Here is a 55018-nt window from a genome sequence, read left to right on the forward strand (position 1 = left end):
CCCAGCTTCTGCAGCAGGTGGCTGACGTGCGTGCGGGCGGTGCGCTCGCTGATCCACAGCGCGTCCGCGATCTCCTGGTTCGACCGCCCCTCCCCCACCAGCACGAGCACCTCCCGCTCGCGGGCGGTGAGCCCGCCGACCCCGGCGTCCGGGGTGCGCATCCGCCGGGTGAGCTGCCGGGTCACCGCCGCGTCCAGGAACACCTCGTCGGCGACCGCCGCCCGCAGCGCCCCGTCGACCTCCGCCGGGCCGGCGTCCTTGAGCAGGTAGCCCGACGCCCCGGCGTCCAGCGCCGCCCGCACCCGCTCGCTCTCCCCGAAGCTGGTGAGCACCACGACCTTGACGTCGGGGAACCGGCGGCCGATCTCCGCGGTGGCCGCGACGCCGTCCATCCCGGGCATCACCAGGTCCATGAGGACGACGTCGGGCTGCTCGCCCGCCGCGGTGAGCTCCGCGAGCCGGACGAGCGCCGCGGCGCCGTCGTCGGCCTCACCGGCGACCTCCACGTCCTCCAGCGCCTCCAGGTAGGCCACCACCCCGCGGCGCAGCACGGCGTGGTCGTCGACGACCAGCACCCGCACGACCGGCGCGCCGGTCACCGGCTCGCCGTCCAGTGGTCGGCCGGCACCGTGCGCACCGGGACCGCCGCCGGCACCGCCAACCGGACCAGGGTGCCGCCACCCTCCCGCTGGTCCACCTGCACCACTCCTCCCCACCTCGCCGCGCGCTCGCGCATCGCGGTCATCCCGTGGCCGTGCCCGGCCGTGCCCGCGGCGGCCATCCCGCGCCCGTCGTCGGCGACCGTCGCCGTCACGCCCGGCCGGCCCGCGCCGGCCACCACGGTCACGCCGACGTCCACCCGGCTGCCGCCGGCGTGCTTCACGCTGTTGTGCACCGCCTCGGCGAGCACCCGGTAGACGTCCTCGACCAGGTCCGCGCCGAGCCGGTGGGCGACGTCCCCGGGGTCGTCGACGGTGAGCTCCACGGCCAGCCCGGTGCGGGCGCCGGTGGTCGCGCAGAACGAGCGCAGCGCGGCCGCCAGGCCCTGCCCCTCGGTGGCCACCGGGCGCAGCTCGACCACCATGCCCCGCAGGTCCTGCAGCACGGCCTCGGCGACGGCGGCGAGGTCGCCGGCCACCTCGGCCACCCGTTCCGGCGTCGGCGGCAGCCCGCGCTGCACCAGCACCCCGAGCGAGGTGGCCTGCATCATCATCGAGAACACCTGCTGGACGACCGAGTCGTGCAGGTCGCGCGCCAGCCGCTGCCGCTCCTCCCGGCGGGCGAGCTCCCCCTCCCGCTCGACCTGCTCGGCCTGGTCGACCGCGAGCGCCGCCTGCTCGGCCATGGTCACCAGGAACCCCAGCTCGGTGTCGCCGACGGTCTGGTCGGGGGCGAAGAAGGCGTTGAGCACCCCGACCGGCTCCCCGCGGATGACCAGCGGGACGCTGACGAACGTGTCCCACCGGGGGTGCCGCAGGAAGTCCCACAGCGGCTCCCAGGCCGGGTGCTGCGTCGACTCCTCGTAGCGGTGCGGCACGACCACCGGCTCCCCGGTGCGCAAGGCGTCCAGCATCCGCAGCCGTGCGCCGCGGTCCCGGGCCAGGACGAGCTTCTCGAAGAAGTCGGGTTCCCGGCCGAAGCCGGCCGCGCCGAGCACCTGCAGCCGCTCGCGGGCGGCGTCCAGCGTGAGCACCTGCACGCCGGCCAGCCCGTCGCTGCGCAGCACCTCGTGCGCCAGCACCTCCAGGGTCGACGACAGCGACCGCCGGGCGGCCACCTCGGCGGCGGCGCCGGCGATGGCGGCCAGCCGCCGCTGGTGCACCCGCTCGGCGGTGACGTCGCGGAAGCAGACCACCCACTCGGCGGCGCCGGGCACCGGGTCGACCACGTAGGCGAACTCGCGCCGCTCCCCCGGCGCCGGCTCCCAGCCGGTCACCAGCTCTCCTCCGTCGCCCCCACCGGGGCGGAAGGGAGAGCGGACGCCGGTGACCGGCGCACCGTCCAGCCCGCAGAGCGCCGCCGCGGCCGGGTTGGCCGCGAGGAACCGGCCGTCGGCGTCGACGACCGCGAGACCCGCGGAGCTGTGCACCGCCGCCCGCCGGGCCCAGTCGTCCGCGGGTGCACCGGGGCGCATCGGGTCTCCCTCCACCGGGACCGTCGTCGTCCCGGCTGGTCCGGTGCGGCCCGCCTGCCCGGGCGGCCGGCAGGATCCGCCACCGCCAGCAGGCTAGGCGCCCCGCCGGCCCGGAGCGGCGACGCGGGGGCCGTCCCGGGTCGCCCGGCCCGCTCCGGAAGGAGCTCCTGCGACAGATGACCCGATGTGGCACGGCCTTGGTCACGTCTCGCTAACAAGTCGTGCCCATGCTGTCCCTGCCCGGACGGCTGTGCGTACCTTCACGCGGACGCATCGCCGGGGGCACGCCCCTCTGGTCAACGACGACTGACGAGGCAGGATGGATCGAACGACTCACGCGGACGACACCGCTCCGGCACTGAGCGTGCGGGAGGTGACCCTCCGCTTCGGTGGCATCACCGTGCTCGACGGGATCTCGTTCGACGTGGCCCGCGGCACGATCCTGGGCCTGGTGGGCCCGAACGGCGCGGGGAAGACCTCGCTGTTCAACTGCATCAGCGGGCACTACCAGCCCAGCGGCGGCTCGATCCTGGTCGACGGCGCCGAGACGGTCCGGACCCCGGCCTGGCGCATGGCCGGGCACGGGCTGGCACGGACGTTCCAGCACCCGGCGCTCCGGCTGGACGCGACGGTGCTGGACAACGTCATGCTCGGTGCGCACTCGCAGCTGCCCGGTGGCCCCGTCTCGTGGTCGCTGCGCCTGCCGTCGACCCGCCGGGCCGAGCGCGAGACCCGGGCGACCGCGCGCGACCTGCTCGAGCGCACCGGGCTGGGCTGGGCCGCGGACCTGCCTGCCGACGAGCTGTCCCACGGCCTGCACAAGAACATCGAGCTGTGCCGCGCCCTGGTCTCCCGCCCCCGGCTGCTGCTGCTCGACGAGCCGGCCGCCGGGCTGTCGCACGGCGAGGTCGAGGCGTTCATCGAGACCGTCCGCTCCGTGCGCCGCGAGCTCGATCTCACGATCGTCATCGTCGAGCACCACATGGGGCTGATCTCGGCGCTGACCGACCACGTGGTCGTCCTCGACCACGGCGCGAAGCTCATGGAGGGCACGGCCGCCCAGGCCCAGTCCGACCCCCGCGTCATCGAGGCCTACCTGGGCAAGGAGGCGGTCGACGATGACGCTGCTTGAGCTGGAGGACGTCACCGCCTCCTACGGCCACGCGCAGGTGCTCCACGGGGTGTCCCTGACCCTCGAGGAGAACGGCGCCAGCGGTCTGCTCGGCGCCAACGGCGCCGGCAAGACGACCACGTTGCGCGCCATCAGCGGCACCGTCCGGACCACCGGGCGGATCCTGTTCGAGGGCCGCGACATCTCGGGCCTGGGCCCGGACCGGACGGCGCACCTCGGCATCGCGCACGTGCCGGAGGGCCGCGGCACCATCGGCCAGCTCAGCGTGCGGGACAACCTGCTGGTGGGCGCCTACCAGCGCCGCGACCGCAAGCAGATCGCCGCCGACATCGACTACTGCCTCGAGCTCTTCCCGAACCTCAAGAACCGGGTGCGGTCGAACGCCGCGGCGCTGTCCGGCGGCGAGCAGCAGATGCTCGCGGTGGCCCGGGCGTTCATGGCCAAGCCGCGGCTGATCCTGCTCGACGAGGCGTCGCTGGGGCTGGCCCCCAGCACCGCCCGCCGGGTCTACGACGCGATCGTGCGGCTCCGGCGCGAGGCGCAGGTGTCGATGCTGGTCGTCGAGCAGAACGCCAACCTGGCGTTCTCCGTGGTCGACCACGCCACGGTGCTCGAGACGGGCCGGGTCGCGCTCAGCGGCAGCCGGGAAGAGCTCATGGGCATGGACGCGGTCCGCCGCGCGTACCTGGGGGGTTAGGTGTCTCACTTCATCCAGGTCCTGGTGGACGGCCTGTCCAACGGGGCCATCTACGCCGCGCTCGCACTCGCGATCGTGCTGGTCTACCGCTCCACCGGTCTGATCAACTTCGCGCAGGGCGGCATGGCCGTCCTGGCGACCTTCGCGGCGTACGCGCTGGTGCGCGCCGGCACGCCGGTCGTCCTGGCGCTGCTCGTGGCGATCGCCTGCGGGTTCGTCCTCGGCGGCCTGCTCGAGCGCGGGGTCATGCGGCGGTTCGAGGGCGGTGACCCGGACACCGCGGTGGTCGCGACCATCGCGCTGCTCGTGCTGCTCACCGGCATCTCGGCGCTGTTCTTCGGCTACGAGCCGCACCCGTTCCCGTCGCTGTTCCCCAACCGGACCCTCCAGCTGGGCGGGGTGTTCATCAGCCTGCGGTCGATCGGCACCATCGCGGTGCTGCTCGTGGTGATGGTGGCGCTGCAGGTGCTCTTCCGGGCCACCAAGCTCGGACTGGCGCTGCGGGCCGTCGCGGACAACCCGAACTCCTCGGCGCTGTCGGGCCTCCCGGTCAGCCGCCTGCTCATGATCGGCTGGGGGCTGGCCGCCGCGCTGGGCGCCATCGCCGGGGTGCTCGTGGCCCCGCAGCTGTTCATCAGCCCCGGGATGCTCGACTTCATCCTCGTCTACGCGCTCGCCGCGGCGATCCTCGGCGGCCTGGACTCCCCGGTCGGCGCGGTCGTCGCCGCCCTGTTCATCGGGGTCATCGAGAACCTGGCCGGCGCGTACGTCGACTTCATCGGCGACGACCTCAAGATCGCGGTGCCGTTCATCGCCGTGGTCGTGATCCTCGTCGTCCGGCCGCAGGGCCTCTTCGGCCGGAAGGTCACGGTGCGCGTCTGATGACCAAGCTCCTCGAGTCCCGGTGGGTGCGCCTCGGTGCGCTGGCGGCGGTGGTCGTCGTGCTCGTCGTCTTCCCGCTGGTGTCCACCCCGTACAGCAACTACCAGCTGTCGCTGATCGCCGTCTTCGCCGTGGCGCTGCTCGGCCTCAACGTCGTCATGGGCTACACCGGCCAGGTGTCGCTCGGGCAGAGCGCCTTCCTCGGCCTCGGCGCCTACATCGCCGCGTACGGCGTGCTGCACGGCTGGCCGCTGCTGCTGTCGCTGGTGCTGTGCGCGCTGATCCCCGCCGTCGTCGGGATGCTCGTCGCGCTCGCCGCGGCCCGGCTGCGCGGCCTGGCGCTGGCGATGATCACCATCGCCCTGCCCATCGTCGGTGTGCCCCTCGCCCGCCGGTTCGACGGCTTCACCGGCGGGTCCCAGGGCCAGGTCGTCACCTTCCTCGAGGCGCCGGGCTGGAGCGGCCTCGCGGACGACCAGTGGCGCGCCTACGTCGTGCTGGTGATCGCCGGCATCGCGTTCGCGCTGGTCCGCAACCTCGTGCGGGGGCGCATCGGCCGGGCGTTCGGCATCGTCAAGGAGAACGAGGCGGTGGCCCTGTCCATGGGCGTCTCGCCGTACCGCACCAAGGTGCTGGCGTTCACGATCGCCTCGCTGCTGGGCGGGGTGTCCGGCTTCATGTACCTCGCCGTGGTGCAGTACACCTCGCCGGAGACGCTCACCTTCGCCACCTCGATCAACCTGGTCGCCGCCATGGTGATCGGCGGCTCGGCGAGCATCGTCGGCACCGCGCTCGGCGCGCTGTACTACGTGCTCGTCCCCGTGCTGGCCGGTCAGGTGAACTCCTCGCGCACCGCCCTCATCTCCGGCGTGATCCTGCTGGCCGTGCTCTTCGTGCTGCCGGCCGGGCTCGCCTCGCTGCCGCGCCGGCTCGCGCGGCTCACCACGTCCGGTCGTCGCCGCTCCGGCACGACGGCCGGTTCCCAAGCTCCTGACGACGCGGCGTCTCGCGCCGCCGCGCCGTCCGGCGCCCCCACCGAGTAGCACCCGCAGACCAGGAAAGGCAGTTCAATGACGAACACCGTGAGCAAGGCCAGGTCGACCAGCGTGGTCGCCGCTGTCGGGATAGCCGCGCTGCTCGTGTCCGGTTGCGGCCGCGGGGACTCCGGCTCGGACGGCGGCGGCAGCAGCGCGAGCCCCGGCATCACCGACGACTCGATCAGCCTCGGCACCAGCAGCCCGCTCAGCGGCCCCACGGCCGGCCCGGGGTCCTGCTCGGTCGCCGGGCTGGACTCCTACATCGAGGCGAAGAACGCCGACGGCGGCTTCAAGTTCGGTGACGGGAAGACCCGCAAGGTCGACTTCAAGTACCTCGACGACGTCTACGACCCGGCCAAGGCCGTGTCGAACTTCCGGCAGCTCGTCAACGACGGGATCTTCGGCTACATCGGGGCCCTCGGCACGCCGACCAACGCGGCCGTGCAGCCCATCGCGGAGCAGCAGAAGGTGCCGCAGGTGCTGCTGATGACCGGCGCCCGCCAGTTCTCGGAGGACCAGGAGAAGCACCCCTGGACCACCGGCTTCGTGCCGACCTACACGGCCGAGGGGCGCGCCTTCGGTGAGCTGCTGGCCAAGTCCGGCCAGCCGCTGACCGTGGCGACGCTGGCCCAGAACGACGACTTCGGCGAGAGCTACCTCGACGGCCTCAACGAGGCCATCAAGGGCAGCCAGGTCAAGGTCGTCAAGTCCGCCACGTACGAGCCGACCGACACGACCTTGGACAGCCAGGTGACCGAGCTGGCGTCCAGCAAGGCGGACGTGCTGCTCAGCGCGGTCTCGGTGACGCCGCTGCAGGTGGGCGTGCTCACCAAGGCGCAGTCGCTGGGCTGGCTGCCGCGCATCTTCGTGCCGTCGAACACCTCGACGCCGGCCACCATCCTGCAGCCCGGCGGCGCCGCGGCCTACCCCGCGGTCTACACGCCGTCGTTCGCCAAGACCCCGAGCTCCCCGGCGTTCGCCAACGACGAGGACGTCAAGGCCTACAACGCGGCCTTCCAGCAGTACGGCAGCAAGATCGCCAAGGGGTACACCCCGCACTGCGCGTGGAGCTACGCCGAGGGCGCGGTGCTCGAGCAGGCCTTCACGAAGATGAAGGAGCCCACCCGGGACTCGTTCATGGACGCGCTGAAGTCGATCAAGGACTTCAAGGCGCCGCTGCTGCTCGACGGCATCACGGTCGACACGACCAAGAAGGACGACGCGGCCATCTCGAAGGTCACGCTCGTCCAGTACGACGGTGCCGCCGCCTTCAAGCCGGTCAGCGCCTACTGATCACCCCCGGTCGGGGCACGGGCCTCCCGTGCCCCGACCGGTCGTCTCCTGCTCCGCACCGCAACGCGCCCCGGTCACCGCGACCGGGGCGCGCTGCGTTCCGGGAGGGGCACCGCCGCCGGCGGGCGCTCCCACGACCGGTAGGCCACCCCGCCGAGGACGCCGAGCGCGGCCAGGGCGCACAGCACGGCCGGCGGCGCCGTCCAGCCGGCCGCGGCGCCGCCGGTGGCCACGACCAGCGGCGGGACCAGCAGCTGGCCGATGCCCGACCCCTGCATCAGCAGCCCGACGGACGCCCCGGCCGCACCGGTGCCCGCCGTCATCGTGGCCACGCCGCTGAACGCTGCCGAGGGCACCAGCCCGGAGACGGCGGAGAACAGCACGGCGGCGGTGATCCGCGCGGCCAGCGGCAGCGCCGGGTCCAGCACGGCCCACACCGTCACCCCCATGGCCAGGCTGCCGACCACCACGAGCCGCCAGCGGGCCACCCCGCGGTGCTGCAGCCACGCCCCGAGCACGTTCCCCGGGGCGTTGACCAGGAAGACGATCCCGGTGACCACACCCGCGGCGGTCGCCGACAGGCCGCCGTCGTCGACCAGGACGCCGGGGAAGAGCCCGACGACGGCGAGGTACTGCCCGGCGTACACCCCGAACACGCCGGCCAGGCACAGGACGCCCGGCGTGCGCAGCGCCCGCACCAGGCCGTCCGCGCGGGGCCGGGCCCCGGCCGTGTCGCCGGGCACGCACAGGCCGATCGCCACCAGTGCCAGCGCGGCGGCCAGCGCGTCCAGCAGCCAGGTGGTGCGCCAGCCGAGCCCGGCGATGCCCACCGGCACGAGCAGCGCGGCCAGCCCGGACCCCACCGGCATGTAGGCACCCCAGGCACCGACCACCAGCCGGCGCTGCCCGGGGGCGGAGACGGCCGGCAGCAGCCCGGGCGCGGCCAGCACGACGAGCACGAAGCCGAGCCCCTCGAGCACCCGGTCGGCCAGCAGCCAGGCCGTCGAGTCGACGGCTGCGCCGGCGAGCTGCGCGACCAGCAGCACCCCGAGGCCGGCCTGGACCTGGCGGCGGAAGCCGACCGCCTGCCCCGTCCAGCCGAGCACGGCACCCAGCACCGCGCCCAGGGCGCTCATCACCGAGAGGAACCAGGCCCCGGCCGCCGCGCTCAGCCCGAAGTCGTCCGCCAGCACCGGCAGCGCCGCGGCGCCCTTGCCGATCTGGGCCGCGGCGACGACCCCGGCGGTCATGAGGCTCAGCACCGCGGCCCACCGGGTGCGGTCGCTGCGATCGGTCACGTGGTCTCCCCCGGCTCCGCGGGGCTCGTCCCCGGCTGGGAGCCACGCTCGCCACCCGCCGCGCCGCCCGCAAGGCCGGTTCCGGCGGGCGGGTCAGGGGCGCGGGTTCGTCCGGGTCCAGCCCCGCTCGTCCCGCCGGCCGCCGAGCCCGGCCCGGCAGCGGCGGCAGACGTCGGCCACCTCGTCGGCGTGCCGCCCCGATTCCGGCTGCACGTCCGCCCAGCTGGTGTGCGGGAACCGGACCAGTCCCGACCTGCTCAGCGACAGCCCGCACACCGTCTCGTTGCGGCCGGGCTCCCAGCCGTGCACCTCCCCCGCCGGCCGGCGGATCCCGTCCGGGTCGGTCCACCGGCCGCTGGCCGCCACCGCCGCGTTCCGCACGCCCATGCGCACGTCCCTACCCGGGGGGAGGGCGCCCGCACCGCGGGCCGCGCGGCGAGCGGCGTGGGTCACACTGCTGCCGTGACCGACCAGCCCCCGACCGCCGCGCGTCCGGGCACCCCGCCCCCCGGCCTCGACGACGTCGACCGGCGGATCGTCGCGGCGCTGCGCGCCGACGCGCGGCTGTCGGTGCGGGCGCTGGCCGAGCAGGTGCACGCGTCGCGGGCAGCCGTGCACGCCCGGGTGCAGCGGCTGGAGCGCGACGGGGTGATCACCGGCTACGCGGCCCGGGTCGAGCCGGCCCGGCTGGGGCTCTCGGTCACCGCGTTCGTCAACCTGCGCATCGCCCAGCACACCTGGAAGGACGTCCGCCAGCGGATCAGCGCCATCCCCGAGGTCTGGCACGCGGCGCTGGTCTCCGGCGACCACGACCTGGTGCTGCTGGTCCGGGCCGCGGACGCGGGCGCGCTGCGCGACCTGGTGCTCAACACGCTGCAGGCCATCCCGGGCGTGCGGGCGACCCAGACGGTGCTGGTGCTGGACGAGGTGGGAGATCCGCTCGCCGGACAGCCGGTCGCCGCGCCGCGCTGAGCGACGCCGTCCGTCCGGCGCGCCACCGCCCGGACGGACACCGCCGGCCGCTCGTCCGGGACCTCTCCGCCGGTCTGGACGGAAGATCATCGCGGTCGCAGAGTGTGTGACACAGGTCGCACTGCTCGGAGGTCGCCATGGCCGCTCCCCCGGTCCCCCACCCGCACGACCACGCCCACGACCACGACCGGCACATGGCCGCGGAGCTGGCCGGCCCGCCCGGCTGGGACCTGCTGCCCACCGCCACCCCGCTGCAGCTGGTCGACCCGGCCGGCACGCAGGTCGGGTCGACGCTGCCGATGCCGGCCGGCGACGTGCTGGCCGACCTGCACCGGCGGATGGTGCTGGGCCGCCGCTTCGACACCCAGGCGACGGCGCTGACCCGGCAGGGCCGGCTGGCGGTGTACCCGTCCTCGCGCGGGCAGGAGGCCTGCCAGGTGGGCGCGGTGACGGCGCTGCGCCCCCAGGACTGGCTGTTCCCCACCTACCGGGACTCGGTCGCCGTGGTCAGCCGCGGCGTCGACCCGCTCGACGTCCTCAGGCTGTTCCGCGGCGACTGGCACTGCGGCTTCGACCCCCACGACCGGCGGGTCGCCCCGCAGTGCACCCCGCTGGCCACCAACACGCTGCACGCCGTCGGCCTGGCGCACGCCGCGCGGCTGCAGGGTCAGGACACCGTCGCGCTGGTGCTGCTCGGCGACGGGGCCACCAGCGAGGGCGACACGTCCGAGGCCCTCAACTGCGCCGGCGTCTGGTCCGCGCCGGTGGTGTTCCTGGTGCAGAACAACGGCTACGCGATCAGCGTGCCGCTGGCCAAGCAGACCGCGGCGCCGTCGCTGGCGCACCGGGGCGTCGGCTTCGGCGTCCCGGCGGTGCTGGTCGACGGCAACGACGCGGCCGCGGTGCACGCCGTCGTCGCCGGGGCGGTCGCCCGGGCCGCGGCCGGCGGTGGGCCGACGCTGGTCGAGGCGCTCACCTACCGGATGGAGCCGCACACCAACGCCGACGACGCCGCCCGCTACCGCAGCGCCGAGGAGGTCGCCGCCTGGGCCGACCGCGACCCGGTCGACCGGCTGGAGCGGCTGCTCACCGCCCGGGGCCTGCTCGACGACGACCGGCGGACCGCGCTGGCCGCCGAGGCCGAGCAGCTCGCCGAGCGGGTGCGGGCGGGCATGTCCGCCGACACCGAGCCCGATCCGCTCGAGCTGTTCGACCACGTCTACGCCGAGCCCACCGCGCAGCTGCGGGCGCAGCGGGAGCTGCTGGCCGAGGAGCTCGCCGACGCGGCCCCCGGGGGTGGGCGGTGACCACCACCCTGCCGGCGGCCGGCGCTGCGCCGGTCACGATGGCCGGTGCGCTCAACCGGGCGCTGGCCGACGCGCTGGCCGCCGAGGACCGGGTGGTCGTCTTCGGCGAGGACGTCGGCACCCTCGGCGGCGTCTTCCGGGTCACCGACGGGCTGGCCGCCCGGTTCGGCGACCGGCGGGTGTTCGACACGCCGCTGGCGGAGAGCGCGATCGTCGGGACGGCGATCGGCATGGCGATGAACGGCCTGCGCCCGGTGGTGGAGATGCAGTTCGACGCCTTCGCCTACCCGGCGTTCGAGCAGGTCACCAGCCACCTGGCCAAGATGCGCAACCGCACCCGCGGCGCGGTGGCGCTGCCGGTGGTCGTGCGCGTGCCCTACGGCGGCGGCATCGGCGGCGTCGAGCACCACTCCGACTCCTCCGAGGCCTACTACACGCACACCCCGGGCCTGCGGGTCGTCACCCCGGCCACCCCCGCCGACGCCTACGCGCTGCTGCGGGCGGCGGTCGACTGCCCCGACCCGGTGGTGTTCCTGGAGCCCAAGCGCCGCTACTGGGCCAAGGAGACGGCCGTGCTGGGCGCCGACCCGCTGCCGATCGACCGCGCCGTGGTCCGCCGGCCCGGCGCCGACGTCACCCTGATCACCTACGGCGGCACGGTCGCCACCGCCCTCGAGGCGGCCGACGCCGCCGTCGAGGAGGGGTGGGACGTCGAGGTCGTGGACCTGCGCTCGCTGGCGCCGTTCGACGACGAGACGGTGACCGCGTCGGTGCGCCGCACCGGCCGCGCGGTGGTCGTGCACGAGGCGCAGGGCTTCGGCGGCTACGGCGCGGAGGTCGCCGCCCGGGTCACCGAGCAGTGCTTCCACTCCCTCGCCGCGCCGGTGCTGCGGGTCACCGGCCTGGACGTGCCCTACCCGGCGCCGCGGCTGGAGCAGCACCACCTGCCGACCGTCGACCGGGTGCTCGACGCGATCGCCCGGCTCCAGTGGGACGACGAGGTCGACCCGCCGCGGAAGGAGCACTGACGTGCCGGTCTTCCTGCTCCCCGACCTCGGCGAGGGGCTCACCGAGGCGGTCGTCGTGACCTGGCTGGTCGAGGACGGGGACACCGTCGCGGTCGACCAGCCGGTCGTCGAGGTGGAGACGGCGAAGGCGGCGGTCGAGGTGCCGGTGCCCTTCGCCGGCGTGGTCACCCGGCGGCACGGTGCGCCCGGCGAGGCAGTGGCCGTGGGAGCCCCGCTGATCGAGGTCCAGCCGACCGGGTTCGCCGAGCCAGGCGTCACCACGCCCGCCCCGGCCCAGGACGACCCGGCCGACGCGGGCTCGGGGAACGTGCTGATCGGCTACGGCACGTCGTCCGCGCCGCCCCGGCGGGCCGGCCGGCGGCGGGGACGCCGGCCGGTGCCGGAGCACGCGGCGGCCGTGCCGTCCCCCGCACCCACCGCCGTCGCGGTCATCTCGCCGATCGTGCGGCGGCTGGCCCGCGCCGAGGGCCTGGACCTGCGGCAGCTGACCGGCAGCGGGTACGGCGGCACGATCACCCGCCGGGACGTCGAGGCCGCGCTCGCCGCCCGCACCGCCCCCGTGCCCGCCGCACCGGCACCGGACGACCGGCCCGGCGTCCGGCGCGTCCCGCTGACCGGGGTGCGCCGGGCGACCGCGGAGAAGCTCAGCCGGTCCCGGCGGGAGATCCCCGAGGCGACCGTGTGGGTGGACGTCGACGCCACCGACCTGCTCGCCGCGCGGGCCGCGCTGAACGCCCGCGACCCCGCCCGGCCGGTGGGGCTGCTCGCGCTGCTCGCCCGGTTCGCGCTGGTCGGCCTGGCCCGGTACCCCGAGCTCAACGGCCGGGTCGAGCAGGACGCGATCGTGCTGCCCGACGCCGTCCACCTGGGCTTCGCCGCGCAGACCGACCGCGGGCTGGTCGTGCCGTTGGTCCGGGACGCGCACCGGCTGACCACCCGGGAGCTGTCCGCGGCGCTGGCCGAGCGCACCGCCCGCGCCCGCGAGGGCCGGCTCGCGCCCGCCGACCTGACCGGCGGCACGTTCACGGTGAACAACTACGGCGTGTTCGGCGTCGACGGGTCGGCGGCGATCATCAACCACCCGGAGGTGGCGATCCTGGGCATCGGCCGCATCGTGCCGCGGCCGTGGGTGGTCGACGGGCAGCTCGCCGTCCGGTCGGTGGCCCAGCTCAGCCTGGCCTTCGACCACCGGGCCTGCGACGGCGGCACGGCGGGCGGGTTCCTGCGGTCGGTCGCCGACTGCGTCGAGCAGCCGGTCACCGCCCTCGGCGACCTCTGACCCGGCCCGCTTGTCGGGTGGTGCGCGGCGGTGCCAGGCTGGCGGGATGGCTGCCGTTCCCACGGGCCCGCCGTTCGACCAGTTCCGCGCGGCCGCCGAGGCCGTCAGCCGGGTGCGCCCGGACGTCGACCCCGAGCTGGCCCGCGAGGTGTTCGACGAGGCCGCCACCCGGGTGCACAACGGCCTCGTGCTCGACGGGCTGGACGAGCACGACGCCGGGACCGTCATCGCGGGGATGTGCGCCGACCTGGTGGCCATCGACCCCGGTGCCGCGCTGCGCGCCCGCGCCGCCGCCGTTCCTCACGACCCCGGCGACCTGCACGACCCGGCCGCGGTCGCCGCCTCCTACCTGGTCGCCGTCCAGGTGCTGGAGCTCTGAGCGGAGGGCTCGCAGTCCTCAGCGGGTGCGGAGCCCGGCGAAGGCGACGGTGACCAGCGCGTCGGCGAGCGCGTCAGCGGACAGCTCCCCGCCCGGGCGGTACCACTCGGTGAGCGAGTTGACGGTGCCGAACAGCAGCCGGCTGGTGACGGCGGGGTCGACGTCCGGGCGCACGTCGCCCTCCTCCTCCGCGGCGCGCACCAGCCCGGTGACCACCCGGTCGAACTCGCGCCGCCGCCGCAGCGCCGCCCGCTCGACCTCGGAGTTGCCGCGCACCCGCAGCAGCAGGGTGACGAAGGGCAGCCGCTCGGTGAGCACCCGCACCGAACCGCGGACGACGTGCTCCAGCCGGTCGATCGCCGGGCCGGTCGTCGCACCGGGCTCCTCGGTGACCGCGAACAGCCCGTCCAGCGCCCGGTCCAGCGCCAGCCGCAGCAGCTCCACCTTGCTGGGCACGTGGTGGTAGATCGCCGACTTGGTCACGCCGAGCCGCCCGGCGAGCTCGTCCATGCTGGTGGCGTCGTAGCCGCGCTCGTTGAAGACCGCGACGGCGACCTCCAGCAGCGAGTCCACCGAGTGCCCGGGCCGCCCCCGCCGCACCGTGCTCGTCACGGCCGCTGCCGGTTGTCCGTCATGCGCTGCAGCTTGCCGACCGACCGCGGCAGCGTGTCCGGGTCGACGACGAGCACCTCGATCGTCGTCCCCACCGTGTCCTTGACCGCGCGGGCGACCTCGGCGGCGGCCGGCGCCCGCCGGTCGGCCGGGCAGTCCGGGCGCGCCTCGATGCGGCACACCAGGTGGTCCATCCGCTGCCGGGTGGTGAGCTCGAGCGCGAAGTGCGGCGACAGGCCGGGGGTGCGCAGCACGACCTCCTCGATCTGCGTGGGGAACAGGTTGACCCCGCGCAGGATGATCATGTCGTCGGTGCGGCCGGTGACCTTCTGCATCCGCCGCATCGCCGGCCGGGCGGTGCCGGGCAGCAGCCGGGTGAGGTCGCGGGTGCGGTACCGGACCACCGGCATCGCCTCCTTGGTCAGCGAGGTGAACACCAGCTCACCCTCCTCGCCGTCCGGCAGGACCTCGCCGGTGACCGGGTCGACGACCTCCGGGTAGAAGTGGTCCTCCCAGACGTGCAGGCCGTCCTTGGTCTCCCCGCACTCCTGCGCGACGCCGGGGCCCATCACCTCCGACAGCCCGTAGACGTCGACGGCGTGCAGCCCGGCGCGCTCCTCGATCTCCTGCCGCAGCTGCTCGGTCCACGGCTCCGCGCCGAAGATGCCGATCTCCAGGCTGGTCGAGCGCGGGTCGATGCCCTGTGCCTCCATCTCGTCGAGCACGGTGAGCATGTAGGACGGCGTGACCATGATGATCCGGGGCCGGAAGTCGGTGATCAGCTGCACCTGCCGCGGGGTCATCCCGCCCGACACCGGGACGACGGTGCAGCCCAGCGCCTCCGCTCCGGCGTGCGCGCCGAGCCCGCCGGTGAACAGGCCGTACCCGTAGGCGTTGTGCAGCAGGTCGCCGGGCCGCCCGCCCGCCGCGCGGATCGAGCGGGCCATCAGCGCCGCCCAGGTGCGCAGGTCGGCATCGGTGTAGCCGACCACCGTGGGCTTCCCGGTGGTACCCGACGACGCGTGCACGCGGCGCACCTGCTCGCGCGGGACGGCGAACATCCCGAACGGGTACTCCGCGCGCAGGTCGGCCTTGCTGGTCAGCGGGAACCGGCCCAGGTCGGCGAGGTCCCGGACGTCGTCGGGGTGGACGCCGGCCGCGTCGAAGGCCCGGCGGTGGTGCGGGACGTGCTCGTAGGCGCGCCGCAACGTCGTCCGCAGCCGGTCCAGCTGCAGCGTGCGCAGCTCGTCGAGTCCCATCCGTTCGGCCGGGTCGAGGGTGTCCGGGGCCGGCGTCTCGCCGAGCCGCCGGGTGCGCGCACCGGTCGTCGTCATCGCTGCCCCCTGCTTGTGTCCGGGATCACCCCGAGGCAGACTATTACCGACCGCTCGGTCAGTAAATGGAGGAGCGAGATGACCGCGCCCACCGCGCCCCCCGCTGTGCCCGACGAGACCGCCGTGCCCGACCAGACCGCTGTGCTCGACGAGACAGCCCTGCAGCAGCACTTCGACGCCACGATCGCCGCCGGGCACCGGGTCGAGCCGCGCGACTGGATGCCGGAGGGGTACCGGAAGACGCTGGTCCGGCAGATCGCGCAGCACGCGCACTCGGAGATCATCGGCATGCAGCCCGAGGGCGACTGGCTGCTGGCCGCGCCGAGCCTGCGCCGCAAGGCCGTGCTGCTGGCCAAGGTGCAGGACGAGGCCGGGCACGGCATGTACCTGTACTCGGCGGCGGAGACGCTCGGCGTCGACCGCGCGGACCTCACCGACAAGCTCATCGAGGGCCGGCAGAAGTACAGCTCGATCTTCAACTACCCGACGCTCAGCTACGCCGACGTCGGGGTGATCGGCTGGCTGGTCGACGGCGCGGCGATCTGCAACCAGGTGCCGCTGTGCCGCTCCTCCTACGGTCCGTACGCCCGGGCGATGATCCGGATCTGCAAGGAGGAGTCGTTCCACCAGCGGCAGGGCTACGAGCTGCTGCTGACGATGATGGGCGGCACCGACGCGCAGCGGGCGATGGTGCAGGACGCCGTCGACCGGTGGTGGTGGCCGTCGCTGATGATGTTCGGCCCGCCCGACACCGACAGCCCGAACTCCGCGCAGTCGATGGCCTGGGGCATCAAGCGGCACAGCAACGACGAGCTGCGCCAGCGGTTCGTCGACATGTCCGTGCCGCAGGCGCAGGCGCTCGGCGTCACGCTGCCCGACCCGGACCTCAGCTGGGACGCCGACGCCGGCCACTGGCGGTTCGGCCCCGTCGACTGGGACGAGCTCAAGCGGGTCATCTCCGGCGGCGGCCCGTGCAACGCCGAGCGGATCGCCCGCCGCCGCGCGGCCCGCGACGGCAACGCGTGGGTGACCGAGGCGGCCAGCGCCTACGCCGCGAAGCACGCCGCCGAGCACGCGGGAGAGCACGCGTGACCGCGCGGCGGGACTGGCCGCTGTACGAGGTGTTCGTGCGCGGCAAGCGCGGGCTCAACCACGTGCACGTCGGCTCGCTGCACGCCCCGGACGACGAGATGGCCGTGCACGCCGCCCGCGACCTCTACACCCGGCGCAACGAGGGCGTGAGCATCTGGGTGGTGCGGGCCGCGCACATCACCGCGTCGTCCCCGGACGAGAAGGACCCGATGTTCGCCCCCAGCGGCGACAAGGTCTACCGCCACCCGACGTTCTACGACCTGCCCGAGGACGTCCCCCACATGTGAGCGGAGTGGATCCGTCGGCGTCAGCGCGACCGATCCACTCCGACAGGAGGCACCGTGCACGAAGAGACGGTCTACGACGCGCTGACCGGTGCGCCCGGGGACGCCGGGCAGTGGGCGTTCGGTACCGGCTTCGACGAGCCGCTGGCCGGTGTCGACACCACCGTGCCCGAGGGCGTCGACCCCGCCGACCTGGGCGCGTACTGCCTGATGCTCGGCGACGACGCGCTCGTGCTCGCCCAGCGGCTGACCGAGTGGACCACCGCCGCCCCGGAGCTGGAGGAGGAGGTGGCGATCGGCAACACCGCGCTGGACCTGCTCGGCCAGGCGCGGCTGCTGCTGGCCCGCGCCGGCTCCGTCGGGGTGCTCGGGCGCTCGCGCGAGCGGGCGACGGCGACCATCCCGGACGAGGACGCGCTGGCGTACTTCCGCGACCCCGACGAGTTCCGCTGCACCGGGCTGGTCGTCGCGGCGAACGGCGACTTCGCGCAGACGGTGGTCCGGCTGCTGGTGGCCGCGACCGTGCGGCTGGCGGTCTTCACCCGGCTGCGGACGTCGCGCGACCCGGTGCTGGCCGCGATCGCCGGCAAGGGCGTGCACGAGCTGGCCTACCACCGCGACCACGCCGCCCGCTGGGTGCTGCGGCTGGGCGACGGCACGGCGGAGTCGCACCGCCGCGCGCAGGCCGGCGCGGACGCCGTCTGGCCGCTGCTCGCCGACCTGTTCACCGCCACCGACGTCGAGCGCCGGCTGGCCGCGGCCGGGGTGGCGGTCGACCCCGCCGACGTCCGGGACGAGGTGCGGTCGGTGCTCACCCAGGTGCTGGACCAGGCCACGCTCCGGGTGCCGGCGTGGCCCGCCGACACACCCCCGCGCGGCCGGGCGGGCGTACACGGTGCGGAGCTGACCGCGCTGCTCGCGACCCTGCAGGGGCTCGCGCGGGAGCACCCGGCGGCGACCTGGTGACCGGCGTGCTGCCCGACCCCCGCGCGGTCGCGGAGACCGTCACCGACCCCGAGCTGCCGGTGCTCACCCTCGCCGACCTCGGGGTGCTGCGCGACGTCCGCACCGAGGACGCCACGGTCGTCGTCGAGATCACGCCCACGTACACCGGCTGCCCGGCGATGGGCGTCATGCGCGCCGACCTGGTGCACGCGCTGCACCGGGCCGGGTTCGCCGACGTCGACGTGCGCACCGTCCTCTCCCCCGCCTGGTCCACCGACTGGATCAGCGCCGCGGGCCGCGCCAAGCTCGCCGCGGCCGGCATCGCCCCGCCCGGCCGCGCCCCGGTGCGCACCGCGGGGCCGGTGCCGCTGCAGCTGGGCCCACCCCGGCGGACGGCGTCCTGCCCGGTCTGCGGCTCGCCGGACACCGAGCAGACCAGCGAGTTCGGGCCGACCGCCTGCACGGCGCTGCGCCGGTGCCGGGCGTGCGGGGAGCCGTTCGAGCACGTGAAGGAGGTCTGAGCAGGTGACGGGCACGCAGCGGCGCCGGCCGCAGTTCCACCCGCTGACCGTCGCCGGGGTCGAGCGGCTCACCGACGACGCGGTGGCGGTGACCTTCGACGTCCCGGCCGAGCTCGCCGGGGACTACGCGTTCCGCCCCGGGCAGGCGCTCACCCTGCGCCGGGTCGACGGCGGGCGCGACGAACGCCGCTCGTACTCGATCTGCGCGCCGGCCGGCGCCCGGCCGCGGGTGGGGGTCCGCGAGGTGCCCGGCGGCCTGTTCTCCTCCTGGCTGGTGCACGACGTGCGGCCGGGCGACCGGATCGAGGTGCTGCCCCCGGCCGGGGCGTTCACCGCCGACCTGTCGGTGCCCGGCGACCACGTGTTCGTCGTCGCCGGCTCGGGGATCACGCCGGTGCTGTCGCTGGCCGGCACGGTGCTGCGGGACGGCGTCTCGACCGCGACCGTGCTCTACGGCAACCGCCGCACCGACACGGTGATGTTCGCCGACGAGCTGGCGGACCTGAAGGACGCGCACGGCCCCCGGCTGCAGCTGGTGCACGTGCTCTCCCGGGAGCCGCGCGACACCGAGCTGACCAGCGGCCGGCTCGACCGGGACCGGCTGCGCACGCTGGTCGGTGCGTTCACCGACCCGGCGGCCGTCGACCACTGGTGGCTGTGCGGGCCGCACGGCATGGTCACCGACGCCCGGGAGCTGCTCGCCGAGCTGGGCGTGCCGGCCGAGCGGGTGCACCAGGAGCTGTTCTTCGTCGACGACCTGCCACCCGCGCCGGTGCGCGGCGACGAGGAGATGGTCGCCGGGGACGCCGTCGCGGCGACCGTCGTCCTCGACGGCCGGACGACGACGCTCGCCGTGCCGCGCGACGTGCCGGTGCTGGACGCCGCCCAACGGGTGCGCGGCGACCTGCCGTTCGCCTGCAAGGGCGGGGTGTGCGGCACCTGCCGGGCGAAGGTCACCGCGGGCGAGGTGCGGATGCGGCGCAACTACGCGCTGGAGCCGGCGGAGGTGGCGGCCGGGTTCGTGCTCACCTGCCAGGCGCTGCCGGTGACCGACGCGGTGACCGTGGACTTCGACGCGTGACGGGCACAGCCGCGTGAGGGAGGTCCCGGTCGGCGCGACGGCGACCGTCGAGGTCGTCGTCACCGAGGAGATGACCGTCCGGTTCGACGAGCTGGGGCCGGTGCACCCGGTCTACGCGACCTACTCGATGGCCAAGCACTTCGAGGAGGCCGGCCGCAAGCTGATGCTCCGCCACCTCGAGCCGGACGAGGACGGCATCGGCCGGTCGGTCGCCGTCGAGCACCTGGCGCCCAGCCGGGTGGGCGCCCGTCTGCTGGTGACGGCCACCTGCACCGAGGTGCGGGGGAACCGGCTGACCTGCGCGCTCACCGCGGTCGACGGCGAGGGCCGCGAGGTGGGGCGGGGCAGCACGGTGCAGGCCGCGCTGCCCCGCGCGTCACTGCTCGCCCGGCTCGGCGGCTGAGGGGTCGGGTTCACCGGCGGCGTGCGGCGCGGCGGTGAACATGGTGACCAGGTCCATGCCACCCCAGGAGCTGAGGTCCTCGCCCGCGGCGGCCCACTCCGGGGTCCCGAACGCCTCCTTCATCGCCTCGGGCGACTCGAAGACCAGCTCGGCGAGCAGGTGGTACGCCGGCTTGCCGACCAGCTGGCGGGTGACCCGGTGCACCCGGTTCTCGACCAGCCCGGGGGTGCGCTCGACCAGCGGCACGTGGGTGCCGAAGTAGTGCTGCTCGAACTCGGCCGGGTCGTCGGGGGTGCGGTACAGGGCGAAGAAGCTCGCGGTCATGCCTGCTGCCTACCGCACCCGATCCCCTCCCGCAGCAGCCAGGCCCTGCCCGCAGCACGTTGCAGCCCGGGGCCCGGACGTTGCACGACCGTCGACACGGTGTGACCTGCGCCATACGGTGCGGCCGGGCGCAGCGGCGCGCCCACGCACGCCCTCGGCGTCGAGGGCAGGAGGAGGGACCCGTGCCCGTCAACACCCGCGGCGCGATCATGCGCTCGGCCCCCGGCACCTTCGAGGTCGTCGACCTGATCGCCGACGACCCGCGCCCCGGCGAGATCCAGGTGAAGCTGGCCGCGTCCGGTCTGTGCCACTCCGACGACCACCTGGCCACCGGCGACATCCCGGTCGCGCACTACCCGATGGCCGGCGGGCACGAGGGCGCCGGCGTCGTCACCGCCGTCGGCCCGAACACCCCCGGCTTCGCCGAGGGCGACCACGTGGTCTTCAGCTTCCTGCCCGCCTGCGGCAAGTGCCGCTGGTGCGCCTCGGGCATGTCCTACCTCTGCGACCTGGGCGCCGGGCTGCTGGTCGGTGCCCGGTTCGACGACCCGTCCAGCTTCCGGTTCTCCCTCCCCGACGGCACCCCGGTCGGCCAGATGTGCGGGCTGGGCACGTTCGCGGAGGTGACCACCGTCAGCGCCGACTCGGCGGTGAAGATCGACAAGGACATCCCGCTGGACGTCGCCTGCCTCACCGGCTGCGGCGTGGGCACCGGATGGGGGTCGGCGGTCACCGCGGCGCGGGTCGAGCCGGGCGAGACGGTGATCGTGATGGGCGTGGGCGGCATCGGCATCAACGCCGTCCAGGGCGCCGCGCACGCCGGCGCCACGCACGTCATCGCCGTCGACCCGGTCGAGTTCAAGCTGGAGACCGCCCGCGAGCTCGGCGCGACGGAGGTGTTCGCCAGCATCGAGGAGGCCGACGAGTTCGCCCGGAGCGTCACCAACGGCCAGGGCGCGGACAAGGCGATCGTGACGATCGGCGTCACCACCGGCGAGCACGTGGCCCAGGCGTTCCGCGCCATCCGCAAGGCCGGCACGGTCATCGTCACCGGGCTCGGCAACCTGCAGGAGGTCGGGATCCCGGTCTCGATCGGGGAGATGACGCTGTTCGCCAAGAAGATCGAGGGCGCGCTGTTCGGCGACTCCAACCCGCACACCGACATCCGCAAGATGCTGCAGCTCTACCAGGACGGCCGGCTCAAGCTGGACGAGCTCATCACCACCCGCTACACCCTCGACGAGGTGAACAAGGGCTACGAGGACATGCACGCCGGCAAGAACATCCGCGGCGTCATCGTCTACGACTGACGGAGGACCCCCGGCCTGGCGGCGCGGTGCGCCGTCAGGCCGGGACGACCCGCACGGGCAGGCTGTCCAGCGCGCGCAGCGTGTTGTTGTGGTGCCGCCGGACCGGGCCGGTCAGCTCGATCGACCGCACCCGCCGGACCAGCGCGGTGAGCACCGCCTCGGCCTCCAGCCGCGCGACGTGCTGGCCCACGCACTGGTGCAGCCCCATGCCGAAGCCGACGTGCCCGGACGGGTCGCGCGTCAGGTCGAACCGGTCGGGCTCGGCCCAGCGCCGCGGGTCACGGTTGGCGGCGGACAGGAACATCAGCACCTTGCGGCCCTCGGGGACGACGGTGCCGCCGATGGCGACGTCGGTGGTCGTCGTCCGGAAGAACGTCTGCACCGGCGACTCCCAGCGCACCGCCTCGTCGAAGGCGACCCGGGCGAGCGACGGCTCCTCGCGCAGCCGGGCCCAGGCCTCCGGATGGGTGGCCAGGCCGTAGAGGACGGCGGAGATGCCGTGCACCGTCGTGTCGACACCGGCGGTGAGCAGGGAGCGCACCATCAGCGGCGCCTGCTCCGGGGTGACCTCCCCGCGGTCGGCCATCGCCCAGATCGCGGCGCCGAAGCCGTCGTCCGACAACGCCTCCCGGCGGCACTGCTCCCCCACCCAGCCCGACAGCTCCGCGACCCGCGGCTCCCCCTTCGCCACCAGGTCGTTGGCCGGGCCGAACGCGTTGAACGCGTGGTCGCCGTAGGGCAGCAGGTTCTCCCGGCCGCTCTGCCCGATGCCGACCGCGTCGGGGAACACCCGCAGCGGGAACACCTGCGCGAGCGCGGGGACGACGTCGAACTCGGGACCCGCGGCGAGCACCTCGTCGACCAGCTGCTCGGCGTCGGCCACCCAGCGGTCGTGCAGGTGCCGCAGCGCCCGGGGACCGAGCACCTTCGCCAGCACCCGGCGGGGCGCGTCGTGCCGCGGCGGGTCGGCCTCCAGCAGCAGGCTCGGCGGGCGCCAGGGCTTCTCGGTGCGGAAGTTGCTCAGGCCGACACCGGCCGCCGACTGGAACTGCTGCCAGTCGGCCAGCGCGGCGTGCACCTCGGCGTAGCGGGCGAGGGCGAACACGTCGTACCGGCTCAGGTGGACGACCGGGCCGGCCTCCCGCAGCTGCTCGTGCATCGGCAGCGGGTCCTCGAGCACGTCGTGGCTGAACGGGTCGACGTCGCTCACCGGCAGGCCGGCGCTGGTCTCGAGCAGGCTCACAGTGGCTCCTCTCCGGTTCCTCGCGAGGAACCAGTCCGGTTTCTCGCGAGAAACCGGGGGTGGGTGGGGTCAGAGGTCCAGGACGAGGCGGTCGCCGCGGGAGCGGGACACGCAGGGGTACATGCAGTCACCGGCGGCGCGCTCGTCGTCGTCGAGCAGCGAGTCGCGGTGGTCGGGCTCGCCGGCGAGGACGGTCGTCTCGCAGGTGCCGCAGGTGCCCTGCCGGCAGGAGGACAGCACCTCGACGCCCGCGGTGGCCACCGCCTCGAGCACCGAGACGTCGGGGGTGACGGTCACCGTGCGGCCCGTGCGGCGGAGCTCCACCTCGAACGACGTCGCGAGGGCCGGCATCCCGGTGTCCACGGCGGTGAACCGCTCGGTGCGCAGCGTCCGGGCGGGCCAGGCGGCGCACACGTCCGCGAGCCCGGCGAGCAGCCGCGCCGGGCCGCACGCGTAGACCGGCGTGCCGGGCCGGGGTGCGCCGAGGAAGCCGGCCAGCTCGACCGGCCCGCGCTCGTCCCGCGGCGCCACCACCACCCGGTCGCCGTACGGCGAGAGCTCGTCGAGGAAGGCCATCGACGACCGCCGGCGGCCGACGTAGAGCAGCCGCCAGTCGGCGCCCAGCAGGTCCGCCTGGGCGATCATCGGCAGCAGCGGGGTGATGCCGATGCCGCCGGCGACGAACAGGTAGGACTCCGCCGGCACGAGCGGGAAGTTGTTGCGTGGGCCGCCCAGGCCCACCAGGGAGCCGGGCTCGAGCTCGCGGTGCACGTGCGCCGAGCCGCCCCGGCTCGCGGGCTCGAGCAGGACGCCGACCCGGTAGGTGTGCGCGTCCCAGCGGTCGCCGCACAGCGAGTACTGCCGGGTGAGCCCGTTGGCCAGCGTGAGGTCGACGTGCGCGCCGGGCGCCCAGTCCGGCAGCCGCCCCCCGTCGGCGGCGGCCAGGGTCAGGGTGACGACCCCGTCGGCCACCGGCGTCTTCTCGACCACGCGCACCAGCCTCCGGTCGACCGCGCGTCGCGCGGCCCCCGACGGCTGCTCTGCCACCAGCACTCCGACCTCCTCGTCGTCGATGCGGACGAGGATGCGGTCGCACCCCCCGCCGGCCGTAGCCGTTTCTCAATGGACGAGAGACCCGTGTCACACTCGGTGCGTGGCGCGGACCCCGACCGGCGAGTCGGTGCTGGCCCGCGCCGTGCGCGTCCTCGAGGCGTTCACCACCGACGACCCGGTGCTCCCGGTCGGCGAGGTGGCCCGGCGCAGCGGCCTGCACGTGGCGACGGCGTCCCGGCTGGTCGCCGAGCTCGTCGCGCACGGCCTGCTCGAGCGCGGGCCCGACCGGCGGGTGCGGGTCGGCGTCCGGCTGTGGGAGCTCGGCGCCCGCGCCTCGGCCACCGTGTCGCTGCGGGACGCCGCCATGCCCTTCCTGGAGGACGTGCACGCGGTCGTCGGCCACTCCGCGCAGCTCGGGGTGCTCGACGGCGACGAGGTGCTGTTCGTCGAGCGGCTCACCGCCCGCGACGCCGTCGTCAACTTCTCGCGGGTGGCCGGGCGGCTGCCGCTGCCCACGTCCTCCTCGGGGCTGGTGCTGCTCGCGCACGCCCCGCGGGAGCTGCAGGAGCGCGTGCTGGCGGGGCCGCTGCGGCCGGTCACGCCGGCCGGCTTCCGGACGGCGGTGCAGCTGCGCACCGCGCTCGCGGAGGTGCGCCGCACCCAGTGCGCGGTGCTGGCCGGCCACCAGCACCCCGAGGCCACCGGGGTGGCCGTCCCGGTGCGCGACGGGGACGGCGAGGTGGTCGCGGCGCTGTCGGTGGTGGTGCCGAACGACGGCCGGGCGCGGGAGCACGTGCCGCTGCTGCACGCCACCGCGCGCGGGATCACCCGGCGCCTCGGCGGCCCCCGGTGAGCGTGCACCGGGTGGCGGAGCACCCGCCGGACGAGGGGGCGGTGTGTCGCTGATCGCGGAGCTCGGGTTCGGGGTCGTCGTCCTGCTGGCCGTGGTGCTGCTGCACGGCCTGTTCTGGGCCCGGCTGGTGCGCGGCACCACCCGGCCCGGGCGGGTGCGCCGCCGGCTCACCGCCGTGCTCGTGGTGCTCGCCGCGCTGGTGCCGCTGGCCGTGACCGGCGAGGCGTTCCTGCCCGGTGCGGTGCAGACGGCGGTGGAGAGGGTCGGCTACAGCTGGCTGGGGGTCGCGTTCTACGCGTTCCTCGCGCTGCTGGCGCTGGAGCCGGTGCGCTGGGTGCTGCGGGCGGCGCAGCGCCGCCGGGCCCGGGCCGTCGCCGCGCCCCCGGCCGACCATGCCCCCGAGCCCGACCGTGCCCCCGGGACCGACCCACCCCCCGGGACCGACCCACCCCCCGGGACCGACCATGCCCCCGAGCCTGACCGTGCCCCCGAGCCAGCCGACGTCCCGCGGCGGCTGTTCCTGGCCCGGTCGCTGGCGGTGACCGCCGGCGCCGTGGCGCTCGGGACGGCGGGCACCGGGGCGGTGCTGGCGAACTCCGCGCCGGTGGTGCGCCGGGTGCCGGTCGCTATCAGCGGGCTGGACCCCGCGCTGGCCGGCTACCGGATCGTCACCTTCTCCGACGGGCACCTGTCGCGCACCTACGGCGGCCGGCGCTTCGAGCGCGTCGTCGAGCTGGTCAACGCCCAGCGCCCGGACGCCGTGGCCGTCGTCGGCGACTTGGTCGACGGCGAGGTCGCCGACCTGCGCGAGGACGTCGCCCCGCTGCGCGACCTGGTCAGCCGGGACGGCGCCTTCTTCGTGACCGGCAACCACGAGTACTTCGTCGACACCCGGGCGTGGCTGCGGCACCTGCCCACGCTGGGCATCGAGGTCCTGCGCAACGAGCGGGTCGCGCTCGGCCGCGGCGGTGCCGCCCTCGACCTGGCCGGCATCGACGACCGCACCGCCGCGGACTCCGGCCTGCCCGGGCACGGCGCCGACCTGGACGCCGCGCTCGACGGCCGGGACGACAGCCGGCCGGTGGTGCTGCTCGCCCACCAGCCCGTCCAGGTCACGCAGGCGCAGGCCGCCGGGGTCGACCTGCAGCTGTCCGGGCACACCCACGGCGGCCAGCTGTGGCCCTTCGACGCCGCCGTCCGGCTCGACCAGCCGGTGGTGGAGGGGCTGTCCCGGCACGGCCGCACCCAGCTCTACGTCACCGCCGGCGCCGGGTACTGGGGCCCGCCGATGCGGGTGGGTGCCCGCCCGGAGGTCACCGTCATCGAGCTCGTCGCGGGCTGAGCGTTCAGGCGGGAGCCCGCCGGCGCCGGCGGTAGCTGGCGGCCTTCGCCCGGTTGCCGCACTCCTGCATGCCGCACCAGCGGCGCGGCGCGCCGCGGGAGGCGTCGACGAACAGCCGGGTGCACGCCTCCCCGGCGCACTCCCGGATGCGCTCGGCCTCGGGGCCGCCGAGCAGCTCGGCGGCGTCCCGCGCCACCGCGGACAGCACCGCGGCGAGCTGCCCGGTGCGGCGCAGCGACCCGTCGGGCTGCAGCCGCGGGGTGACCGGCACCGGCCCGGCTGCCCGCTCCAGCTGCGCCAGCGCGCCGGCGTCCCAGGGCCGCTGCTCGCTGCGCGCGAGCGCCAGGGCGTAGACCGCCTCGCGCACGGCGTGCACGTCGGCCAGCCCGGCGGCGTCGACCTCGGGCGGCGTGTCCACGAGCCCGGCGTCCACCGCCCAGCGGGCTGCGGCTTCCGGCGCGCCCAGCAGCTCCTCGGGCTCGGACCGGCGCCACTTGAGCGTGCCGGCCAGGTCGAGGGAGGGGCGGCCGCTGACGAACACGAACGGATCGGGCACGTCACCAGCTTGACAGGTGACGGGCTCGGTGGCCAGGGTCTGCGTCACCGATCAGACCGGTGACGAGGAGTGCGATGCGACCGACGACCGAGGGCCCGCGGCTGGTGGCCGCGCCCGAGTACCTGCAGTGCGCCGACCGGGCGCTGGCCGGGATGCGCGACCTGGTGGCCGCCCTCGGGGACGAGCGCGCCAACGAGCGGCCCGCGGTGCCCGGCGCGAACACCCCGTACGCGCTGCTCACCCACTGCCTCGGGGTGGTCGACTACTGGTGCGGGCACCTGGTCGCGGGGCGGCCGGTCGAGCGCGACCGGGACGCGGAGTTCCGCGCGCGGGGCCCGGTGGGTCCGCTGCTCGCCCGGGCGGACGCCGTCCGCGCGCAGCTGGCGGCGGACGTCGTGGCCGCCGACCCCGGCGCCCCGCTGACCGCCGAGCCGCCTGCGGAGTACCTGGGGCCCGACGGCATCGGCACCCGGGGCGCCGCGCTGCTGCACGTGCTCGAGGAGCTGGTGCAGCACCACGGTCAGATGGAGGTCCTGCGCGACGCCCTGGTCGCGGAGGCGCGGGCATGACCGCCGATCCCGGCTTCGACCGGCTGGACCGCGGCTGGCTGCGCGCGAAGGACGGCGTCAAGTGGCACCGCGTCGCGCCGGACGTGCTGCCCGCCTGGGTGGCCGACATGGACTTCCCCGTGCCGGCGGTGGTGCGCGACGCGCTGCACGACCTGGTCGACCGCGCCGACCTCGGCTACCCCGACTGGCCGGCCGGCACGCCGCTGCGGGACGCGTTCGCCCGGCGGATGCAGGAGCGGTACGGCTGGGCCGTGGAGCCGGCGCGGGTACGCGAGCTGACCGACCTCATCCAGGGCGTGCAGCTGGTGCTGCACCTGGGCACGCAGCCCGGGGACGCCGTCGCCGTGCTCACCCCGTGCTACCCGCCGTTCCTGGCGTCGCTGGCCACCATGGGCCGCCGGCTGGTGCCGGTCCCCGTGCAGGACGGGCCGGCCGGCTGGGCGTTCGACGCCGAACGGTTCGACCGGGACGTCCGGGAGACCGGCTGCCGGGCGCTGCTGCTGGTCAACCCGCACAACCCGACGGGCCGGGCCTTCACCCGGGCCGAGCTGGCGCAGCTGGCGGACGTCGCCCGCCGGCACGACCTGCTCGTGCTGTCCGACGAGGTGCACGCCGACCTGGTGCAGGCACCGCACCGGCACGTGCCGTTCGCCTCGCTGGACGACGACGCGGCGGCGCGCACCGTCACGATCACCTCGGCCACGAAGGCGTTCAACCTCGCCGGCATCCGCACCGCGGTGGCGCACGTCGGCGACGACCGGCTGCTGGCCGCCCGCGACGCGCAGCCGCCGGACCTCTTCGGCCAGGTCAACCTGCTCGGCGTCGCGGCCACCTGCGCCGCGTGGACCGCCGGTGACGCCTGGCTGGCCGGCGTCCTGGCGCGGCTGCGCGCCAACCGCGACGAGGTCGCCCGCCGGCTGGCGGACGAGGCGCCGCGCGTCGGCCACACCCCGCCGGACGCCGGCTACCTCAGCTGGCTGGACCTGCGGGCGCTGGCCTGGGGCGACGACCCGGCGCAGGTGCTGCTGGAGCGCGGCCGGGTCGCCCTCAGCGCCGGGCCGGAGTTCGGGCCCGGCGGCGCCGGCTTCGCGCGGCTGAACTTCGCCACGTCGCCGGAGGTGCTGGACGACGTGCTCACCCGGCTGGTCGCGACGGTGCCCGGGGGCTGAGCGGGCTCAGCCGACGAACGGCTGCGCGTCGGCGGCCGGCCCGGACACCACGCGGCCGCCGACCCGCAGCTCGCCCACCCGCAGGTCGGAGATCTCGGCACGGCGCACGCTCAGCCGGCCGATCCGCAGCATGCCGATGGCGACCGCCCCCGCGGCCAGCGCGCCGACGGCGAACGACCCCACGGCCAGCGCGCCGAGCGCCGTCCTGCCGACCGCCACCGCGTTGGCGGCCACCGGCGCGCGCACCGCGACCGGCCGCCGCACCACCACCAGCCGCCCTCCCGCGCTCCCGGGTCCCCGTACCGCACTGCGCCGTCCGCCCATGCCGGCCTCCTCGCCGCCCCGCCGTTGCGCGGTCGAGGCTGCCCGCCGGGTGCGACGTGGACCACGGTCGTTGGTCCCGACCCGCGCCGGCAGGTGAACGGCGGGTGAACGGCTCTCCCGGCGCAGCTGAACTCTGCGCCGGGAGGGCACGTCCACGGTGTGCCCGCTCGTCCAGGGGGCCAGTGTGGTCGCCGTGGACTCAGCAACCGTCATCCTGGTGCTGGTCGTCGTGGTGGCGCTCTCGTTCGACTTCACCAACGGCTTCCACGACACCGCGAACGCGATGGCGACCTCCATCGCCACGCACGCCCTCCCCCCGAAGGTCGCCGTCGCGCTCTCCGGCGTCCTGAACCTGGTCGGCGCGTTCCTCTCCGTCGAGGTCGCGCTCACCGTCACGAACGCGGTCGTGCACATCCAGGACGCCGACGGCACACCCCGTGCGGAGCTCCTCGGCGGGGGCGGCGCCGACCTGCTCACCATCGTGCTGGCCGGCCTGGTGGGCGCGATCGTCTGGAACCTGCTCACCTGGCTGCTGGGCCTCCCCAGCAGCTCCTCGCACGCGCTGTTCGGCGGGCTCATCGGCTCGACCATCGCGGGGCTGGGCTGGAGCGGCGTCAACTGGCAGGGTGACGGCTCGAAGATCGACGGCGTCGTCGGCAAGGTGATCGTGCCGGCCATCGCGTCGCCGGTCGTCGCCGGCGTCGTGGCCGCCGTCGGCACCTGGCTGGTCTACCGGGTGGTGGTCGGCGTCGCCGCCCGCTACACCGACCGCGCCTTCCGCTGGGGCCAGATCGGCTCGGCGTCGCTCGTCTCGCTCGCGCACGGCACCAACGACGCGCAGAAGACGATGGGCGTCATCACGCTCGCGCTGATCGCGTCGGGCCACTGGACGTCGACCACCGGCATCCCGTTCTGGGTGAAGTGCGTCTGCGCGCTGGCCATCGCCCTGGGCACCTACCTCGGCGGCTGGCGGATCATCCGCACCCTCGGCAAGGGGCTGGTCCAGATCGCGCCGCCGCAGGGCATGGCCGCCGAGACCTCGTCCGCGGCGGTCATCCTGGTCTCCAGCCACCTCGGGTTCGCGCTGTCGACCACCCACGTGACCACCGGCTCGGTGCTCGGCACCGGCGTCGGGAAGCCCGGCGCCACGGTGCGCTGGCGGGTGGCCGGCCGGATGGTCACCGCCTGGCTGATCACCATCCCGGCGTCGGCGGTCGTCGGCGCGGTCATGTGGTACATCGCCCACGGCCTGGGCGGCGGGGTCCTCGGCGCGCTCGTGGTCACCGCGCTGCTGGTCGCCGCGGCGGGGGCCATCTACGCCCGGTCCCGGCGGCAGCCGGTGCACGCGGGCAACGTCAACGACGAGTGGGACGCGCCGGCGGAGGCCGAGCGCACCCCCGCGAGCATGAGCTAGGGAGCGGGCCACCGTGCACGTCCTCGGACTGGAACTGCAGGCCCTCGGCAAGATCCTGCTGGTCGGCCTGCTGCTGGGCGCCGGGCTCCCGGTGCTGTTCTCCGCCGGCATCCGGGCGATGGCCTGGGGCACCGGCGGGGAGGCCGAGACCCACCCGGACGGCGGGGCGGCCGCCGTGCCCCACCCGCTGGGCCGGGTGCTCGGCGTCCTGTGCTTCGCCGTCGTGCTCGCCTGCGTCGCACTCGGCATCACCTACGTCGTGGCCAGCGGCTTCGGGAAGACGTTCAGCTTCGAGCACGTCGTCCCGACCCTGGTCGACAAGTCCTGAGGGAGCCCCGGTGACCAGCACCAACGCCAACACCAACTTCGCCGCCCGCGTCGTCGACTGGCTGCGCGCGGGGTACCCGGCCGGCGTCCCGCAGCAGGACTACGTCGTGCTGCTCGGGCTGCTGCGCCGGAAGCTCACCGACACCGAGGTGCACCAGATCGCCGCGGACCTCGCCGGCCTCGCCGCGCAGGGCGAGGTGATCACGACCGCGGACGTCGAGCGGATGGTCAACGCCGCCACCCTCGACGAGCCCTCGGCGGACGACGTCAACCGGGTCTCGTCGCGGCTGGCGGCCGGCGGGTGGCCGCTCGCCGACGACCCCGACCGCTGACCGCCGCACGCGCGGCCGGCGCGCGGCTCAGTGCAGCTGCGCGTCGGCCGGGCCGGTCGCCCACCGGCGGAACCGCACGGTGAGCCCGTCGCGGGTCGGCGCGCAGCAGTACGGCCCCGCGGACAGCGCGACACCGGCCGGGAACGGCGCCACCCGCACCAGCCGGAACGGTTCGTCGTCGACCCGCGCGCGCACGGTGACCGCGTCGCCGGCGCGGCTGGCCCGCACGGTCACCCGGCGGCCGGCCCAGCCCGGCACCGGGGCCACGGACCAGTCCGAGCGGCCCAGCGTCACGACCGCGCCGAGCTGCAGGGCGCCGTCGGACACCTCCACGCCGGCTTTGAGCCAGGTCTCCGCGCCGGCCCGCAGCACCAGCCCGGCCTGGTCGAACTGCTGGTCGTACGCCGCGTCGAAGGTCACCTCGACCGCGCCCGGGTCGGCCAGCGGGGCCAGCAGCGCGTGCGCGTCGTCCCGGACGAACCCGTAGGCGGTGTGCCGCCAGGCGTCGCTGCCGCGCACCGCGGTGACGAGCAGGTCGGGCCCCTCCCCGGCCACCGAGACGGGCGGGCTGGTCCACCCACCGGCCGACCACGGGACCACCTGGAGCGCACCGGTCATGGCGGCACGCTAGGCCGCGGGCCGCCCGCTGTCGGGCAGCGGGGGTGGCGGCCCGGATACTTGCTCCCCGTGACGGAGACGGGCAGGCGCGGAGCGCGGTCGTTCTGGCCGCGGGACCGCGTCCGCCGCCCGGCCGACGCGACCTGGCTGTCCGCCGTCCTCGGGGTCACCCTCGTGCTCGGCCTGCTGGCGCGGCTGCTGCCCGCGCAGGCCGAGGTCGGCGTCCCGGACGGCGTCTGGGGCGTGCCCCGCACGCTGCTGAGCGTCGCCAACGCCGCCGCCTCGCTCGCCGTCCTGGCGGTGCTCGCCGCGGTCGCCGCGGACGCCGTGCGCCGCCGCCGGTTCGCGCTGCTGCCCGCCGCGCTGGGCAGCAGCCTGGGCGCGCTGCTCGCGGTGGCCGCCGACGAGGCCGCGGACGCCGGCTGGACGGTGGTGCTGGGCCCGCCCGAGGACTCCGCGGTGGTGCCGCTGGCCGCCGGCGTCGGGTTCCTCGTGGCCGCCGACCTGCCGCACGGCCGCCGGCTGCTCGCCGCCGGCTACGCGGCGCTGACCGCCGCCGCGGCCTGCGCCCTCGCGCTGGACAGCCTCACCGTGCCCGGGCTGGTCGCCGCCGGGCTGACCGGCACCGCCGCGGGGCTCGCCCTCCGCGTCGCCCTCGGCGTGGTCGCCGCCCGCCCCGCCGAGGACCTGGTGCGCGCCGTGCTCGCCCGCGCCGGGGTCGCGCTCGACGGCCTGCACCCGCGGCAGCAGGAGGCCGGCCGGGCGCGCTACGCCTCCGCCGACGACTTCGGCGAGCTGCTGGTCACCGTGGTCGACCCCGACCGCCGCGGCGTCACGCTGGCCGCGCGCGCCTGGCGGCTGGTCCGGTTCCGCACCCCGGCGATCGGCCGGCCGGCCCTGTCGCTGCGCGGCGTGCTGGAGCGGCAGGCGCTGGTGTCGGGGCTGGCCGCCTCCGCGGGGGTCGCCGTCCCGCCGGTGCTCGCGCTGGTCGCGGCCGGCCCCGGTCTGGTGCTGGTCGAGCGGCCGCTCGCCGGTACCCCGCTCGCCGCGGCCGCCGACGGCGGGCTGCCCGCGCCCGACGCGCTGGTCCGCGCCTTCCGTGCGCTGCGCCGGCTGCACGACGCCGGGGTCGCGCACGGCGCGCTCACCGCGGGGGCCGTGGTGCTGCTGCCCACCGGCGAGGCCGGGCTGACCGACCTGCAGCTCGCCCAGCCCGCGGCCAGCGACCTGCAGCGGGACCTGGACGTCGTCGCGCTGCTGGTGGCCGGCGCGACGCTGACCGGCGCGCAGGAGGCGGTCGCCGCGCTGCGCACCGGCTACCTGCCGGTGCCGGCGGCCGAGGCCCGGCTCGCGCCGCTGGTGCAGCCGCTGGGCCTGCCCCGCCCGGTCCGCCGGGCGATCGCCGGCACCCCGGTGCTCGACGAGCTGCGCGCGGCGATGACGGCGCCGGCCCGCCGGGGCGCCACCGCCGCGCCCCGGCTGGAGCGGGTGCGGCTGCGCACGGTGCTCAGCGTCGTCGGCGGCACCGTCGCCGCGTACGTGCTGGCCTCGCAGCTGTCCGACGTCGGGCTCGCCGACGCGCTGGCCGGGGCGCGGCTGGGCTGGTTCGCCGTCGCGCTGGCCGGCTCGGCGGTCACCTACCTGGGGTCGGCGCTGGTGCTCAACGCCTTCTCCCCCGCCCGGCTGCCGCTCGGGCGCAGCACCCTGGTGCAGGTGGCCGCGTCGTTCGTGACGCTGGTGACGCCGCCCACCGTCGGGCACCTCGGGCTCAACGTGCGGTACCTGCAACGGTCGGGGGTGGCGACGGCGGTCGCCGCGGCCACCGTGGGCGTCGGGCAGGTGGTCACCGTCGCGGTCACCGTGCTGGTGCTCGTCGCCTGCGGCTGGCTGAGCGGTGTCTCCCCGACCCGCCCGTCGCTGCTGCCCAGCGGGGAGGTGCTCGCCGTGCTGGGGGTGGCCGCGCTGGTGCTCGCCCTGGTCGCGGCGGTGCCGGCCAGCCGGCACGCGCTGCGCCGCCGGCTCGAGCCGCTCGTGCGGCGCACGCTGCCGCAGCTGGTCGAGGCGGTCAGCGACCCCCGCCGGCTGGGCACCGCCGTCGCCGGCGTGCTGGTGCTCAACGGCGGCTACGTGCTCGCGCTCGACGCCTCGCTGCGCGCGTTCAACACCTCGGTGGCGTTCCCGGCGCTGGTGGTGGTCTACCTCGTCGGGTCGACCGTGGGCTCCGCGGCGCCGACCCCCGGCGGGCTGGGCGCGGTCGAGGCGTCGCTGGTCGGCGGGCTCACCGCCACCGGCCTGCCGGTCGCCACCGCCATCACCGCGGTGCTGGCGTTCCGGGCCGCCACGTTCTGGCTGCCGGCACCGGTGGGCTGGCTGGCGTTCGTCGGGTTGCAGCGCCGCCAGCACCTCTGAGCGGTCAGCCGGCGTCCGCCCACGACCGGACGACGGCGACGTCGAGCGGGAAGTCCACCGGGAACCCGCCGAACAGCAGCCGCCCGGCCTCCGCCGCCGACGCGCGCACCTCCGCGACGACCTGGTCGACGAGGGGCTCGGGGGTGTGCACGAGCACCTCGTCGTGCAGGAAGAACACCAGGTGCGGGCGCTCCTCGAGCCGGCCGTCGGCCCTCAGCGCCCACAACCGGTTGCGCAGGTCGGCCAGCCAGCACAGCGCCCACTCCGCGCCGGTGCCCTGCACGACGAAGTTGCGGGTGAACCGGCCCCAGGCGCGGCGGTGCCGGTCGCGGTCCTCCCGCCCGGGGGCCTGCTCCGGCGGCTCGCCCAGGTCGGCGGCGCGCTCCGCCCACGCCCCGGTCGGCCGGGGCGAGCCGCGGCCGAGCAGGGTCGACACCACCTCACCGCGTTCACCGGCCCGGGCGGCGGCCTCCACCAGGCCGATCGCGCGGGGGTAGCGGCGGGTCAGCCGCGGCATCATCCGGCCGCTCTCGCCGCGGGTGCCGCCGTACATCGCGCCGAGGATGCCGACCTTGGCCTGGGCGCGGGTCTCGACCGTGCCGGCGTCGACCATGCCCTGGTAGAGGTCGACGGACAGCGCGGCCTCCGCCATCGCGGTGTCCCCGCTCATCCCCGCCAGCACCCGGGGCTCCAACTGCGCGACGTCCGCGACGACGAACCGCCAGCCCTCGTCGGCGACCGCGGCCGGGCGCACCTGGGTCGGCACCGACAGCGCGCCGCCGCCGTTGCTCGCCCACCGCCCGGTGACCACACCGCCGGGCACGAACCACGAGCGGAACCGGCCGCCGCCCACCCAGGTGTCCAGCCAGTTCCAGCCGTTGGCCGTCATCAGCCGGGACAGCTTCTTGTACTCCAGCAGCGGTCCGACGACGGGGTGGTCGAGCTGCTCGAGCGTCCAGGACCGGGTGTCGGGCACCGGCAGGCCGGCCGACTGCAGCGTGCGCAGCAGCGCCGCCGGGGAGTCCGGGTTGAGCTCCGGCGCGCCCAGCGCGGCGCGGACCTCCCGGGCCAGCGCCTCCAGCACCGCGGGCCGCTGCCCGGCGACCGGCCGGGGACCGAGCAGCTCGGCCAGCAGCCGCTCGTGGACGTCGGCGCGCCACGGCAGCCCGGCGTGCGTCATCTCCGCGGCGGCCAGCGCCCCCGACGACTCCGCGGCCAGCAGCAGCCCCAGCCGCGCGCGCTGCGGGGAGGCGGCCACGACGGCGCGCTGGCGGGAGTCCTCGGCGACCGGGTCGAGCGCGTCGGCGGGGTCGTCGAGCGGAAAGAGCGCGGCGTCGATGGCGGTGACCGGCTCCAGCGCGTCCCAGCCGGCGGCATCGGGACCCTCGAGCAGGCCGGCGTCGGTGAACGGCGAGGACCGCAGGACGGCGTGGCAGAGCCGCAGGTCGGTGCAGCGGGCCACCCGCACCCCGGCCGCGAGCAGCGCGGGGTACCAGCGGGTGGTGTCGTCCCAGACCCAGCGCACCGGGTCGCCGTCCTCGCGCTCGCGGACGAACGAGGGCAGCTCCGCCGCGGGCAGCCGGTGGACCCGACCGTCCTCGGAGGCCGTGACCGTGTCCGCGCCGGCACGGACGAGGACGACCCGGTTCACCCGCCCAGTGTCGCCGAGGGGTCCGACGGGCCGGGCACCTGCACCGTGGTCGTCACCCGCACCACCGCGGGGCCCGGCGGCACCGAGCCGAACCCGAACGTCACCGGCGGCCGCACCGCGGTGAGGCCGCCGAGCGGCTCGCCGTCCCAGCTGGCGTGCCCACCGGCGAGGGTGTGCAGGTCCTGCACGCCGTACCACTCGGTGCGCCCGCCCCCGGCCGAGCCGCGGGTGCGCAGGCCGGTGAGCAGCCGCGCGGGGAGGTCGAGCAGCCCGATCCAGGCGGGCGTGACGGCCACCCGCCGGGGCACGGCGTGCAGCAGCAGCCCCAGCGGCGGGCGACGTCCCTCCTGGGCGGTGAGCTGCAGCGGGCCGGCGGTGAGCTCCCACCGGCCGGCGTCCGGGCGGGTGACCCGGACGTCGACCAGCCGCACCTCGTCGAACGTGTACGTGCTCGCGACGAAGTCGGCGACCTCCTGGCGCGGCGCGAGCAGCAGCCGGTGCCCGTCGGGCCGCTGAACCATGACGTCGGACATCGGGCCCAGCGGGGAGCGCGGCCAGTGCCCGAGCACCACCCGGGTGCCGGTCTCCGTGCCGGTGCCGAGGATCCAGCCGTCGAAGGCGTGCCGGGCACCGGCCGGGCGGCGGGTCAGGATCGAGCGGGTCACCGCCCGATCCTGACCCGTGCGCTCAGTTCCCGCTGGCGAACGCGCTGTCGAACGCCGCGGCCGGCGGGTCGAACGCCAGCCGGCGGACGAACTCGAGCGCCTCGGGCGCGCCGACCAGCCGGTCCATCCCGGCGTCCTCCCACTCCACCGAGATCGGGCCGTCGTAGCCGATGGTGTTGAGCATCCGGAAGCACGCCTCCCACGGCACGTCGCCGTGGCCGGTGGACACGAAGTCCCAGCCGCGCCGCGGGTCGGCCCACGGCAGGTGCGAGCCCATCCGGCCGTTGCGGCCGTTGCCGACCTGCTTCTTCGCGTCCTTGCAGTCGACGTGGTAGATCCGGTCCTTGAAGTCCCAGAGGAAGCCGACCGGGTCGAGGTCCTGCCAGACGAAGTGCGACGGGTCCCAGTTCAGCCCGAACGCCTCGCGGTGGCCGATCGCCTCCAGCGTGCGCACCGTCGTCCAGTAGTCGTAGGCGATCTCGCTCGGGTGGACCTCGTGGGCGAAGCGCACACCGACCTCGTCGAAGACGTCGAGCACCGGGTTCCACCGGTCGGCGAAGTCGCGGTAGCCGGCGTCGACCATCGACTCGGGCACCGGCGGGAACATCGCCACGGTCTTCCAGATCGACGAGCCGGTGAAGCCGACGACGACGTCGACACCGAGCGCGCGGGCGGCCCGCGCGGTCGCCTTCATCTCCTCGGCGGCCCGCTGCCGCACGCCCTCGGGGTCGCCGTCGCCCCACACCCGCGGGTGCACCATGCCGCGGTGCCGCTCGTCGATCGGGTCGTCGCAGACGGCCTGGCCGTTGAGGTGGTTGGAGATGGCGAACACCTGCAGGCCGTGCCGCTCGAGCAGGTCCCGCCGCTCCTTGACGTAGGCGTCGTCCTCGGCGGCCCGGACGACGTCGAGGTGGTCGCCCCAGCAGGCGATCTCCAGGCCGTCGTAGCCCCAGCCCGACGCGAGCCGGCACACCTCCTCGAACGGCAGGTCGGCCCACTGGCCGGTGAACAGGGTGACGGGGCGGGGCATGCTCGGTCCTCTCCTCAGATCTCGGTGAACGCGCTGTTGGCCGCGGCGCTGCGCTCGACGGCGGCGAGCACCCGCTGCACCTGCAGGCCGTCGGCGAACGACGGCGTGGGCTGCTCCCCGGCGGCCAGGGCGGTGACCAGGTCGACGACCTGGTGGGTGAAGGCGTGCTCGTAGCCCAGCCCGTGGCCGGCCGGCCACCAGGCGGCCACGTAGGGGTGGCCGGGCTCGGTGACGACGATGCGGCGGAAGCCGGCGGTCTCGGCCGGGTCGTCGCCGTCGTAGAGGTGGAGCACGTTCATGTCCTCGAAGTCGAACGCCAGGCTGCCCGCCGAGCCGTTGACCTCGATGCGGATGGCGTTCTTCCGGCCCAGCGCGAACCGGGTGGCCTCGAAGGTGCCCAGCGCCCCGCCGGAGAAGCGGGCGAGGAAGACGGCGGCGTCGTCCACGGTGACCTCGCCCATCCCGCTGCCGGCGACCCCGGCCAGCGACCCCGTGCTCGCTGGCAGGGGCCGCTTCTTGACGAACGTCTCGAGCATCGCGCTGACCCCGGTGAGGCTCTCGCCGGTGATGAACTGGGTGAGGTCGACGATGTGCGCGCCGATGTCGCCCAGCGCCCCGGAGCCGGCGCGCTGCTTGTCCAGCCGCCAGGACATCGGGGCGGTCGGGTCGGCGATCCAGTCCTGCAGGTACTGGGCGCGGACGTGCCGGACCTGCCCGATCCGGCCCTCCGCCACCAGCTGCCGGGCCAGCGCGATCGCCGGCACCCGCCGGTAGGTGAACCCGACCATCGCGCGCACCCCGTGCTCGGCGGCGGCCGCGGCGGCGGCGGTCATCGCCTCGGCCTCGGCGACGCTGTTGGCCAGCGGCTTCTCGCACAGCACGTGCTTGCCGGCCTCGAGCGCGGCGATCGCGATCTCGGCGTGCGTGTCGCCGGGGGTGCAGACGTCGACCAGGTCGACGTCCTCGCGGGTCACCAGCCGGCGCCAGTCGGTTTCGGTGGCCGCCCACCCCAGCCGGCCGGCCGCCGCGGCGAGGGTGGCGGGGTCGCGGCCACCGAGCACGGCGAGCTCGGGGGTCAGCGGCAGGTCGAAGAAGCGGGGGGCGGTGCGCCAGGCCTGGGAGTGGGCCGCGCCCATGAAGGCGTGGCCGACCATGCCGACGCGCAGCGGCGGACGGGGGGAAGCGGACATCAGCGGGGGCTCCAGCAGGTGGGTGGTGGGCAGTACGCGTCGGGGCCGCCGGCCGGATCGGCCGGCCGGCGGCCCCGGGCGGTCAGGACTCGAACGCGGTGTCGAGGTACTGGTCCACGTTGTCCTTGGTGACGACGGGCGCCGTCAGCGTGATCTGCTTGGGCACCTCCACCTCGACCAGGTCCGACAGCGCCTTCTCCTGGGCGACGAGCCGGGCCAGCCGGACGCCGTCCGCGGCCTGCGTCGACGGGTAGACGACGGTCGCCTTCAGCACCGAGTCACCGGCCTTGATGCTGCGCATCGCGTTGGCCGAGCCGGCACCGCCGACCATGAAGAACTCGTCGCGGCCGGAGTTCTTGATCGCGGCCAGGACGCCGACGCCCTGGTCGTCGTCGTGGTTCCAGATGGCGTCGAGCTTCGGCGCGGCCTGCAGCAGGTTGGACGCCGCCTCCTCGCCGGACTCCACGGTGAACTCCGCGGCGACCCGGTTGCTCACCTTGAGCCCGCACCCGCTGAGGGCGTCCTTGAAGCCGCGGCTGCGGTCCTGGGTGAGCGGCAGGGAGTCGATGCCGGCGATCTCGGCGATCACCGCGTTCTTGTTGTCCTTGAACTGCGAGCACATGTAGTCGCCCGCCGACAGGCCCATGCCGTAGTTGTCGCCGAGGATGGTCACCCGGGCCGACGTCGGGGTGTCGAACTCGCGGTCGACGTTGATCACCGGGATGCCGGCGTCCATCGCCTTCTGCGCGACCGGGGTGAGCGCGGCGCCGTCGAAGGGCAGCAGCACGATCGCGTCGACCTTGTCGTTGATGAAGGTCTCGACCTGGCTGATCTGCGCGTTGACGTCGTTGGTGCCCTCGGCGACCGTCAGCTTGACGTCCTTGTACTTCTCCGCCTGGGCCTTGGCCGCGTTGGTGATCGCGGCCATCCAGCCGTGGTCGGCGGCGGGCGCGGAGAAGCCGATGGTGATGTCCTTGCCGGCGTCGTCGTTCGCGCTGGCGGCCTGGGCGCTGCCCCGGTCGCCGTCGCCGGAGTCGTCGGACGAGTTGCTGGTGCACCCGGCGACCAGCACGGCCGCTCCCGCCAGGCAGACGGCGGTGGACAGCAACCGCCGGTGCCCTCGCTGCCTCGTTGCAGACATGGTCTCTCCTTCAGGTGGGCATGCCGGCAGCACTGCCGGGCGTGGGTGGGTCGGGGCGGTGCGCCCGCGGGCCGGGTCGGCCCGCCGGGGTGGTGCTGACCGCGACCCGGGAGGGGCGGTCAGGTCTGGAGGTGCTCAGCCGGTCGGCCCGGCGTCGCCGCCGGCCCGGTTGCCGGCCGGGGCGCCGGGGACGGCGGCCCCGCCGGAGTCGCCCGCCGGGGCGCCGGCGACCGACCCGCGGCCGCCGGGGACCCGGGGTGTCCGGAGGCTCCTGCCGAAGCCGCCGCCGGCGACCACCCGCTGCTGGAGCAGGACGGCGACGACGATGATCACGCCCTTGGCGACGGCCTGGGCGGAGCTGGACAGGTTGTTGAGCACGAAGACGTTGCTCAGCGTGGTGAAGATCAGCACGCCGAGGACGGTGCCGACGATCGTGCCGCGGCCGCCCAGCAGCAGGGTGCCGCCGATGACCACCGCGGCGATGGCGTCGAGCTCGTAGAGGCTGCCGTGGGTCGAGCTGCCGGTCGTCGTCCGGGCCATGAGCATGACCGCGGCGATGCCGCAGGTGAGGCCGGACAGCACGTACAGCAGCACGGTGTGCCGCTGCACCCGGATGCCGGCCAGCCGGGCGGCCTCGGCGTTGCCGCCGACGGCGAAGGTGCGCCGGCCGAACGTCGTCCGGTTCAGCAGCACCCAGCCGGCGATCGCGACCAGGGCGAACATGATGACCAGCGTCGGGACGCCGAGGACGTCGCCGGAGAAGAACCGCAGGAAGTCCTGGTCCTGGACGATCTGGGTGCGCCGCTCGGAGATGATCTCGGCGAGGCCGCGGGCCGAGGCGAGCATGGCCAGGGTGGCGATGAACGCGACCAGCCGGCCGTAGGCGATCACCACCCCGTTGACCAGCCCCGCCCCCGCGCCGACCAGCAGCGCGGTGACGACCATGACGATCCAGTGCACGTCCTCGGCCATCTGCTGGGTGGCCAGCGTGGTGGCCCACACCGACGACAGCGCGACGAGCGCCCCGACCGACAGGTCGATGCCGCCGCCGATGATCACGAAGGTCATCCCCACGCTGACCACGCCGATCACCGACGCCAGCCGGAGGATCGTCAGCACGTTGTCGACGCTGCCGAACCGGTCGCCCGCGGTGACCAGGCCGGCGACGCACAGCAGCGCCAGGGCAATGACCAGGCCGAGGTTGCGGCCGAGCGGCCCGCCCATCAGCGCGGCCCGCCGGCTCGCCGGCGCGCTCCCCAGGGCGGTCTCGCCGCGCGTGTCCCGCCCGGCCGGCGCCGGCGCCGGGGTGGTCGTCGTGCTCTCGCTCATGCCACGTCCCCTTCGTGCCCTCGGCCGGCGTCGCCCTGACGCCCTGCCCGCTGCCCGTCCGCGCTCGCGGTCCCCTCCATGACGAGGTCGAGCACCCGGTGCTCGTCCAGCTCGTCGGCCGCCCCGGCGAAGACGACGGCGCCGTCGGCGACCACCAGCACCCGGTCGGCCAGGCCGAGCACCTCCGGGATCTCGCTGGAGACCACCACCACGGCCACCCCGCGGTCGGCCAGCTCGCGCACCAGCGCGTAGATCTCCGACCGGGCGCCGACGTCGACGCCGCGGGTCGGCTCGTCCAGCAGCAGCACCTTGCAGTCGCGCAGCAGCCAGCGGGCCAGCACGACCTTCTGCTGGTTGCCGCCGGACAGCGTGCGCACCTCGCGGTCGACGTCGGCGGGCCGGACGTCGAGCGCGGTGACCTGCTCCTGCGCCGCGGTCCGCTCGTCGCGGCCGGCGAGGAAGCCGCCGCGCGCGTAGCGGCCCATGCTGGCCAGGGTGATGTTGCGGACGACGGGGTCGCCCAGCAGCAGCGCCTGGCTCTTCCGCTCCTCCGGCGCCAGCCCGATGCCGGCCCGGACCGCCGCGGCGACGTCGCCCCGGTGCAGCCGGCGACCGCCCACCGCGACCGTGCCCCCGGTCGCCCGGCGGGCGCCGTAGACGGTCTCGAGGATCTCGGAGCGACCCGAGCCGACCAGCCCGGCGAGGCCGAGCACCTCACCCGGCCGCAGGGAGAACGAGACGCCGTCGAACCGGCCGGCCAGCGACAGGTCGGCCACCTCGAGCACCGGCGGCGCGTCCTGCGCGGGTGCCGTCCGGCGGGGCGGGAAGACGTACTCGATGGTGCGGCCGGTCATCAGCGTGATGACCTCGCGGGTGGAGGTGCTCCGCGCCGGCAGGCCGGTGGCCACGGTGCGGCCGTCCTTGAGGACGGTGATCCGGTCGCCGATCGAGCGGATCTCCTCCAGCCGGTGGGAGATGTAGACGACGGCGACGCCCGCGGCGGTCAGGTCGCGGACCACCTCGAAGAGGTGCTCGACCTCCTCGCTGTCGAGGACCGCCGACGGCTCGTCCATCACGATCAGCCGGGCGTCCTGCGACAGCGCCCGGGCCATGCTGACCATCTGCTGGGCCGCGGCCGGGAGCGCCCCGACCTCGGCCGTGGGCCGGATCTCCGGGTGGCCGAGCCGCGCGAGCAGGTCGGCGGCGGCGCGGTTGGCCCGGGCCGGCCGGGTGAGGCCCAGCCGGCTCTGCTCGCGGCCGAGGAAGACGTTGTCGGCCACAGTCAGCCCGGCGACGAGGTCGAGCTCCTGGTAGATCGTGGCGATGCCCAGGGACATCGCGGCCTGCGGCGTGCTCAGCGAGACGGGCTGCCCGTCCCAGCGGATCTCGCCCTCGTCGGGCTGGTGGGCGCCGGCGAGGACCTTGATCAGCGTGGACTTGCCCGCGCCGTTCTGGCCGAGCAGGCAGTGCACCTCACCCGCGCGGACGTCGAGGTCGACGCCGTCGAGCGCCCGGACACCGGGGAAGAGCTTGACGATGCCCTGCATCTGCAGCAGCGGCGCGGCCGGTGAGCCGTCGCCCCCACCTGCGGACCACGGCTCCGGCGCGGCGGGCGTGGGCCCTCCACCGGTCAGCGACGGGAGTCCCGGCACCGCGACCTCCTACTTATGCTCAGCGTTGGGCAGAAGTGTGTACAGCGCGGACCATATGACGGGGCTCACAGGCCGGTCAATGGGCTGGGCCCGCGTTACCGAACCGAGACGTGCAGGTCCCGGCGGGCCGCTCGGGGCGCGGAGGTGCTCAGGGCGCCCGGGTGCTCAGGGCGCCCGGGTGCTCAGCGGGCGGGGCGCTGGTCCGGCGTCGATTCCTCGCCGCGGGGGGCGCGGTGCACGGAGTCGTCGTCCAGGTAGCCCTCGATGGCCATGAGGGCGGCACCGAGCCGGCCGGAGCGGTCGGGGGCATCGCTGACGGAGATGTCCAGCGCCCGGGCGGCGAGCGGCATGGAGCGGCCATAGACCGCCTCGCGGATGCCGGCGAGCAGGGGTGCGCCGGCCTGCGCGACGCCGCCGGTCATGACGATCCGGTGCGGGTTGAAGAAGTTGACCAGACTGGCCAGGACCGTGCCGATGGTGCGGCCGGAGTCGCGGACCAGCTCGAGGACCGGCCCGTCGCCGCGCACGGCGAGCTCGACCAGCTCGCGGGTGGACGTCGCCGGCACGCCCATCGCCCGGGCGTCGCGGAGCAGCGCGGCGCCGCCGGCGATGGCCTCCAGGCAGTTCTCGTTGCCGCAGCGGCAGACGACCCGGCGTCCATCGGGCGGGGTGACCGAGATGTGCCCGATGTCGCCGGCGCTGCCCTGGGCGCCGCGGTAGACGCGGCCGTCGACGATGATCCCGCAGCCGATGCCGGTGCCGACCTTGACGACGAGCACGTCCTCGTCGGAGCCGGCGATGCCCATCTCGCCCAGCGCCATGACGTTGACGTCGTTGTCGGCGTAGACCGGGCAGTCGTACCGGCCGAAGGCCGCGGGGATGGGGTGGTCGTGCCAGCCCGGCATGATCGGCGGGTGGAACGGCCGGCCGGTCGAGAACTCCACCGGGCCGGGGACGCCGACGCCGACGGCGCAGACGTCGGCCGGGGTCAGACCCGCCTCGGCGAGCACCTGCTGGGCCAGCCGGTCGGCCTCCGCGAGCACCGGACCGGGTCCCTCGGTGATGTCGATGGGGTGGCCGGCGGTCGCCAGGATCTCCGCGGACAGGTCGCAGACCGCGACGTCGACGCTGGTGGCACCCAGGTCGACGGCGAGGACGCAGCCGGCGCGGCTGTTGAAGCGCAGCAGGGTGGGCGGCCGGCCGCCGGTGCTCCAGCCGCGGCCCACCTCCTCGAGGAGGTTCGCCGCGATCAGCTCGTCGACCCGGGCGCTGACGGTGTTGCGGGCGGCCCCGGTGAGCGCGACCAGCTCGGCGCGGCTGCGCGCCCGACCGGTGCGCACGTGCCGCAGCAGCGCGCTCGCCGACGCCGAGGGGTGGGCCACTCCGCCATCGTCGCACGCAGCCCGCTGCTGGGGCGGGCGTCGCGTGGCCACCTGCCTCTGACCAGCGAGGACCCGGTCCTAGTGTCGACCGCTGCGCTCCCCGGTTCTGCCGGGCTGCGGGTGGCGGTCGACCGTGCGCCAGGCGCCTCCGCCGATGTTCTGATCGCCCGCCCCCGACATGCCCTCTGAGCTGGCGAAAGTGTCAGACCCCCTCCGTAGGTTCCAGGCATGACGCGGACGGCGGGGTCGAGCACTCTCGAGGGTGTGCTCGTGGACTGGGTGGTCGATCATCCGGTCGAGCCCACCCGGTTGCCGGCGGCGTGGCTGTCGCCGGCGGAGGCGGCCGCGGAGTTGCAGCGGCTGCAGGCCCGCCGCGCCCGGGACACCGCCTACGAGGCGGACCTGGTGCTGCAGCTGGCCGGACAGCGACCGGCGTCGGCCGACCCGAGACCCGAGCACCCCGGTGCCCGGCGGCCCGGGTGGTTGCCGGAGGCCGCCGAGGGGGTGAGTGAGTTCTTCACCGCCGAGCTGTCCATGGTGCTCAACGTCGGGCGGGGCACCGCGGCGCACCGGCTGGCGCATGCGTTGACCTGGCGGGACAAGCTGCCCGCCACCTACGCACTGCTCCGGTCCGGCGAGTTGGACGAGCGGCGGGCGATCGTGCTGGCACAGGTGCTCGAGCACGCGACCGCCGACGTCGCCGGGCGGATCGAGGACGTGCTGCTGCCTCTCGCTCGCGACCTGTCGGCGTGGGCGCTGGAGAAACGCGCGACCGCGCTGCTGCAAGAGCTTGATCCGGTGTCCGCGGCCGAACGCCGGAAGCGGGCCGCCGAGACGGCGGACGTGACACTGCGGCCCTCCCAGCTGGACGGGCGCACCCAGCTGGTCGCGGACCTGCCCACCGAGGAGGCGCTGGTCGAGTACGCGGTCATCAACGACCTCGCGCAGTTGGCCAAGCGGGTCGGGGACAAGCGGCCGATCGGGGTGATCCGCACCGAGATCTTCGCCGCGGTCCGCCGGCAGCTCGACGGCAGCGGCTACGCGAACGTTCGGGTGAACCTGACGATCACCGCCGACCTGACCGCGCTGGAAGACCGCTCGTCGCGGCCGGGTGAGGTCAACGGGCTGGTGATCACCGCCGCCCACCTGCGGGAACTCCTCGCCCGGATGGGCGCGCTGGGGCTGACCGCGCCGGAGGGTGGGTCCCTGTCCTTCGCGATCACCGGACCCGCCGGCGAGCTGCTCGCCACGGTGACCGCGGCGGAGCTGGAGCGGCTGGTCAAGCGCGGTTGCCCCGACCACCCCGACGGGGGCACCGACTGCGGGTGCGCGGTCCTGGGATCCCCGCCGGAGACCGAGGCCTACGAGCCCACGGCCAAGCAGCGGGCGTTCGTCACCACCCGCGACCGCCGGTGCCGGTTCCCCAACTGCGGGCAACGGGTCGGCTGGGCAGACCTGGACCACGTGATCGCGCACTCCTGCGGTGGACGCACCGACTGCACCAACCTCTGCTGCCTCTGCCGCAGCCACCACCGGCTCAAGACCTTCGCCCCCGGCTGGCGGTTCGCCATGACCGCCGACGGGATGCTCACCGTGACGACCCCCAGCGGCGTCACGCGGACGACCCGGCCAACGGGCATGCGGGTGCGGGCCCCCGACCCACCACCGCCCGAGCCCGAGCCCGAGCCTGAACCGCCACCGGCAGTTCCCGACCCGAACGACGACCGACCGCCGTTCTGACGCGCGGAGCGACGTGTCCACGTGTCGACAAGGAGACACGTCGCCATGCCGTCACGAACAGGACCGCGCGTGCCGAGCCCGGCGTCAGGAGGGAGACGGGAGACCGTGGGCGTCCAGGACGAAGGACAGCGCCTCCGTCGGCACCCCGCGACCGTCGGGGCGGGGCCAGTGCACCGCGACCTCGTCGATCCCCGCCTCGGCCAGCAGGCCCAGCACGTCGGCGTACCGCTCGCGGCTCTCGAACGGCCAGCGGGCCGCCAGGTCGACCAGCACCAGCCGGCGCACCGAGCCCGGCTCGCGCCCCTCCGCGGCCAGTGCCTCGGTGAGCTGCCCGCTCTGCCCGGCGATCGCCGCCAGCCACTCCTCCGGCCCGACGCTCGCGCCGTACGGCCCGTACGTCACCCACCCCTGCCCGTACCGCGCCGCCAGCGCGAGCCCGCGCGGCCCGGCGGCGGCCACCGTGAACGGCAGCCGCGGCTCCTGCACGCAGCCGGGCAGCTGGTGGGCGTCCACCGCGCTGAACCGCTCGCCGCGCACCGTGGTCACCGGCTCCCGCAGCAGCGTGTCCAGCAGCCCCAGCCACTCGCCGAACCGCGCGGTCCGCTCGCCCCGGCTGCGCGGCGGCTCGCCGAGCACGTGCGCGTCCGGCCCCTCGGTGCCCACGCCGACGCCGAGCTCCAGCCGTCCGGTCGTCAGCTGGTCGAGCGTCATCAGCTCCTTGGCGAACGGCACCGGGTGGCGGAAGTTCGGCGACGCCACGAGCGTGCCCAGCCGCACCCGCTCGGTGCGCACCGCGGCCGCCGCGAGCAGCGGCACCGCGCCGTACCAGGGGCTGTCGGCCAGCAGCGGCCAGGTCAGGTGGTCGTAGGTCCACACGGTCCGGACGCCGGCCCGCTCGGCCGCCGCCACCTCGTCGAGGAACGTGCCGATCGGGTGCCGGTCGGGCAGGACGACGGCCGACAGGGCGGGACTGGACGGGCGCACCCGACCAGTCTCACCGCCCGCGTCCGCCACCCCGCACGGCGGGTCGGGTGTGCCTCCCGGGAGCGCCCCGCGCGCCGTCGGCCGGTAGAACGACCCCGTGCCCGAGGACTTCGACACCGTCGCCGCAGCGCTGCACGCCGAGGGGGTGCGGCACGACGCGCAGCTGGCCGACCGCACCCGGCGCCGGCGCAACCTCGACCCCGAGGCCGCCGAGCTGCTGTCGGTGGTCTGCCGTGCGATGGGCGCCCGCGGGGTGGTCGAGATCGGCACCTCCAACGGCTACTCGACGCTGTGGCTGGCCCGCGCGGCCGAGGCCACCGGCGGCACGGTGCTCTCGGTCGACCTGGACGCCGCCGCCCAGCAGGAGGCCGCGGCGACCCTCGACCGGGTCGGCCTGCGGCACCGGGTCGAGCTGCGCCGCGCGGACGGCGGCGCGGTGCTGCGCGGCCTCGCCGACGGCAGCCAGGACGTCGTCCTGCTCGACAGCGAGCGCACCGAGTACGCCGGATGGTGGCCCGACCCCGTGCGGGTGCTCCGGCCGGGCGGGCTGCTCGCGATCGACAACGTGCTCTCGCACCCGGCCGAGGTGGCCGACGTCCGCGCCCGGATCGCCGCCGACCCTGCCGTGACCGCCACCGTCGCACCGATCGGCAAGGGCCTGCTGCTGGCCGTCCGCGACAGGTGAACCGCGGCGCGAACGGGTAGGGCGCCGGCATGCGCGAGATGGACCCCCGGGACCCCGACACCCTCTACGCCGAGGGGCCGGTCGCCCCGGAACCCCCGGACGACGACCTGCCCGAGACCTCACCGCTGCGCGACTCCGGCGGCACCGGCCCGGGACCCGACGACCTCGACTGAACCGGGGCGGTCCGACGCGCCGGTACCGGGTTGACCCGGTACCGGCGCGGGCGGATCGTCAGCGGTGCGCCGCCCGGAGGGAGCTCGCCGATGACCACCCCACCCGTTGCCGGACCCGAGGACGTCCTCATCCCGGACGTCCCCGTCGAGGACGACCTCCTCGACGAGGACCTGGAGTACGCGGAGCTCGGCGGGGAGAGCTGAGCCGCCCGGGCCGACCTGCACTGCGCCGTCGCGCCGTACCGCTGCCATGATCGCGGCGTGCTGCTCGCCGACGTCCTCGCCGCCTCCACCGCGGTCGCGGCCACCCGCTCGCGCACGGCGAAGGCGCAGGCCATCGCGGAGCTGCTGCGCGCGGCGGAGCCCGCGGAGGTACCGGCCGTCACCGCCTGGCTGTCCGGCGAGCCACGCCAGGGCCGCCTGGGTCTCGGCTGGCGCACGCTGTCCCGGCTCACCCACGACCCCGCCGCCACCCCGTCGCTGACCGTCGCCGCGGTCGACGCGGCGCTGACCGAGCTGGCCGGCACCAGCGGCCCCGGCTCGGCCGCCCGCCGCGACGCGCTGCTGGCCGGGCTCCTCACGGCCGCGACCGGCGACGAGCAGCGGTTCCTCGGCCGGCTGCTCACCGGGGAGCTCCGCCAGGGAGCGCTGGAGGGCGTCGTCCTCGACGCGGTCGCCGCCGCCGCGGACGTGCCGGCCGCCGCCGTCCGCCGCGCCTTCATGCTCTCCGGCAGCCTCCCGGAGACCGCACTGGCCGCGCTGACCAGCGGCGCCGACGCGCTGGCCGGGGTGCACCTCCAGGTGGGTCGGCCGGTGCGGCCGATGCTCGCCAGCCCCGGCTCGTCGCTGGACGCCGCGCTCACCGACCTCGGCGACGACGTCACCGTCGAGTTCAAGCTCGACGGCGCGCGCATCCAGGTGCACCGGGACGGTGACGACGTCCGGGTCTGGACCCGGACCCTCCGCGAGGTCACCGACGGCGTGCCCGAGCTCGTCGAGCGGGTCCGCGCGCTCCCCTGCCGCACCGTCGTGCTCGACGGCGAGACGCTCGCGCTGGACGACGACGGCCGCCCCCGCGCCTTCCAGGACACCATGAGCCGGTTCGGCAGCGGCACCGCCGACGGCGAGGTCCTGCTCAGCCCGTTCTTCTTCGACCTGCTGCACCTCGACGGCCGCGACCTGCTCGACGAGCCGCTCGCCGTCCGGCTCCACGCGCTGGCCGGGCTGCTGGCCGCCGACGAGCACGCGCCGCTGCGGATGCCCGGCCTCCGCCGGCCGACACCGGACCAGGCCGCGCAGGTGCTCGACGACGCGCTGTCCGCCGGCCACGAGGGCGTCGTGGTCAAGGCGCTGGACGCGCCGTACGCGGCCGGCCGCCGCGGGAAGGCGTGGCAGAAGGTCAAGCCGGTGCACACCCTGGACCTGGTGGTCCTCGGCGCGGAGTGGGGCTTCGGCCGGCGCACCGGCACGCTGTCCAACATCCACCTGGGCGCCCGCGACCCCGACGGCGGCGAGCCGCTCATGGTCGGCAAGACCTTCAAGGGCATGACCGACGAGCTGCTGGACTGGCAGACCCGCACGTTCCCCGGTCACGCCGCCGAGGAGGCCGACTGGGGCGTGCGGCTGCGGCCCGAGCTGGTCGTGGAGATCGCCGTCGACGGTGCCCAGCGCAGCCCCCGCTACCCCGGCGGCGTCGCGCTGCGCTTCGCCCGCGTGCTCCGCTACCGCCCCGACAAGACGCCGGCCGAGGCCGACACGATCGACGCCGTCCGCGCGCTGCTCGCCGGCGGCTGACCGGCAGGATGCCGCTCGTGAGCTGGCTCGACGTCCCGGCGCTGCTGACCGCCGCGGTGTGGCTGGTGCTGGTGCTCGCGCACGGGCGGTTCTGGACGACGGCGGTGCGGCTTCCCCAGCGGCCGCCGCCGGCCCGGTGGCCGTCGGTCGCCATCGTGGTGCCCGCCCGGGACGAGGCGGCGCTGCTGCCGCAGACCCTGCCTCCGCTGCTGGCCCAGGAGTACCCGGGGCCGCTGCGGGTGGTGCTCGCCGACGACGGCAGCACCGACGGCACCGGCGAGCTGGCCCGCGCGCTCGGGGCGGGGGCGCGGGTGCCGCTCACCGTGGTCGACGTGCCCGACCGGCCCGTGGGCTGGGCCGGCAAGGTCTGGGCGCAGGAGCAGGCGCTCGCCCGCACGGCCGACGCGGAGTGGGTGCTGCTCACCGACGCCGACATCGCCCACCCGCCGGACGCCGTCGCCGCGCTGGTGTCGGCCGCGGTGGCCGACGACCGGGACCTCGTGTCGCTGATGGTCCGGCTGCGCACCGAGACGGTCTGGGAGCGGCTGGTGGTGCCGGCGTTCGTGTACTTCTTCGCCCAGCTCTACCCGTTCCGGTGGGTGGCCGCCGGGCGGGTCGCGGCCGCGGCGGGCGGCTGCGTGCTGGTGCGCCGGGCGGTGCTCGAGGCGGCGGGCGGGGTCGCCGCCGTGCGCGGCGCGGTCATCGACGACGTCGCGCTGGCCGGCGCGGTGCACCGGGCCGGCGGCCGGCTGTGGCTGGGCCTGGCCACCCAGGTGCGCAGCGTGCGGCCCTACCCGCGGCTGGCCGACCTCTGGTCGATGGTCGCCCGCAGCGCCTACACGCAACTCCGGCACTCCCCGGCGCTGCTGGCCGGCACGGTCGCCGGCCTGCTGCTGGTCTACGTCGCGCCGGTCGCCTGCTGCCTGGCCGGCCTGGCCACCGGCGCGCCGGTCGCCGCGGTCGCCGGCGGGCTGGCCTGGTCGCTGATGACGGCGTCCTACCTGCCGCAGGTCCGCCACCACCGGCAGCCGGCGGCGCTGGCGCTGACCCTGCCGCTGGTCGCGGTGCTCTACCTGCTGATGACGCTGGACAGCGCGCGCCGGTCCCGGGCCGGCCGCGGCGCCACCTGGAAGGGCCGGGCCGCCGTGGGCTGAGGCCGCCGTCGGGTCCTGCCGAACGCACCACCAGCACCAGGGGTCCCGGCGGTGCTGACAGTTGGCGAGTGTCGCCGAACATCGTCGCCATCTTGGTGAGCTGCGCCACAGAAGGGCGCGCACGACGCAGCCGATGCTCAGGACATGGCAACCCGGCTCGCAACGGTGCGGATCCCGGCTCCACGGCGGGAACCCACCCTCCAGTCCCCGGCGCCCTGGTGGCGCTCGGCCGTCGTCTACCAGGTCTACCTGCGCTCGTTCGCGGACGGCAACGGCGACGGCATCGGCGACCTGGCCGGGCTGGGCTCCCGGCTGCCCTACCTGTCCTGGCTCGGCGTCGACGCGCTGTGGATCAATCCGCACTACCCCTCCGGCGGGGCCGACGGCGGCTACGACATCAGCGACTACCGCGCGGTCGACCCGGACTACGGCGACGTCGCCGACCTGGAGGCGCTGGTCGCCGACGCCCGCCGGCTGGGCCTGCGGGTGGTGCTGGACATCGTGCCGAACCACACCTCCGACCAGCACCCGTGGTTCCAGGCGGCGCTCGCCGACCCCGACTGCCCCGAGGCGTCCCGCTACCACTTCGCCCCGCCGTCGGCGGAGCCGCCGAACAACTGGCGGTCGCTGTTCGGCGGCCCGGCGTGGTCGCGCACCCCGGACGGCCGCTGGTACCTGCACCTGTTCGCCCCCGAGCAGCCCGACCTCAACTGGCGTGACCCGGCCGTCGGCGAGGACTTCGAGCGCACCCTGCGGTTCTGGCTGGACAAGGGCGTCAGCGGCTTCCGGGTGGACGTCGCCTACGGCCTGTTCAAGGACGCCGCGCTGCGGGACAACCCCGGCGTCTACTCCCCCACCCTGTTCGGCCACGGCCCGGAGCAGGCGATGACCTGGAACCAGCCCGAGGTGCACGACGTGTGGCGCCGCTGGCGGTCGGTCTGCGACGAGTACCCCGACACCATGCTGGTCGGCGAGGTCTGCCTGGCCGACCCGGAGCAGGTGGCGCTGTACTCCCGACCCGACGAGATGCACCAGTCGTTCTGCTTCCGGCTGCTGAAGTCCGGCTGGGACGTCGAGGCGTTCGCCGACGGCGTGCGGTCGGCGCTGCACGCCTTCGGCGCGGTCGGCGCCCCGGTCTCCTGGGTGCTGGGCAACCACGACAAGGACCGGCAGGTCACCCGGTTCGGCGGCGGCGCGGTCGGCACCGCGCGGGCCCGGGCCGCGGCGCTGCTCATGCTGGCGCTGCCCGGCTCGGCGTACGTGTACGCCGGCGACGAGCTGGGGCTGCCGCAGGCCGCCGTCCCCGACGAGCTGAAGCAGGACCCGATCTTCCACCGCAGCGGCGGCGCCCGGGCCGGCCGCGACGGCTGCCGGGTGCCGATGCCGTGGAACGACACGGCCGGCGTGGGCTTCTCCCCCGAGGGCGCGGCCGAGCCCTGGCTGCCCGTGCCCGACGGCTGGGCCGGCCTCGCGGTGTCCCGGCAGGCCCGGGACGGCGGGTCGGTGCTGACCCTCTACCGCCGGGCCCTGGCGCTGCGCGAGGCGCACGCCGCGCTCGGGTCGGGGACGGCGACGGTGAGCACCCGGGGCGAGGTGCTCACCGTGCGCAGCGTCGGGCCGGACGGCTCGGTGGTGCGCTGCGTGGTGAACATGGGCGCCGGGACGACGCTCGTGCCCACCTGCGGCACCGTGCTGCTCGCCTCCACGACCCGGGTGCGCCGCTCGGAGCACAGCGTCGCGCTGCCGGCCGACAGCGCGGTCTGGATCTCCGAGCGGTGACCCTCAGGCGGTGACCCTCAGGCGGTGGCGACCCGGGGGGCGACCTCGGTGCCGAGCAGCTCGATGCCGCGCAGCAGGTCGGCGTGGGCGAGCCGCGGGTTCGTCATCTGGATCGACACCCGGTCGACGCCGCCGAGCTGGCCGCTGATCCGCACCAGCTTCTCGGCGACGGTGTCCGGGTCGCCCATGAAGAAGGCGCCGTCCGGGCCGCTGGTGGCATCGAACTGGGCGCGGTTGGGCGGGGCGAAGCCGCGCTCGCGGGACACCGAGGTGAACATCTCGTGCCAGCCCGGGTAGATGGTGTCCGCGGCCTCCTGGGTGCTGCCGGCGACGAAGCCGAACACGTGCAGGCCCACCTGCAGGGTCTCCGGTGCGTGCCCGGCGCGCGCCCCGGCCCGGCGGTACAGGTCGATGAGCGGGGCGAACTGGCGGGGCTGGCCGCCGATGATCGCCACCATCAGCGGCAGGCCGAGCAGCCCGGCCCGGACGAACGACTCCGGCGTGCCGCCGACGCCGACCCAGATCGGCAGCGGGTCCTGCAGCGGGCGGGGGTAGACGCCCTGGCCGGTCAGCGCCGGGCGGTGCCGGCCCGACCAGGTGACCTGCTCGGACTCGCGGATCCGCAGCAGCAGGTCGAGCTTCTCCTCGAACAGCTCGTCGTAGTCGGCCAGGCTCAGCCCGAACAGCGGGAACGCCTCGGTGAACGAGCCGCGGCCCACGACCAGGTCGATCCGACCCTTGCTGATCAGGTCGAGGGTGGCGAACTGCTGGAACACCCGCACCGGGTCCGCCGCGCTCAGCACCGCCACCGCGCTGCCCAGCCGGATCCGCGACGTGCGGGCCGCGGCGGCGGCCAGGATCACCGGCGGCGCCGAGTCGTAGTACTCGCTGCGGTGGTGCTCGCCGATGCCGAACGAGTACAGGCCGGAGCGGTCGGCGAGCTCGATCTCCTCGAGCAGGTGCTCCATCCGCTCCTCGGGTCCGATGCGCCGGCCCGTCGCCGGGTCGGTCACCGCCGCCACGAAGCTGTCGACGCCGAGGTGCACGGGGGTCCTCCTCCGGGAGCCGGCTGGTCGACCGGCGGTTGAATGCTCAACCACCAGTCAACCAGACCGGCCCGCCGGTGTCAGCTCGAGGGCAGGTCGGCCACCCGGCCGGTGATGATCGCCCGCAGCTGCTCCACCGGGATCTTCGGCTTGCGCTGGTCGTCGAGCAGGCCGTTGGCCTCCTGGAGGGTGTCGGTGAGCTGCGTGTAGCAGAACCCGGCCAGCGCCGGCGACGCGTGCACGGCGCCCAGCAGGTCGCCCAGCCGGCGGGCGAAGTCCTCGGCGTCCGACGCGGTCGAGTAGCCCCAGGTGCGCTCGTCGCCCCCGGCCAGGCCGGGGGTGTACCGCACGCCGCCGAACTCGGTGAGCATCAGCGGCTGGTCGGCGTCCCGGCCGCCGGCCAGCCGGATCCGCCGGCCGGCCGGGCCGGGCAGGTGCAGCGTCTCGCGGACGTCGGGCGCCCCGTACCGCCGGGCCAGCGCGGCGCCGGTGTCGGCGTAGTCGTGCACCGTCCACAGGTCGCTGTCGGTGTGCTCCCACCCGTCGTTGCTGATCACCGGGCGGCTCGGGTCGACCGCGCGGGTGAGCGCGGCGAGGCCGGTGGCGTAGGCCTGCTGCGCCGGGTCGACGGCGATGTCCTGCACGCCCCAGCTCTCGTTCAGCGGCACCCAGGTGACGATGCTCGGGTGGCTGACGTCGCGGTGCACGACGTCCAGCCACTCGGTGGTCAGCCGGCGCACCGCCTCCGGGGTGAAGGCGTACGCGTTGGCGGTCTCGCCCCACACCAGCAGCCCGAGCCGGTCGGCCCAGTGCAGGAACCGCGGGTCCTCGACCTTCTGGTGCACCCGCACCGCGTTGAAGCCCAGCTCCTTGACCAGCTCCACCTCCCGGCGCAGCGCGCCGGCGTCGGGGGCGGTCAGGTGCGACTCCGGCCAGTAGTTCTGGCCGAGCACCGAGCGCACGTAGTACGGCAGGCCGTTGAGCAGGAAGGCCCGGCCGCCGACCGCGGCGCTGCGCAGGCCCAGGTAGCTGGTCACCTCGTCGGTGACGCCACCCCCGGCCGACAGCTGCACGGTCGCGTCCACCAGCCGCGGGTGCTCCGGGGACCACAGCAGGTCCTGCCGGTCCTGCCCGTTGAGCAGCGCCGGCACCGCGATCGACGTCGTCGTCCGCTGCTCGGTGACCTGCACGGCGTGCTCGGCCAGCGGCCTGCCGCCCAGCTCCAGCCGCACGGTGACGCCGACCGGCGCGGCCGGCGCCTCGCGCAGGGTGATCCCCAGCTGCACCCGGGCGCCGGGGACGTCGGGGGTCCAGGCCAGGTGCTCGACGGCGACCGGCGGCACGACCTCGCACCACACCGGCTGCCAGATGCCGCTGGTCCGCTCGTACCAGATGTCGTGCGGGCGGTCGTGCCAGTCCTGCTTGCCGCGGGGCTGGGTGGTGTCGCGCGGGTCGTCCAGCGCCCGGACGACGAGCACGTGCGGGGTGTCGTCGTCCCCGGCGGCCAGCACGTCGGTGACGTCGAAGGAGAACGGCGTCTGGCCGCCCTCGTGGCTGCCCAGCAGCGCGCCGTCGAGCCAGACGTGCGCGGCGTGGTCGACCGCGCCGAAGCGGAGCACGACGCGGTGCCCGCGCCCGCGCACCGCGGCGCTGCCGGCGACGTCGGCCAGCCGCAGCGCGCGGCGGTACCAGAAGACGGTGTGCGGGCCGGGGTCGCCGACGCCGGACGCCGTCGACTCCGGCGGGAAGGGCACGGTGACGTCGCGGTCGAAGACGTCGCGGTCGGTCAGGTCGGTCAGGCCCGGCCAGCCGGCGGCCAGCCCGGCGCGGGCGTCGTCGAACGCCAGCTGCCAGGTGCCCGACAGGTCGGTCCACTCCTCGCGCAGCAGTTGCGGGCGGGGGTGGGTGCCGTCCTGCTCGGTCGCGCGTACGGGCACGGTCACTCAGTCGGCGGCGACCGGGACCCGCCGCGGGTCGCGGTGGGCGAGCGCCTCGCGCAGCTGCACCCGGCCCCGGTGGATCCGGCTGCGCACCGTGCCCAGCTTGATCCCCAGCGTCGCGGCGATCTCC

The 55018-nt window shown here is 75.5% G+C and carries 55 protein-coding genes (1 of these 55 cut by a window edge); 31 read left to right on the forward strand and 24 right to left on the reverse strand.

What is annotated here, in order from left to right:
• Together AB0J00_RS15080 and AB0J00_RS15085 are read right to left on the reverse strand one after the other, a co-directional pair.
• Positions 1–599: the 5' portion of a response regulator transcription factor gene (locus tag AB0J00_RS15080; RefSeq protein WP_357745855.1), read on the reverse strand. The gene continues 70 nt to the left of window position 1, outside the view; the window shows 599 of its 669 coding nt (coding positions 1–599); its start codon is at positions 597–599; its stop codon lies beyond the left edge, outside the window.
• Positions 596–2134 carry a GAF domain-containing sensor histidine kinase gene (locus AB0J00_RS15085; protein WP_357745858.1) on the reverse strand — a complete coding sequence of 513 codons (1539 nt, stop codon included), beginning with the start codon at positions 2132–2134 and terminating at the stop codon, positions 596–598. The genes AB0J00_RS15080 and AB0J00_RS15085 overlap by 4 nt, the downstream gene beginning before the upstream one ends.
• A gap of 373 nt (positions 2135–2507) precedes the next feature.
• Here AB0J00_RS15085 and AB0J00_RS15090 point away from each other — a divergent pair, with 373 nt between their 5' ends.
• From AB0J00_RS15090 to AB0J00_RS15110, 5 genes are read left to right on the forward strand one after another with little or no spacing between them, the layout of a single operon-like run.
• Positions 2508–3266, forward strand: a complete 759-nt coding sequence (locus AB0J00_RS15090) for an ABC transporter ATP-binding protein (protein WP_357745861.1) — start codon at positions 2508–2510, stop codon at positions 3264–3266.
• Positions 3253–3963 carry an ABC transporter ATP-binding protein gene (locus AB0J00_RS15095; protein ID WP_357745863.1) on the forward strand — a complete coding sequence of 237 codons (711 nt, stop codon included), beginning with the start codon at positions 3253–3255 and terminating at the stop codon, positions 3961–3963. Before AB0J00_RS15090 ends, AB0J00_RS15095 begins: the two co-directional genes overlap by 14 nt.
• Positions 3964–4845, forward strand: a complete 882-nt coding sequence (locus AB0J00_RS15100; protein WP_357745866.1) for a branched-chain amino acid ABC transporter permease — start codon at positions 3964–3966, stop codon at positions 4843–4845.
• Positions 4845–5888 carry a branched-chain amino acid ABC transporter permease gene (locus AB0J00_RS15105; protein ID WP_357745869.1) on the forward strand — a complete coding sequence of 348 codons (1044 nt, stop codon included), beginning with the start codon at positions 4845–4847 and terminating at the stop codon, positions 5886–5888. The genes AB0J00_RS15100 and AB0J00_RS15105 overlap by 1 nt, the downstream gene beginning before the upstream one ends.
• Before the next feature lie 27 nt (positions 5889–5915).
• Entirely contained in the window at positions 5916–7175 is a 1260-nt protein-coding gene (locus tag AB0J00_RS15110) for an ABC transporter substrate-binding protein (protein WP_357745872.1), read from the forward strand.
• Between the two features lie 74 nt (positions 7176–7249).
• On the opposite strand, the gene AB0J00_RS15115 is transcribed toward AB0J00_RS15110, so the two are convergent.
• Positions 7250–8473 carry an MFS transporter gene (locus AB0J00_RS15115; protein WP_357745875.1) on the reverse strand — a complete coding sequence of 408 codons (1224 nt, stop codon included), beginning with the start codon at positions 8471–8473 and terminating at the stop codon, positions 7250–7252.
• A 93-nt stretch (positions 8474–8566) separates the two neighbouring features.
• Positions 8567–8860 carry a hypothetical protein gene (locus AB0J00_RS15120; protein ID WP_357745878.1) on the reverse strand — a complete coding sequence of 98 codons (294 nt, stop codon included), beginning with the start codon at positions 8858–8860 and terminating at the stop codon, positions 8567–8569.
• Between the two features lie 75 nt (positions 8861–8935).
• On the opposite strand from AB0J00_RS15120, the gene AB0J00_RS15125 reads away from it, so the two are divergent.
• From AB0J00_RS15125 to AB0J00_RS15145, 5 genes are all read left to right on the forward strand, one after another.
• Entirely contained in the window at positions 8936–9445 is a 510-nt protein-coding gene (locus tag AB0J00_RS15125; protein ID WP_357745880.1) for an Lrp/AsnC family transcriptional regulator, read from the forward strand.
• 137 nt (positions 9446–9582) lie between these two features.
• Entirely contained in the window at positions 9583–10752 is a 1170-nt protein-coding gene (pdhA, locus tag AB0J00_RS15130; RefSeq protein ID WP_357745882.1) for a pyruvate dehydrogenase (acetyl-transferring) E1 component subunit alpha, read from the forward strand.
• A complete protein-coding gene (locus tag AB0J00_RS15135) occupies positions 10749–11780 on the forward strand; it encodes an alpha-ketoacid dehydrogenase subunit beta (RefSeq protein ID WP_357745884.1) in 1032 nt (343 codons plus the stop codon). Before pdhA ends, AB0J00_RS15135 begins: the two co-directional genes overlap by 4 nt.
• A gap of 1 nt (position 11781) precedes the next feature.
• Positions 11782–13059 (forward strand): dihydrolipoamide acetyltransferase family protein, encoded by a 1278-nt coding sequence (locus AB0J00_RS15140; RefSeq protein WP_357745887.1) that lies wholly within the window; start codon positions 11782–11784, stop codon positions 13057–13059.
• A gap of 46 nt (positions 13060–13105) precedes the next feature.
• Positions 13106–13438, forward strand: a complete 333-nt coding sequence (locus AB0J00_RS15145; RefSeq protein ID WP_357745889.1) for a hypothetical protein — start codon at positions 13106–13108, stop codon at positions 13436–13438.
• An 18-nt stretch (positions 13439–13456) separates the two neighbouring features.
• On the opposite strand, the gene AB0J00_RS15150 is transcribed toward AB0J00_RS15145, so the two are convergent.
• Together AB0J00_RS15150 and paaK are read right to left on the reverse strand one after the other, a co-directional pair.
• The gene (locus AB0J00_RS15150) at positions 13457–14050 is read right to left on the reverse strand and encodes a TetR/AcrR family transcriptional regulator (protein WP_357745892.1); all 594 of its coding nucleotides are present in this window, start codon (positions 14048–14050) and stop codon (positions 13457–13459) included.
• Positions 14047–15384: a phenylacetate--CoA ligase PaaK gene (paaK, locus tag AB0J00_RS15155; protein WP_357745895.1), complete on the reverse strand. Its 1338-nt coding sequence runs from the start codon at positions 15382–15384 to the stop codon at positions 14047–14049. The genes AB0J00_RS15150 and paaK overlap by 4 nt, the downstream gene beginning before the upstream one ends.
• A 78-nt stretch (positions 15385–15462) precedes the next feature.
• On the opposite strand from paaK, the gene paaA reads away from it, so the two are divergent.
• From paaA to AB0J00_RS15185, 6 genes are read left to right on the forward strand one after another with little or no spacing between them, the layout of a single operon-like run.
• Positions 15463–16476, forward strand: coding sequence for a 1,2-phenylacetyl-CoA epoxidase subunit PaaA (paaA, locus tag AB0J00_RS15160; RefSeq protein ID WP_357745898.1), 1014 nt, complete (start codon positions 15463–15465; stop codon positions 16474–16476).
• Positions 16473–16763: a 1,2-phenylacetyl-CoA epoxidase subunit PaaB gene (gene paaB, locus AB0J00_RS15165; RefSeq protein WP_357745901.1), complete on the forward strand. Its 291-nt coding sequence runs from the start codon at positions 16473–16475 to the stop codon at positions 16761–16763. Before paaA ends, paaB begins: the two co-directional genes overlap by 4 nt.
• Positions 16764–16817: 54 nt before the next feature.
• Positions 16818–17726 (forward strand): 1,2-phenylacetyl-CoA epoxidase subunit PaaC, encoded by a 909-nt coding sequence (gene paaC, locus AB0J00_RS15170; RefSeq protein ID WP_357745904.1) that lies wholly within the window; start codon positions 16818–16820, stop codon positions 17724–17726.
• A gap of 5 nt (positions 17727–17731) precedes the next feature.
• Complete coding sequence (paaD, locus tag AB0J00_RS15175; protein WP_357745907.1) at positions 17732–18226, forward strand: 1,2-phenylacetyl-CoA epoxidase subunit PaaD; 495 nt, start codon at positions 17732–17734, stop codon at positions 18224–18226.
• A gap of 4 nt (positions 18227–18230) precedes the next feature.
• Positions 18231–19307 carry a 1,2-phenylacetyl-CoA epoxidase subunit PaaE gene (gene paaE, locus AB0J00_RS15180; RefSeq protein ID WP_357745909.1) on the forward strand — a complete coding sequence of 359 codons (1077 nt, stop codon included), beginning with the start codon at positions 18231–18233 and terminating at the stop codon, positions 19305–19307.
• 13 nt (positions 19308–19320) lie between these two features.
• Entirely contained in the window at positions 19321–19710 is a 390-nt protein-coding gene (locus AB0J00_RS15185; RefSeq protein ID WP_357745912.1) for a thioesterase family protein, read from the forward strand.
• On the opposite strand, the gene AB0J00_RS15190 is transcribed toward AB0J00_RS15185, so the two are convergent.
• Positions 19684–20034, reverse strand: coding sequence for an EthD family reductase (locus AB0J00_RS15190; protein WP_357745914.1), 351 nt, complete (start codon positions 20032–20034; stop codon positions 19684–19686). The genes AB0J00_RS15185 and AB0J00_RS15190 overlap by 27 nt on opposite strands.
• A gap of 182 nt (positions 20035–20216) precedes the next feature.
• Between AB0J00_RS15190 and AB0J00_RS15195 the strand changes: the two genes are divergently transcribed.
• Positions 20217–21344, forward strand: coding sequence for an NDMA-dependent alcohol dehydrogenase (locus AB0J00_RS15195; RefSeq protein ID WP_357745916.1), 1128 nt, complete (start codon positions 20217–20219; stop codon positions 21342–21344).
• A 34-nt stretch (positions 21345–21378) separates the two neighbouring features.
• Here AB0J00_RS15195 and AB0J00_RS15200 read toward each other — a convergent pair whose 3' ends face one another.
• Together AB0J00_RS15200 and AB0J00_RS15205 are read right to left on the reverse strand one after the other, a co-directional pair.
• Complete coding sequence (locus tag AB0J00_RS15200; RefSeq protein WP_357745919.1) at positions 21379–22587, reverse strand: cytochrome P450; 1209 nt, start codon at positions 22585–22587, stop codon at positions 21379–21381.
• Positions 22588–22656: 69 nt separating this feature from the next.
• The gene (locus tag AB0J00_RS15205) at positions 22657–23577 is read right to left on the reverse strand and encodes a PDR/VanB family oxidoreductase (RefSeq protein ID WP_357745922.1); all 921 of its coding nucleotides are present in this window, start codon (positions 23575–23577) and stop codon (positions 22657–22659) included.
• A 163-nt stretch (positions 23578–23740) separates the two neighbouring features.
• Between AB0J00_RS15205 and AB0J00_RS15210 the strand changes: the two genes are divergently transcribed.
• Together AB0J00_RS15210 and AB0J00_RS15215 are read left to right on the forward strand one after the other, a co-directional pair.
• Positions 23741–24493, forward strand: coding sequence for an IclR family transcriptional regulator (locus tag AB0J00_RS15210; RefSeq protein WP_357745925.1), 753 nt, complete (start codon positions 23741–23743; stop codon positions 24491–24493).
• 43 nt (positions 24494–24536) lie between these two features.
• A complete protein-coding gene (locus tag AB0J00_RS15215; RefSeq protein WP_357745927.1) occupies positions 24537–25835 on the forward strand; it encodes a metallophosphoesterase in 1299 nt (432 codons plus the stop codon).
• Between the two features lie 4 nt (positions 25836–25839).
• Here AB0J00_RS15215 and AB0J00_RS15220 read toward each other — a convergent pair whose 3' ends face one another.
• Complete coding sequence (locus AB0J00_RS15220) at positions 25840–26391, reverse strand: CGNR zinc finger domain-containing protein (protein WP_357745929.1); 552 nt, start codon at positions 26389–26391, stop codon at positions 25840–25842.
• A gap of 74 nt (positions 26392–26465) precedes the next feature.
• Between AB0J00_RS15220 and AB0J00_RS15225 the strand changes: the two genes are divergently transcribed.
• Positions 26466–26960: a DinB family protein gene (locus AB0J00_RS15225; protein WP_357745930.1), complete on the forward strand. Its 495-nt coding sequence runs from the start codon at positions 26466–26468 to the stop codon at positions 26958–26960.
• Positions 26957–28129 (forward strand): aminotransferase class I/II-fold pyridoxal phosphate-dependent enzyme, encoded by a 1173-nt coding sequence (locus AB0J00_RS15230; protein WP_357745931.1) that lies wholly within the window; start codon positions 26957–26959, stop codon positions 28127–28129. The genes AB0J00_RS15225 and AB0J00_RS15230 overlap by 4 nt, the downstream gene beginning before the upstream one ends.
• A gap of 6 nt (positions 28130–28135) precedes the next feature.
• Here the strand turns inward: AB0J00_RS15230 and AB0J00_RS15235 are convergent, their stop codons facing one another.
• Positions 28136–28399: a hypothetical protein gene (locus AB0J00_RS15235; protein ID WP_357745932.1), complete on the reverse strand. Its 264-nt coding sequence runs from the start codon at positions 28397–28399 to the stop codon at positions 28136–28138.
• A 247-nt stretch (positions 28400–28646) separates the two neighbouring features.
• On the opposite strand from AB0J00_RS15235, the gene AB0J00_RS15240 reads away from it, so the two are divergent.
• Genes AB0J00_RS15240 through AB0J00_RS15250 form a run of 3 tightly spaced genes read left to right on the forward strand, consistent with a single transcriptional unit; the run spans position 28647 to position 30526 of the window.
• On the forward strand, positions 28647–29867 hold the full coding sequence (locus AB0J00_RS15240; RefSeq protein ID WP_357745934.1) for an inorganic phosphate transporter: 1221 nt from the start codon (positions 28647–28649) through the stop codon (positions 29865–29867).
• A gap of 13 nt (positions 29868–29880) precedes the next feature.
• The gene (locus AB0J00_RS15245) at positions 29881–30195 is read left to right on the forward strand and encodes a hypothetical protein (RefSeq protein ID WP_357745936.1); all 315 of its coding nucleotides are present in this window, start codon (positions 29881–29883) and stop codon (positions 30193–30195) included.
• 10 nt (positions 30196–30205) lie between these two features.
• Positions 30206–30526, forward strand: a complete 321-nt coding sequence (locus tag AB0J00_RS15250; RefSeq protein WP_357745939.1) for a DUF3349 domain-containing protein — start codon at positions 30206–30208, stop codon at positions 30524–30526.
• A 27-nt stretch (positions 30527–30553) separates the two neighbouring features.
• On the opposite strand, the gene AB0J00_RS15255 is transcribed toward AB0J00_RS15250, so the two are convergent.
• Positions 30554–31144 (reverse strand): DUF1349 domain-containing protein, encoded by a 591-nt coding sequence (locus AB0J00_RS15255; RefSeq protein ID WP_357745941.1) that lies wholly within the window; start codon positions 31142–31144, stop codon positions 30554–30556.
• A gap of 69 nt (positions 31145–31213) precedes the next feature.
• Here AB0J00_RS15255 and AB0J00_RS15260 point away from each other — a divergent pair, with 69 nt between their 5' ends.
• Positions 31214–33553: a lysylphosphatidylglycerol synthase domain-containing protein gene (locus AB0J00_RS15260; protein WP_357745943.1), complete on the forward strand. Its 2340-nt coding sequence runs from the start codon at positions 31214–31216 to the stop codon at positions 33551–33553.
• 4 nt (positions 33554–33557) lie between these two features.
• On the opposite strand, the gene AB0J00_RS15265 is transcribed toward AB0J00_RS15260, so the two are convergent.
• From AB0J00_RS15265 to AB0J00_RS15300, 8 genes are all read right to left on the reverse strand, one after another.
• Positions 33558–35204 (reverse strand): bifunctional 3'-5' exonuclease/DNA polymerase, encoded by a 1647-nt coding sequence (locus tag AB0J00_RS15265; RefSeq protein ID WP_357745945.1) that lies wholly within the window; start codon positions 35202–35204, stop codon positions 33558–33560.
• Positions 35201–35869 carry a hypothetical protein gene (locus AB0J00_RS15270; RefSeq protein ID WP_357745948.1) on the reverse strand — a complete coding sequence of 223 codons (669 nt, stop codon included), beginning with the start codon at positions 35867–35869 and terminating at the stop codon, positions 35201–35203. Before AB0J00_RS15270 ends, AB0J00_RS15265 begins: the two co-directional genes overlap by 4 nt.
• A gap of 22 nt (positions 35870–35891) precedes the next feature.
• Positions 35892–36899, reverse strand: a complete 1008-nt coding sequence (locus tag AB0J00_RS15275) for a sugar phosphate isomerase/epimerase family protein (RefSeq protein ID WP_357745949.1) — start codon at positions 36897–36899, stop codon at positions 35892–35894.
• Between the two features lie 14 nt (positions 36900–36913).
• Positions 36914–38089, reverse strand: a complete 1176-nt coding sequence (locus AB0J00_RS15280; protein WP_357745952.1) for a Gfo/Idh/MocA family oxidoreductase — start codon at positions 38087–38089, stop codon at positions 36914–36916.
• 82 nt (positions 38090–38171) lie between these two features.
• Positions 38172–39230: a substrate-binding domain-containing protein gene (locus AB0J00_RS15285; RefSeq protein ID WP_357745955.1), complete on the reverse strand. Its 1059-nt coding sequence runs from the start codon at positions 39228–39230 to the stop codon at positions 38172–38174.
• A 135-nt stretch (positions 39231–39365) separates the two neighbouring features.
• Complete coding sequence (locus AB0J00_RS15290; RefSeq protein ID WP_357745957.1) at positions 39366–40559, reverse strand: ABC transporter permease; 1194 nt, start codon at positions 40557–40559, stop codon at positions 39366–39368.
• Positions 40556–42211, reverse strand: coding sequence for a sugar ABC transporter ATP-binding protein (locus tag AB0J00_RS15295; protein WP_357745960.1), 1656 nt, complete (start codon positions 42209–42211; stop codon positions 40556–40558). The genes AB0J00_RS15290 and AB0J00_RS15295 overlap by 4 nt, the downstream gene beginning before the upstream one ends.
• A 182-nt stretch (positions 42212–42393) precedes the next feature.
• Positions 42394–43593, reverse strand: a complete 1200-nt coding sequence (locus AB0J00_RS15300; RefSeq protein WP_357745963.1) for an ROK family transcriptional regulator — start codon at positions 43591–43593, stop codon at positions 42394–42396.
• A gap of 228 nt (positions 43594–43821) precedes the next feature.
• Between AB0J00_RS15300 and AB0J00_RS15305 the strand changes: the two genes are divergently transcribed.
• On the forward strand, positions 43822–45333 hold the full coding sequence (locus tag AB0J00_RS15305; protein ID WP_357745965.1) for a DUF222 domain-containing protein: 1512 nt from the start codon (positions 43822–43824) through the stop codon (positions 45331–45333).
• 84 nt (positions 45334–45417) lie between these two features.
• On the opposite strand, the gene AB0J00_RS15310 is transcribed toward AB0J00_RS15305, so the two are convergent.
• Entirely contained in the window at positions 45418–46317 is a 900-nt protein-coding gene (locus tag AB0J00_RS15310; RefSeq protein WP_357745968.1) for an LLM class flavin-dependent oxidoreductase, read from the reverse strand.
• Positions 46318–46414: 97 nt separating this feature from the next.
• Here AB0J00_RS15310 and AB0J00_RS15315 point away from each other — a divergent pair, with 97 nt between their 5' ends.
• The 5 genes from AB0J00_RS15315 to AB0J00_RS15335 all read left to right on the forward strand — a co-directional run bounded on the left by AB0J00_RS15315 (position 46415) and on the right by AB0J00_RS15335 (position 51902).
• A complete protein-coding gene (locus AB0J00_RS15315; protein ID WP_357745971.1) occupies positions 46415–47002 on the forward strand; it encodes a class I SAM-dependent methyltransferase in 588 nt (195 codons plus the stop codon).
• Between the two features lie 29 nt (positions 47003–47031).
• Positions 47032–47175, forward strand: coding sequence for a hypothetical protein (locus AB0J00_RS15320; RefSeq protein ID WP_357745974.1), 144 nt, complete (start codon positions 47032–47034; stop codon positions 47173–47175).
• 261 nt (positions 47176–47436) lie between these two features.
• Positions 47437–48969, forward strand: a complete 1533-nt coding sequence (locus tag AB0J00_RS15325; protein WP_357745977.1) for an ATP-dependent DNA ligase — start codon at positions 47437–47439, stop codon at positions 48967–48969.
• 17 nt (positions 48970–48986) lie between these two features.
• The gene (locus tag AB0J00_RS15330; protein WP_357745979.1) at positions 48987–50123 is read left to right on the forward strand and encodes a glycosyltransferase; all 1137 of its coding nucleotides are present in this window, start codon (positions 48987–48989) and stop codon (positions 50121–50123) included.
• Positions 50124–50267: 144 nt separating this feature from the next.
• Positions 50268–51902, forward strand: a complete 1635-nt coding sequence (locus AB0J00_RS15335) for a glycoside hydrolase family 13 protein (RefSeq protein WP_357745982.1) — start codon at positions 50268–50270, stop codon at positions 51900–51902.
• Positions 51903–51919: 17 nt separating this feature from the next.
• Here AB0J00_RS15335 and AB0J00_RS15340 read toward each other — a convergent pair whose 3' ends face one another.
• From AB0J00_RS15340 to AB0J00_RS15350, 3 genes are all read right to left on the reverse strand, one after another.
• On the reverse strand, positions 51920–52948 hold the full coding sequence (locus AB0J00_RS15340) for an LLM class flavin-dependent oxidoreductase (protein WP_357745985.1): 1029 nt from the start codon (positions 52946–52948) through the stop codon (positions 51920–51922).
• Between the two features lie 80 nt (positions 52949–53028).
• Positions 53029–54885, reverse strand: a complete 1857-nt coding sequence (locus AB0J00_RS15345) for a glycoside hydrolase family 2 TIM barrel-domain containing protein (protein WP_357745988.1) — start codon at positions 54883–54885, stop codon at positions 53029–53031.
• 6 nt (positions 54886–54891) lie between these two features.
• A partial coding sequence (locus AB0J00_RS15350; protein ID WP_357746002.1) for a sigma factor-like helix-turn-helix DNA-binding protein occupies positions 54892–55018 on the reverse strand: 127 nt, incomplete at its 5' end.

The organism is Modestobacter sp. NPDC049651 (genome assembly GCF_040659695.1).
Classification (GTDB): domain Bacteria; phylum Actinomycetota; class Actinomycetes; order Mycobacteriales; family Geodermatophilaceae; genus Modestobacter.

Coding starts and splice junctions, on each gene's coding strand:
- AB0J00_RS15285 (WP_357745955.1), bottom strand. CDS start 39,230: ATGTCTGCAACGAGGCAGCGAGGGCACCGGCGGTTGCTGTCCACCGCC.
- AB0J00_RS15255 (WP_357745941.1), bottom strand. CDS start 31,144: ATGACCGGTGCGCTCCAGGTGGTCCCGTGGTCGGCCGGTGGGTGGACC.
- AB0J00_RS15290 (WP_357745957.1), bottom strand. CDS start 40,559: ATGAGCGAGAGCACGACGACCACCCCGGCGCCGGCGCCGGCCGGGCGG.
- AB0J00_RS15320 (WP_357745974.1), top strand. CDS start 47,032: ATGCGCGAGATGGACCCCCGGGACCCCGACACCCTCTACGCCGAGGGG.
- pdhA (WP_357745882.1), top strand. CDS start 9,583: ATGGCCGCTCCCCCGGTCCCCCACCCGCACGACCACGCCCACGACCAC.
- AB0J00_RS15120 (WP_357745878.1), bottom strand. CDS start 8,860: ATGGGCGTGCGGAACGCGGCGGTGGCGGCCAGCGGCCGGTGGACCGAC.
- AB0J00_RS15145 (WP_357745889.1), top strand. CDS start 13,106: ATGGCTGCCGTTCCCACGGGCCCGCCGTTCGACCAGTTCCGCGCGGCC.
- AB0J00_RS15335 (WP_357745982.1), top strand. CDS start 50,268: ATGGCAACCCGGCTCGCAACGGTGCGGATCCCGGCTCCACGGCGGGAA.
- AB0J00_RS15225 (WP_357745930.1), top strand. CDS start 26,466: ATGCGACCGACGACCGAGGGCCCGCGGCTGGTGGCCGCGCCCGAGTAC.
- AB0J00_RS15085 (WP_357745858.1), bottom strand. CDS start 2,134: ATGCGCCCCGGTGCACCCGCGGACGACTGGGCCCGGCGGGCGGCGGTG.
- AB0J00_RS15275 (WP_357745949.1), bottom strand. CDS start 36,899: ATGCCCCGCCCCGTCACCCTGTTCACCGGCCAGTGGGCCGACCTGCCG.
- AB0J00_RS15190 (WP_357745914.1), bottom strand. CDS start 20,034: ATGACCGCGAGCTTCTTCGCCCTGTACCGCACCCCCGACGACCCGGCC.
- AB0J00_RS15280 (WP_357745952.1), bottom strand. CDS start 38,089: ATGTCCGCTTCCCCCCGTCCGCCGCTGCGCGTCGGCATGGTCGGCCAC.
- AB0J00_RS15305 (WP_357745965.1), top strand. CDS start 43,822: ATGACGCGGACGGCGGGGTCGAGCACTCTCGAGGGTGTGCTCGTGGAC.
- AB0J00_RS15110 (WP_357745872.1), top strand. CDS start 5,916: ATGACGAACACCGTGAGCAAGGCCAGGTCGACCAGCGTGGTCGCCGCT.
- AB0J00_RS15105 (WP_357745869.1), top strand. CDS start 4,845: ATGACCAAGCTCCTCGAGTCCCGGTGGGTGCGCCTCGGTGCGCTGGCG.
- paaA (WP_357745898.1), top strand. CDS start 15,463: ATGACCGCGCCCACCGCGCCCCCCGCTGTGCCCGACGAGACCGCCGTG.
- AB0J00_RS15095 (WP_357745863.1), top strand. CDS start 3,253: ATGACGCTGCTTGAGCTGGAGGACGTCACCGCCTCCTACGGCCACGCG.
- paaK (WP_357745895.1), bottom strand. CDS start 15,384: ATGACGACGACCGGTGCGCGCACCCGGCGGCTCGGCGAGACGCCGGCC.
- AB0J00_RS15230 (WP_357745931.1), top strand. CDS start 26,957: ATGACCGCCGATCCCGGCTTCGACCGGCTGGACCGCGGCTGGCTGCGC.